We start from the raw sequence: 57,671 nt of genomic DNA on the forward strand, positions 1-57,671 counted from the left end.
CGCATCGCGCAATGCAAATCGACCAGGACTTTCGGATAGGCCTGCTGGAATTCGACCAGCCGCGGAGCGAGCCAGAACGTCCCCAGTCCCTCGGTCACGGCGACGCGGACCTCGCCGGTGAGAGCGTTGGCGGTGGAATCGCTGGTGCGCAGCACGTCGAAGGCTGCCGCCTCCATGCGCTCGACGGCGGACACCACCATCGCACCTTCATCGGTCAGATGCGTGCCGTGGACGTCGCGGGTGAACAGGGTCGTGCCGGTCTGGCGCTCGAAATCATCGATACGGCGGCGGACAGCGTTGATCGACAAGGACAAGCGTTCGGCCGCCGAGCGGAAACTTCCGCATCGAACGACTTCCAGAAAAATGCGGGCCGCGTCCCAATCGGAGAGGCCGCTGATATTTGCTTTTAGGCGTTCCTCCAGAGGAACGCCCCTTTCCGCCAAGGAGTGCATACAAGTCCCTTCGGACCGCTAAACTGGCAGAATCTAGCGCAAACCACAACCACGACGGGTTGGGGAACGGTGAGTTTTGAACGCCATACTTACCGCGCCCGATATGGTATTGGAGTGTTGCTAGCGTTGGGAATCGGGCAAATTATTGCTCGGAAGAGGGGTAGTTGTGCGTTCCGTTGCGAGCCTTGAAGTGGCTGCGGGATTGCCGGGTCCACATGGATCTCAGGACGGCGTGAGAGAAAACGCGCGTTCCCGGGGAGTGGATCGATCGTGTCTCACCAAACGTTTGATCTTTGACCGTTCCCGCTTGCATCGCGGAGCGATGCCGTCGGGAACCGCAGTTTCGACACGGAAACACACTGAAATCGTATTCGAGGGCTCGGATTCCTCGTGCTATCCTCCGGTCTTCTTGGGGGCCGAGGGCATGGTTTCAAGCACGTCTCGCAGCCCGAAATAACGGAAAGCACGCCGGTGTCGCATATAGACGAACAATTGCAGTCGGTGCTCGAGACGCTCGAGGAGTGCCGCAAGGTCCTCAACGAGAGCAACAGCCGTGAGTCGGCCGAGTTGCTCTCGATCGTCATCCTCGACGTCAGGATGAAGCTTAAAGGAATTGACAGCGCCGACCTCAAGGCCCTGTGCGACGAAATGCTGCGGAGCGCTGCCAGCGAGCCGCTGCCCCCCTCCAAGCAGACGCAGGACCAGCCCCGGCGTCCGCTGCTCCGCGTGGTGAAGTAGCCGCGCCGCCGAATCTCGCTTTTTGGCAAGATTTGTGCGCGTCCCGATGCCGCATCTGTGATCACAGACGGCATCGGGAGGAGCCCTGGTTTGATCGCGCCTCTGTTGCGCATTCCCCGGCATCGGCTACACCAGAGCCGGTGCGGTCCCAGCCCCGCGCGCATTCCCCGCGCGCTGCTCGGCGGCCGCAAATGGCTCCGACTGCATCATGCAAAATGTTTCGATTCCCGCGGCGATGATTGCCGGTCTCGTCAGCTTCCTCTCGCCCTGCGTCCTGCCTCTGGTCCCGCCCTATCTGATCTATCTCACCGGCGCCACGATCGAGCACGTCGAGAGCGGCGAGCCCGACACGGCCTCCAAGCGCGCGATCATGATGGCGGCGGTGCTGTTCGTGCTCGGCTTCTCCACGGTGTTCGTGGCGCTCGGCGCCAGCGCCTCGCTGATCGGCGGGTTGATCCGCGCCTGGTCGGCGGAATTGTCGATCCTTGCCGGCATCGTCATCATCGTGATGGGCCTGCACTTCCTCGGATTGACGCGCATCGGCATCTTGATGCGTGAAGGCCGGCTCCCGATCCCGAAGCCCGTCGGACTCTGGGGCGCCTATATCATGGGGCTCGCCTTCGCGTTCGGCTGGACGCCGTGCATCGGTCCGATCCTCGCCGCGATCCTCTCGATCGCGGCGGCCGAGACGACGGTGACGAAGGGCGCGGGGCTGCTCGCGGTCTATTCAGCGGGCCTCGGCATTCCCTTCCTGATCGCGGCGCTGATGATCGAGCAGTTCTCAAGACTGTTCGCACGGATGAAGGGGCACCTCGTCAATGTCGAGCGCGCCATGGGCGTGCTGATGGTCATCACCGGCATCGGCTTCCTCACCGGCGCCGTCTCCAATGTCAGCATCTGGCTGCTGGAGACGTTTCCGGTGCTGCAGACGATCGGGTAGGGCTGTGCAAACCAGAAGGTTCAAGCGCGGCGTGTTCTGCTGTGCGACCGCGGCAGGCATTGTTGTCGGCGCGACCTGTTCGCCTGCGTCCGCAGACGGGACCGTCTACTACACTGACAGTTGCGTGGAAAAGGAAAGCGGGGACGTTGGCGGCTATGTCGTCATCGTCTCGGATGGCAAGCCTTTCCCGGCGATCAAGCTGAGTTGGTCTGAAGGCGCACTGAAGCAACCGGTCGCGGCGAAGGTCACGAACTATGATCGAGCGTCCGGACAATTGTCTTTTTCGGCTTCGATTGAATGGGACGAAGGTAAGAGGCGCGATATTCAGCTCGACGGCAAAATGACAAATGATCGGATGACGGGCAGGTTTGCGGCGCCCTGGAACACTGCCCCGACAGCCGTCGAACTCGAGGTTCGGTCGCACAAGGCAGCGTTCGAACCTGCAATGACTTGCCGGCCAGGCTGAGACAAGGCCCAGTTCTAATTCACCGCAAACCGCGCCCGCGCCTCGCGGTCGATCTCGATACCGCGGCCGGGACCTTCGGGCACGCCAACGCTCACCGCGTCTCGTCCAGCGCGCAGGTCACCGTGCAGACCACGCCGCGCGGCAGGAAGTCGACTGTAGCCTCGCCGCCGAGTTGGTCGCGCGCGCTGCGCTCGATCAGGCGCGAGCCGAAGCCGCGCCGCACCGGCTCTGTCACCGGGGGGCCGCCGATCTCGGTCCAGATCAGCCGCAGCCGCGGCTTCGGTGCATCGGCGATGACCTCCCAGTCCAGCGTCACCCGGCCGGTCTCGTTGGAGAGCGCGCCGTATTTCGCGGCGTTGGTCGCGATCTCGTGCACGATCATCGACAGCACCACGGCGAGCCGGGGCGACAGCGGCACCGCGGGTCCGGCCATGCGGATGCGGTCGGGATTCGCCAGCAGGAACGGCTGGAGCACGCGGGCGATCACGTCCCGCAGCTCCGAGCCCGCCCATTTCTCCTGGCTGAGAAGATTGTGAGCCTCGGCGAGGGCGCCGAGACGTCCCTCGAACTTGGTCCGCTCGTCGCGGCTGGCGCTGCGAAAAGTCTGCACCGCGATCGCCTGCATCAAGGCCAAGGTGTTCTTGACGCGGTGGTTGAGCTCCTCGATCAAGAGATTGTGCAGCATCTCGCCGCGCGCGATCGTGGTCGCCATCCTGACGGCGAAGGTGAGGCCGATCAGCAGCAACACGCCGCCGATCAGGCTCGTAATTGCGATGTTGCGCCACAGCGGCGCGATCAGCGAGCTCTCGGGGACGCCGGCGGCAACCGTCCAGCCGGTCAGATGCGATCGCGTATAGGCGGACGCGAGTGATATGCCGTCGAGAGACACCGACGAGAGCGCAGCCTCGTTGCTACGGAACATCTCAGTGAAGAGCGAGGGCGACGCGCGCTTGCCGAAGGTTTCGCCCGGATTGGGCACTCGGGCGAACACTGTGCCGGTCGTGTCGAGCAGGGAGACCGTCCATTCCGGGTCAGGTCGCTGCTTCTCGACGAGGTTTTGGAAAATACCGAGCGGCGGGCTGAAGCAGAGGTCGTAGATAACCTCGCCGTCGCGGAACACCGGAACCTCGACGGTGAGAACCTGACGATGATTGTAGGCGCCGTTGAACAAGTCGGAATATTGCGGTGCCTTGGTCGCGAACAACTTCTCCACGATCGCCATATTGCTGCGCGGCGGCAGGCTCGCCGTGTCTTCCGTCGTGGACGAAAACAGGATGCGTCCCTTGCTGTCGGAGATCAACACGAGGCCACCCTTGCCATATTGATCGAGGAAGCCGAGCGCGATGCGGCGAAAACTGACAAAGTCGTCGTTGCGCAGCGAGTTCGTGAGCGCCAGCACCTGCAACCCGCCGGTCATCCGCTGCACCTCGGAATCCAGCACCAGGCGCATGCTGCGCACGTTCTCTAGCACGCGGCGGGTCGCGTCGCTGCGGTCCTGCTTGTAATTGTAGACTGCGATGCCGACCGCGAAGACGATCAGCGGCAACATCGTTCCCGTGACCAGGAGAGCGAGCCGGACCGGCAGGGTGAGCTTTGACAAACGCGGGCGTCCCGATTCCAGCGCCTTTGCGCCGGACTATGATTTTGAAGAGAACCATACGGGCAGGAATTGCGCGGCGCCACGATTTTCGGAATGGGCGAGCAGGCCGAACGGGATTTTTGCAGCGCGGTCGCGGACGTCCGCGCGGACGTCGTTGCTTCAGCTCATGCTGATGGCGGTGAGCAGCAGGCACATGGCGTACACGGCCGCCAGGCTGAGCCCGGCAATCCGGGCTTCTCGATGCGGTGTCATGTGATCAACTCCGAGAGGGCGGCCGCCTTCGAGGCGACCGCCCGTCCGTTACGTCTCAGTCGATTTCCTGTACGACGGTCCGCGTGCCGGGATCGACCAGCATGACGCGTTCGCCGGAGTAGACGTAGCGATATTGCGTCAGCGACGGGCCCCAATCGGCCGGAACCGCCTCGAGCTCGACATCGCTCGGAACCGTCGTGCCGACGATGATCTTCTCCTTCGTCGTCACCGGCCGCAGGTGATGCTCGGTGACGTAGGATTTGATCCGCGTCCGGTATTGCGGCTCGATCTGAATCGCCGCGGCATGGCCTGTTCGGGTCGTCGTCACCACGGTCGATTGCGCAAACGCGCCGGTCGAGATCATCAACGCTGCTGCGGAAAGCAGGAATAGTTTTTTCATGTTGTCCTCCTCGTCGGGGCTGTGCGCCGCGACAACATCTCACCAAAGGCGACGTTCCCGGCGGCTAGGAACAAATTGCTACTTTTTCCCGTTTGCAGATCGACCGGGCGCGGAACGTCCGGCAATTGGAGGAGGAGAGTATGCAACTGAGGATCGCAACCGCGGCAGTGATGATTGCTGCGTTTTCGTTGCCGGCGTTCGCGGCCGACGAGTTCTACGTCGTTCAGGACGTCAAGACCAAGAAGTGCACGGTCGTCGACAAGAAGCCGATGGACACGAGCACGACCGTCGTCAGCCCGTCGGGCACGATCTACAAATCGCGCACCGAGGCTGAGAGCGGCATGAAGACCGTCAAGGTCTGCACGTCGAACTGAGGAGGATGCAAAATGCCAGTCTTGATTTTGTGGGCCGTGCCGGCCGTGCTGGTGATTGGCGGCGGCATCTATCTGATCGGCCATTTCCACTAAGTACAAAAGCAACGGGCTTCGCGATGCTCGCGAAGCCCATTGCAACAAATGTTAGGGACGTCAGAGATTGCTCTCGGTGATTGCGGCATAGACCATGCTGCGCAGCTCGCGCCGGATCGGATAGGCGCTCGACGGCAGCACCTGGGTCATGAAGATCGTGATCAGTTCCTCGGCCGGATCGATCCAGAACGAGGTCGTGGCCGCGCCGCCCCAATTGTATTCGCCAGGGCTGCCCGCGATCAGCGTCTCCGCGGGGCGCATCGTCACCGCAAATCCGAGGCCGAAGCCGATGCCGTTATAGGTCGCCTCCGAGAACAGCGAGCGCGACACTTCCGGCAGCGCCTGTCCGCCCGGAATGTGGTTGGTCGTCATCAGCGCCAGCGTTTTCGGCCCGATCAACCTGATACCGCCAAGCTCGCCGCCGTTCAAAAGCGCACGGCAGAAGGTGAGATAGTCGGCCATCGTCGAGCAGAGCCCGCCGCCACCGGAAATGAGAGAGGGCGGTGTCAGGAACGAGCTCTTGGTCGGGTCGTCCTGGAGCGTCAGGCCCTCGCGGCGCTGGCCGGCGTGCATGGTGAATCCACCGCCGGGATCGGCATTGTAGCAGGCGGCGAAACGATGCGCCTTCGAGGCCGGGACGTGGAAATCGGTGTCGGTCATGCCGAGCGGATCGAGGATGCGTTGCTTCAGGAACTGCTCGAACGGCATCCCCGAGATCTTGCCGACGAGGTAGCCGAGCACGTCGGTCGCGACAGAGTAGTTCCAGGAGTCACCGGGCGAGAATTCCAAGGGGATCTTTGCAAGGCTCTCGATCATGCCTTCGAGCGTGCCCGACTTCTCGACCTCGCCGATCTTCTCGGCGCGATAGGCGGCATCGACGTTGGAGCGCTGCTGGAAGCCGTAAGTCAGCCCGGACGTGTGGCGCAAGAGATCGACGATCAGCATCGGCCGAGACGGCGGCCGCGCCAGGAAGTTGGGCCAGGTGCCGGCGACGAACACGCCGAGGTTCTTCCATTCCGGAATGTACTTTGCGACCGGCTCATCGATCGCGACCAGGCCTTCCTCGACCAGCATCATGAAGGCGACGCTGGTGAGCGGCTTGGTCATGGAATAGATGCGGTAAATGGTGTCGTCCTTGACCGGCGTCTTGCGCTCGACATCGGCAAAGCCCTGCACCGAGCTGTGGGCGATCTTGCCGCGGCGGTAGACCAAGAGATGCGTGCCCGGGAAACGGCCGGCATCGATGTACCTGACCTTCAGATGGGCATCGACGCGGGCGAGGGCGGCCTTGGACATGCCCACGGATTCGGGCGAGGCGGGGGTAGGGGCGAGCATCAGTTCCTCCGGGCAGTTTTGTCAGGCGTTGATAGCCGAAATGACGACCTTATTCCAAGCTTGTCGCGCTTAACGCGGGGCCGGGCGGTGGTGTAGGCTCCGCTCTGGAACGCCGCCAAAGAGCCCAGCCGGGCCAACGAGAAAATCCAGGGTAAACGCGCCATGACCCAGTTCAACGAGACCGAACTCACCGAAGCCGTCGTCAAAAGCTTCGACAACACGCCAGATCCGCGTGCGAAATTCCTGCTCCAGGAATTAGTGAAGTCGCTGCACGATTACGTGAGCAAGACCGGTCTCACCTTCGAGGAGTGGGACTACGCCATCGATTTTCTCACGCGCACCGGCCAGAAATGCACCGACACCCGCCAGGAGTTCATCCTGCTCTCGGACGTCCTTGGCGTCTCCATGCTGGTCGACGCGGTCAACCATCGCGACCGCGACGGCGCGACCCAGACGACGGTGCTTGGCCCATTCTATGTCGGCGAGCACAAGGTCACCGCCCATGGCACCGACATCTCGCCGAACAACCTCACGGGCGAGCGGATGTTCGTGCAGAGCCGGGTCACCGATCTCCAGGGCAAGCCGCTCGCGAACGTCCCGGTCGACGTCTGGCACGCCGACGATGACGGCTTCTACGATTCCCAGAAGGCGAATTACGACGAGGTCGGCGCCTCCGCACGGGCGCGCTTCATCACCGACAGCGACGGCCGCTTCTTCTTCCGCACCATCCTGCCGTGCAGCTATCCGATTCCGACCGACGGGCCGGTGGGTGAGATGATCGTGCAGACCAAGCGCCATCCGATGCGGCCCGCGCATGTGCACTTCCTGGTCAATGCCGAGGGCTACGAGCCGCTGATCACCCACGTCTTCATGGACGGCGACAAATATCTCGATTCCGACGTGGTGTTCGGCGTCAAGGACGACCTCGTCGCCAAGGTCGAGCCGCGCAACGAGCCTGAGATGCCCGACGGCGGCAAGGCGAACGGGAAGTGGCACCTGATGAGCTACGAATTCCACCTCAAGCCGGGCGGTGGCATCGCACCGAAGCCGCTGGGGACGAAGGCGGCCGAGCCGGCCTGAGCGGCATCGGCCCTGCTAGCGCGCGTGCAGCAGAGCGAGGAGCGCGACGACGACGCAGGCCAGCGTCACCGTCGTCACCTTCCAGAACAGCAGCGGATTGCGCTCGATCAGGGGCGCGGTCCGCGTGCCGAGATAAGCTGGGTTAGGGTTCCTGAGTTCGTAGGTGAATTCGAACAGGTCCTCGTGGCGCTTGTTGGGATCGGGATGCAGCGCCTTGCGCAGCGCACCGTCGATCCAGACGGGGACGGCACGGTCGTCGTGGCTGGCCGGGCGATACCTGAGCTTCCAGGCATCCGATCGTCCCTTGATCCGCGCGACCTGAGCGCCGTAAGGCAGCTCTCCGGTCAGCATCTGGTAGCAGATGCTGGCCAGCGAAAACATGTCCGACCGCGGCGAGCCGCCTTCGCCGAGAAAATATTCCGGCGCCGTGTACTGGACCGTGCCGAGGATCTCGGCGTCAGCCGGACTGGGGGCCGCCTCGACGACGCCGGCGACCTTGACCGCTCCGAAGTCGATGATCTTCGCCGTGCCGGTTTTGTCGATCAGGATGTTGTCGGGTCTCAAATCCTGATGCAGCATCTCCATGCGGTGGAAGGCGCGCAAGCCCGCCGCGACCTGGTCGACGATGCCGCGCACGGTCTCGAGGTCGGGACGCGGATTGTCCAGCATCCACTGCCTCAGTGTCTGTCCCTCGATGAACTCGGTGGCGACGTAGAGGTAGTTGCGCCGTCTGGACCGCGAGCGCGGCTTGAGGACGTGGGGGCTGTCGATCCGGCGCGCGATCCACTCCTCCATCAGGAAACGCTTGAGATAGGCGGGATCGTCGCGCAGATCGATCGACGGTATCTTCAGCGCGACCATCTCTTCGGTCTCGGTGTCGACGGCGAGGTAGATGTGGCTGCGGCTGGAGGCATGCACTTCGCGGACGATGCGATAGCCGTCGAACAAGGCTCGCGGCTCCAGCAGGGGCGGCAGCGGCAGTTCGGCCGTGCCGCCGAACATATCGACCGAGCCCGCCTGCGGCACCTGATCAATGCGCAGGATCTGCACGGTGATGTTGTCGTCGCTGCCGCGCCGATAGGCCTCCTCGACGATGGTTTGCGCGGCCGCATCGAGATCGGCGGCAGAGGCCGCAAGGGTACTCGTGACGAAGCGATGATCGACGAATTCGTAAGCGCCGTCTGTCGCCAGCAGGAAGATGTCGCCGGGCTCGACCTGTAGCGCCTGGTAGTCGATTTCGATCTGTGGATTGATCCCGAGCGCGCGGCCAAGATAAGTCTGCTCGGACGAGACGATGATCCGGTGATCGTCCGTGAGCTGCTCGAGGGCCTTGCCGGCGACGCGATAGATCCGGCAGTCGCCGACGTGAAAGATGTGGGCCGTGGTCGATTTGATGACCATGGCCGTGAAGGTGCAGACGTAGCCCTTGTCGCGGTCGTAAGCATATTGGCTGCGTCGGGTTTCCGCGTGAAGCCAGGAATTGGTCGCCTCCAGGACCCGCCGCGCTGAATTTTTCACCGTCCAGGACTCGGAGGTGCAGTAATAGTCGGTCAGGAAGCTCTTGACCGCCGACTCGCTCGCGACCTGGCTCACCGCGCTGCTCGAGATGCCGTCGGCCAGCACGACGGCGATGCCCTTGAGACTCAGCATCGGCTCGGTCGGGATCAGCGCGCCGTGAAAGTCCTGGTTGACCGGCTTGCGCCCCTTGTCGGAGTGCTGCCCAATCGAAATTTGCAAGCCCCGGCCCATCCTCGCCACCAATGCAAAGGGAGCCTCACCCTAGCAGGCAAAGCTCCCTTGTCGGACATCACTCCCTCGTTTGAATAGCGATCGCTCAGGCCGCTGCGCGCGGCTGGCTCTTCGCCGCCACCTCACGCTTCGGCTTCGTCAGCACATGCGTGGTGTAGAGGGTCAGGCCGGTGAAGGCGAGGCCGCCGACGAGGTTGCCCAGCACGGTCGGGATCTCGTTCCAGATGAAATAGTCCAGGATCGAGAACTTGGCATGCAGCATCAGCCCCGACGGGAACAGGAACATGTTCACCACGGAGTGCTCGAACACCATGTAGAAGAACACCAGGATCGGCATCCACATCGCGATGACCTTGCCCGGGACAGTGGTGGAAATCATGGCGCCGACGACGCCGGTCGAGACCATCCAGTTGCAGAGCATGCCGCGGATGAACAGCGTTGCCATGCCCGCCGCGCCGTGCGCGGCATAGCCAAGCGTTCTGCCTTCGCCGATATTGCCGATCGCCGTGCCGACCTTATCGGGGTCCTGGGTGAAGCCGAAGGTCGTGACGAACGCCATCATGAAGGCCACGGTCAGCGCGCCGCCGAAATTGCCGATGAAGACGAGACCCCAGTTGCGCAGGACGCCGCCGAGCGTGACCCCGGGCCGCTTGTCGAGCAGCGCGAGCGGGGAGAGGACGAAGACGCCGGTCAGAAGGTCGAAGCCCAAGAGATAGAGCATGCAGAAGCCGACCGGAAACAGCAGCGCACCGACGATCGGCTGGCCGGTGTTGACGTTGATGGTGACGGCGAACCACGCCGCGAGTGCCAGGATGGCGCCGGCCATATAGGCGCGGATGACCGTATCCCGGGTGGACATGAAGATCTTGGATTCCCCAGCGTCCACCATCTTGGTGACGAATTCCGAAGGTGCGAGATACGACATCGTCAGTTCCTTTGTGCGTGTGACCCCTTGAGACGCGACCGTTGCCCGACCGCGCCACGGCCAACACGATGAACTGCACCTCGCGGGGCGGGAGCGACCTGGGCGATATCGGCATGCACCGGGATAGCGTCACGATGACCGCGCTTCGCGGTTCAGCGAACAGGTTTCGCTACCCTAGTGGCCGTCGGAAGCTCGCTACCCCGGGCGCACTGCAGTCATCGTTGACCTGCACGTCACGAAGCAATCGATGTGCCAAAGGCGCGGCCGCCCGGTCCGGTTCTTCACGGGGTTCTACGCCCGGTTTGCCGGGGCTTGCTCAGTGCGAATTCGCTCATTTCGGGCACCAAATCGGGCCTGTGGCGAAAAATCGGGCGACTGCACAACTCTTGTGCGACGCACAATCAACGGGCGAATCAGCATTCAAGAATTGAGCGCAAAGCCGAAGTTTGATGCAATTATAGGCCAGCCTAAAGATTCATCAAATAGTCTAGGCCGTTGTTTGTAATTGTATTTTCTTGGTGCGCGCCGTTGGCACAAGGCTTGAATTACGAGTTTTGACGCCATCGACGCCGTCACAAGCAATCAACCAATCTGTGACACCGCCCAATCGGGGGCTTTCCCCGAGCGTGCCTCTTTGCGTCCGCGATTTGTCGGTGTCGCGCCTTCCTAGCGAAAGGGATTTTCCAATGAGGGAAGACAGTCCGACCTGGATCTCAGAGTGGAGACCGGAGGATGAGGCATTCTGGAATGCGACGGGCAAGACTATCGCCCGGCGTAACTTGATCTGGTCGATCGTGGCCGAGCATATCGGCTTCTCCGTGTGGCTGATCTGGAGCATCGTCGCGACCAAGCTGCCGCAGGCAGGCTTCCACTACTCGACCGATGAGCTGTTCCAGCTCGTGGCCGTCCCTGGCCTGATCGGCGCCTTGATGCGCTTCCCCTATACGTTTGCGGTGACCACTTTCGGTGGCCGCAACTGGACCATCTTCAGCGCAGCGATCCTGTTCATTCCGACGCTGTCGCTCGCCTACTTCGTGAGCCAGCCCGAGACGCCGTTCTGGCTGATGCTGCTGATCGCTTCCACGGCGGGTCTGGGCGGCGGCAATTTCGCCTCCAGCATGACCAACATCTCGTTCTTCTTTCCGGATAGGATGAAGGGCTGGGCGCTCGGCCTTAATGCGGCCGGCGGCAACATCGGCGTCTCCAGCGTGCAGTTGCTGACACCGATCCTGATGACGCTCGCCGTCATCAACCTGTTCCAGGCGACGCCGGTCGGCGGTGTCTATCTGCAGAACGCGGGCCTGATGTGGGTGCTGCCGATCGCGGTCGCGGTGTTCGGCGCGGTGTTCTTCATGAACAACCTGACCTCGGCCAAGTCGTCGGTGAAGAACCAGCTCGCGATCGTCAAGCGCAAGCACACCTGGATCATGGCCTTCATCTACATCGGAACGTTCGGCTCCTTCATCGGCTACTCCGCCGCGTTTCCGTTGCTGATCAAGACCCAGTTTCCGACGGTCACGATCTCGATTGCGTTCCTCGGTCCGTTGGTCGGCTCGCTGTCGCGTCCGTTCGGCGGCTGGCTCGCGGACAAGGTCGGCGGCTCGATCATCACCTTCTGGAATTTCATCGCGATGGCGGCGGCCACGATCGGCGTGCTGTATTTCGTCGGGCAGAAGGACTTCACCGGCTTCCTGTCGATGTTCCTGATCCTGTTCCTGACGACGGGCATCGGCAACGGCTCGACCTACCGCATGATCCCGTCGATCTTCCGCGAAGAAAACCTGTTCAAGGTGCGCGGCAAGGGCGACGCGGCGCGCGCGATGGCACTGAAGACGGCGAGCATCGAGAGCGGTGCGGCGGTCGGATTCATCGGCGCGGTTGGCGCCGTCGGCGGCTATCTGATCCCGAGCAGCTTCGGCAAGTCGATCGCCGCGACCGGGGGTCCGCAGCTCGCGCTCGCGATCTTCCTCGCGTTCTACGCCATCTGCCTCGGACTGACCTGGTGGTTCTACCTGCGTCGCAGCTCGCAGGCTGAAGGCGCGCCAAGCCTTGCCGAAGCGCGTGTGTGAGATTGGCATGAAACACGCTTCTCCTCGTACGCGGGGAGAAGCCGCTCTGATGACGTTTGACCCATGAACTTTTTCCGCAACGGCGCGGACAAAGGCAGACCGAAACAGACAGGAGACCATCATGACGCCACAGCAGATCGCCCTCGTGCAGCAGAGCTTTTCCAAGGTCGCACCGATTTCAGAAACAGCCTCGCAGCTGTTCTACGACCGCTTGTTCGAGGTCGCTCCCCCCGTGCGCGCGATGTTTCCCGAGGACATGACCGAGCAGCGCAAGAAGCTGATGGGCATGCTCGCCGCTGTCGTCGGAGGCCTGTCCAATCTCGAGACGATTCTTCCCGCGGCCTCCGCGCTCGCCAGGCGTCACGTCGCTTACGGCGCCAAGGCCGAGCACTATCCCGTGGTCGGTGCGACGTTGCTGTGGACGCTGGAGAAGGGCCTCGGCGAGGCCTGGACGCCCGAGCTCGCAACCGCCTGGACCGACGCTTACGGCGTGCTGTCCGGCTACATGATTTCAGAGGCCTATGGCCCACAGGCGCAGGCCGCCGAATAGGAGATGCCTTGTGAGTGAACCGCTCGTCATCGTCGGTAACGGTATGGCAGCCGCGCGTCTGGTCGACGAGCTCGCCAAGACCGCGCTCGGCCGCTATGCGGTCGCTGTGATCGGCGAAGAGCCGCGGCTCGCTTACAACAGAGTGCTGCTCTCATCCGTGCTGGCCGGCGAGACCGGCTCGCACGAGATCGAGCTCCGACCGGCGGACTGGTGGCGCCATCGCGGCGTCACCGTGCGCTATGGCTATCGCGTCACCGAAATCGATACCGGCCGTCGCGAGCTCAAGATCGCGGGTGAAGAGAGCATGGAATATTCCAAGCTCGTGCTCGCGACGGGATCGACGCCCCTGCGGCTCAACGTAGCAGGCGCCGATCTTGCCGGCGTGCACACCTTTCGCGACACCCGCGACGTCGATCTGCTGCTGACGCTGGCGGCAGCGAAGAAGCGCGTCGTCGTGGTCGGCGGCGGCCTGCTCGGCCTCGAGGCGGCCTATGGCCTTGCCAAGGCCGGTGCGCCCGTGACCCTGCTGCATCTGATGGACCGGCTGATGGAACGCCAGCTCGATGGGCCAGCCGCCGATCTGCTCAAGACGCTGGTCGAGCGCAAGGGCATCCGGGTCATGCTCAACGCCTCCACCGCGCGCATTCACGGCGAGCACCATGTCCAAGCCGTGGAGCTGGCCGACGGCAGCCGCATCGAGGCGGACGCCGTGATCTTCGCCGCCGGCATCAGGCCCAACGTTGCGCTCGCCAAGGACGCCGGCATCGCGGTCAACCGCGGCATCGTCGTCAACGATGTGATGCAGACGGCGTCTCCCGACATCTACGCGCTCGGCGAATGCGCCGAGCATCGCGGCACCTGCTACGGTCTGGTTGAGCCGGCCTATGAGCAGGCGCGCGTGCTGGCCCGGCATCTCGGCGGACGCCCCGCCGCCTACCAGGGCAGCGTGGTCTCGACCAATCTGAAAGTGTCCGGCGTCAGCGTGTTCTCGGCAGGCGACTTCATGGGCGGTGAAGGCAGCGAGAGTCTCGTGCTGACCGACCGCCGCCGCGGCACCTACAAGAAGCTCGTTATCTCGGACGGATGCCTCACCGGCGCCGTGCTGATCGGCGAGACCGCCGACGCGCTTTGGTATCTCGAGCTGATCCGCACCCGCGAGAAGATCGCAGGGATTCGCGCTGACATGATGTTCGGCCGTGCGCTTGCGCGTCCTTCCAAAGCTGCTTGATGGAGGCGGCTTGATATGACGGCGATCGATCCCTCGCTTCGTACCACCAAGACGACCTGTCCCTATTGCGGCGTCGGCTGCGGCGTGCTTGCAACGCCGGATGGCGCGGGTGGCGCTGCGATCGCGGGCGATCCTGACCATCCCGCCAATTTCGGCCGGCTGTGCTCGAAGGGCTCCGCGATCGGCGAGACCATCGGGCTGGAGGGCCGGCTTCTCTATCCGATGATCCGCTGCAAAGGCGTGCTCGAACGCGTGGCCTGGAGCGATGCGCTCGACCATGTCGCGCATCGCATGAAGCATATCGTCGCGCGCGACGGCGCCGACGCGGTCGCGTTCTATCTGTCGGGCCAGCTCCTCACCGAGGATTATTACGTCGCCAACAAGCTGATGAAAGGCTTTGTCGGCACCGCCAATGTCGATACCAATTCGCGGCTGTGCATGTCGTCCTCGGTCGCCGGCCATCGCCGCGCCTTCGGCGCCGACACCGTGCCGGGCTGCTATGAGGATCTCGACCAGGCCGATCTCCTCGTGTTTGTCGGCTCGAACGCCGCCTGGTGTCATCCGGTGCTGTTCCAGCGCATGCTGAAGAACCGCGCCGAGCGCGGCGCGCGGATGATCGTGATCGATCCGCGCCGCACCGACACCGCAAGCGACGTCGACCTGTTCCTCGGCCTCAAGCCCGGTACCGACACCGCGTTGTTCTCCGGCCTGTTCGTTCATCTCGCCGACAATGGCGCGCTCGATCGGAATTATATCGCGAACAACACCTCGGGCTTCGACGACGTGCTGGCGCGTGCGCGCAACATCGCCGGCAGCATCACCGCGACCGCGCTGGCGACGGGGCTTTCCGAGCAGGACGTCGCCACCTTCTTCAGGATGTTCCGCGACACGACCCGCGTCGTGACGCTGTACTCGCAGGGCGTCAACCAGTCGGCGCAGGGCACCGACAAGGTCAACGCGATCCTGAACTGCCATCTCGCCACGGGCCGCATCGGCAAGCCGGGCGCGTCGCCGTTCTCGCTCACCGGCCAGCCCAATGCGATGGGCGGCCGCGAGGTCGGCGGCCTCGCCAATATGCTCGCCGCGCACATGGGCTTCACGCCGCCCGACATCGACCGCGTCAGGCGGTTCTGGAAGGCGCCGCGTATCGCCACCCATGAGGGGCTGAAGGCAGTGCAGCTGTTCGAGGCGATCAACCGCGGCGAGGTCAAGGCGCTGTGGGTGATGGGCACCAATCCCGCGGTGTCGCTGCCCGACGCGGACATCGTGCGCGAGGCGCTGAAGAAGCTCGAGCTGTTCGTCGTGTCCGAGAACGTGCTCAGCAACGATACGGTCGAAGCCGGCCCGCATGTGCTGTTGCCGGCGCTGGCGTGGGGCGAGAAGTCGGGCACGGTGACCAATTCCGAGCGCCGCATCTCGCGCCAGCGCTCGTTCCTGCCGGCGCCCGGGGAGGCGCGGCCCGATTGGTGGATTCTCAGCGAGACCGCCAAGCGTCTCGGCTTCGGCGACAGCTTCGATTACAAATCCGCCGCCGAGATTTTCCGCGAGCATGCCGCGCTCTCGGCCTTCGAGAACAATGGCAGCCGCGATTTCGATATCGGCGCGATGACGTCGATGTCCGACGAGGATTTCGACGCCTTGAAGCCGGTGCAGTGGCCGGCGCGAGAAGGCGGAGAACCGGGAGAGCGCTTCTTCGCGCAAGGTGGCTTCTTCACCAATGACGGCAAGGGCCGCTTCGTTGCGCCCGAGGTGCCGGCGCTGCGCGGCGAGACCGGCCCGTCGCGTCCCCTGAGGCTCAACACCGGGCGCATCCGCGACCAGTGGCACACCATGACGCGCACGGGACTCAGCCAGCGGCTGGGCGCGCATCTACCCGAGCCCTTCGTCGAGATCCATCCTGACGACGCCGGCAAATACGGTATCGCTCATGACGGCTATGCCCGCATCACCACCGATTACGGCCAGTGCATCCTGAAGGTCGTCGTCAGCGAATGCCAACAGCGCGGTACGTTGTTCGTACCGATCCATTGGAGCGCGATGAACGCCTCACAGGGGCGTGTCGGTGCGCTGGTGCAATCCTTCACCGATCCGTTCTCGGGCCAGCCGGAATCGAAGGCGACGCCAGCTGCGATCGCGCCGTATGAATTCGTCTTCCGCGGTTTTGCGCTGTCGCGAAAGCAGCTCGATCTGCCGCCAAACCTGCTGTGGACGCGCGTCACGGTCAGCGGCGGCTTCGGCTATCTCTTTGCCGACAACGCGGACCTGTCGCGCTGGCCGGCCTGGCTCGAGAGTGCCGCCGGCGAGGACGTGGCTGAGTATCGCGATTTCGGCGGCGGCGTTTTCCGCGCGGCTTCGTTCTCGGGCGATCGTATCGAGACCTGCCTGTTCGTCGGCCCCGCGCATGATGCCGGCGACTGGGATGTGGTGAAAAACGTGTTCGCGGCCGATCGTGTCACCGACGACCAGCGCCGCATGCTGCTGTCCGGCAAGTCCAGCGAAGGCGCCGCCTCGACCGGCCCTGTTGTCTGTGCCTGCTTCGGCGTCGGCCGCGGCACCATCTGCGACACGATCGCGAGCGGAGCTCGGACAGCCGCCGAGATTGGCGCAAAACTCAAGGCCGGCACCAATTGCGGCTCCTGCATCCCCGAACTGAAGCGCCTGATTGCGACGACGGAATTGGCGCCGGCGAAGCAGGCGAAGGTCGCGGGTGCGGCGAGCTAAAGTACCGGACGGTGGTCTTCTAGACGGTCTCGTGCCCCGGCTCTGCGCAGCAACGCTGACGCGTTGCAGCGCGTCCGGGACACGAGAGCAGCGCGCAGGTGCCGTCTCCCCAGCCCAAACTTGCCACCCCCAATCGACGCGCCCGCGATTGTGCCTTATGGTTCGGCGCGCTGCCCTCAGCATCCACAAAAACCATGATGTACCTGGAAACGCCGCCGCGTCTGATCGAAACATCAGAGGATTGAACTCTTGAGCGTGACGGCAGTTTGTCTCAGCCAAAGACCGGCGTCGGAGCGAATATGAACACAAAGCCCTTCGGCAAGTCAGGCGCCAGCGTCTCCGTGATCGGGCAGGGCACCTGGTATCTTGACCACGGCGACCGCAAGCGCGCGATCGCGGTGCTTCAGCGCGGGCTCGATCTCGGCATGACCCATATCGACACCGCCGAGATGTATGGCGATGCCGAGCTCGTCATTGCCGACGCGATCGCGGGTCGTCGCGATGAGGTGTTCCTGGTCTCCAAGGTGCTGCCGAGCAACGCCTCGCGTCGCGGCACCATCACGGCCTGTGAGCGCTCGCTGAAGCGGCTGAAGACGGACAGCCTCGATTGCTATCTCCTGCACTGGCGCGGCTCGTATGATCTTGAAGACACCGTCGCCGCATTCGAGGAGTTGGTGACATCAGGCAAGATCAAATCCTGGGGCGTCTCTAATTTCGACGCTGACGATCTCGACGAGATTCTCGACGTTGCCGGTGAAGGCAAGATCGCCTGCAATCAGGTGCTCTATCATCTGAAGGAACGCGCGATCGAGCACACGGTGATTCCGTGGTGCGAGCGGCACGGCGTTGCCGTCGTCGCTTATTCGCCGTTCGGACACGATGACTTTCCGGATGCGCGCAGCGAAGGCGGCGCGATGTTGGCGCGCATTGCGGAGGCGCGTCGTGCGACACCGCGTCAGGTCGCGTTGAGCTTCCTCACCCGTGCGACTACGGTGTTCGCGATCCCGAAGGCGTCGTCCGCGGAACATGCCGGCGAAAATGCGGCGGCGGGCGATCTCGTGCTGACGAAAGAGGAGATTTCGGCACTGGATGCGGCGTTTCCGCGCGGCCCGAAGCCGCGCGGCCTACCCATGCTGTAGCGCACAAACGCGCAATATTAACGGGACGTTGACACGCGTGGACGTCAGCGCATATCGGCATCCTGTTTTCGGAAGTTGTGAACGCGGCGCATTTGGCGTTTTTTATGGGCCGTCTCGATTCGCATTTTTCCCAGGTCTACCAGTGACACCGCCGCCCGCCGCAGCCGCAAGGCTCGACAGTATTCCCATGCCCTTGCCGGAGAAGAAGCAGGAGGCTCGCCGTGCGCCTGCGCGCGTCGACCATCCCTTCAAAGGTATCGCGCTGGTGCTGCTGTCGACGATCTTCCTCGGCTGCTCTGACGTCACCTCGAAATATTTGTCATCGAGCCTGCCGTCGATCGAGATCACCTGGATTCGCTTCGTCACCTTCGCGCTTATGTTCCTGCCGGTGATGCTGCCGGGCTCGCCGCTGCATGCGATGCGGACCGAGCGGCTGGGCCTGCAGATCATGCGCGGCACGGCGCTGCTCGGCTCTTCGCTCTTCTTCATCACCGGCTTGCGCTTCCTTCCCATCGCGGAAGCCTCGGCCACCGGCTTCGTCTCGCCGCTGTTCGTCACCGCGCTCTCGATCATCTTCCTCAGCGAGAAGGTCGGCATGCGCCGCTGGATCGCGACCGGGTTCGGCCTGATTGGCGTGATGATCATCATTCGTCCGGGCTCGGCCGCGTTCCACGCCGCGGCGTTCTTCCCGATCATCTCGGCACTCTGCTGGGCCGCCGCGCTGATCATGACGCGCATGATGAGCGGGCGCGAGGCCGTTCTCACCACGATGGCCTATTCCGCGCTCACGGGCGTTGCGATCCTCACCGTGATGGTGCCGTTCGTCTGGGTCACACCGACCTGGACAGGCATCGGGCTCGGGATCGTGATCGGCCTGGCCTCCACCGTCGGGCAGTGGATCATCGTGCTCGCCTATCGCTACGGCGACGCCTCGGTGCTGGCGCCGTTCTCCTACACGCAATTGCTGTGGGTCAGCATTCTGGGCTTCTTCGTCTTCGGCGAGCTGCCTGATGTCTGGACCGTCACGGGAGCGGCCTTCATCGTCGCCAGCGGGCTCTACATCGCTCACCGCGAGCGTGTCCGCCGCGCCCAGGTTTTGGTGCAGGCAGCACGGTCTCCGAACCCCTGACGCAAGTTCGCGTGCGCTGATACGTGCTATCAACGGCTCCGATGAAGCAGGAGGAGCCGGATGCGCGCAGCGATTTTCAGGAACGGTGAGATTGTCGTCGGTCAGATGGCAGAGCCGAAACCCGGCCCCGGCCAGGTGCTGGTCAAGACACTCGCCTGCGGCATCTGCGGTTCCGACCTGCACGCGCGCCAGCACGCGCCGCGAATGGTCGAGATGGCAAAGAAGACCGGGCGCACGCCGATGGACCTGTCGCGCGATGTCGTGTTCGGCCACGAGTTCTGCTGCGAGATCGTCGACTACGGCCCCGGCACAACGCGCAAGCTCAAGCCGGGCACGCATGTGTGCTCGCTACCTGCGCTGCTGACGCCTGAGGGCATCAAGGGCATCGGCTATTCCAACGAGCTTGTCGGCGGCTATGCGGAGCACATGCTGCTCAGCGAGCCGCTGCTGCTGGAAGTGCCGAACGGACTTGCGCCGGAACACGCCGCATTGACCGAGCCGCTCGCGGTCGGCGTTCACGCGGTCGAAAAAGCCAGCATAAGCGGCGGCGAGGTGCCGCTGGTGATCGGTTGCGGCCCGGTCGGGCTTGCCGTGATCGCAGCGCTGAGGATCAAGGGCCTGCACCCGATCGTCGCCGCCGACTATTCGCCGGCGCGACGGGCGCTTGCCGCAAAGCTCGGTGCCGACATCGTCGTCGACCCCAAGGTGTCGCAGCCTTATGCGACCTGGGCCGAGCACGCGCAGATGTCGGAGGCCGAGAAGGCGGCGCGACCGCCGTTCCAGGCCATGCTGCCGGCGCTGAAGCCCGCGATCATCTTCGAATGTGTCGGCGTGCCCGGCCTGCTGCAGCAGGTGTTCGAGGGCGCCCCGCGCGATGCCAAGATCGTCGTGGTCGGCGTCTGCATGGAGAGCGACAGAAACGAGCCTATGCTCGGCATCATGAAGGAGCTCAACGTCCAGTACGTGCTCGGCTACACGCCGGAGGAGTTTGCGGCATCGCTGCGCCTGATCGCGGAAGGGCAGGTGGACGCCGCGGCAATGGTGACCGCTGAAGTCGGCATCGACGGCGTTGCAAAAGCGTTCGCTGATCTCGCCAATCCCGAGGCGCACACCAAGATCATCGTGCAGCCGTGGCGGTGAGGGCCTACACCGGCAGCGCGATCGAATATTTGACCTGGCTGAGCGCAAAGCTCGACTCGATCGAGGCGATGCCGTCGAGCCGGGTCAGTTTGGTCTTGAGGAACGTCTCGTAGGAGGCGAGGTCGGCGGCGACGACGCGCAACAGATAGTCGCGGTTGCCGGTCATGAGATAGCACTCCAGCACCTCGTCCCATTTCGAGATGGCGCGGGCAAAGCGATTGAGGTCCTCCTCCTTCTGCCGCGCCAGCTTGATCGAGATGAACACGCTGACATGCAGCCCCAGCGCCTTCTGGTCCACGGTCGCGATATAGCGCGAGATCACGCCGCGCTCCTCCAGCAGCTTGACCCGGCGATGGCAGGGCGAGACCGAGAGACCGACCTTGTCGGCGAGCTCCTGCATGGTCAGGCGGCTGTCATTCTGGAGATAGAAGAGGATCTTGCGGTCGATGACGTCGAGCTCGGGCATTGGAATAAAACCTGAATTTTTGGGTCGGTTATTGGTATGATATCCCAATATCTGCGGGTATGCCGCGAAAAATTGAGAAATCTGGCGTCGCCGGCAGGCGTATGATCCGCCTTATTTTCCGGAGCATCGCCATGCCCGTCGATTCCGCGCGTCTTGAAACCCTGACTGCAGTGGCCCGCAAGGCGCTGTGGCTGTCGTCTTGGACCATCCACCACGCCAATCACATCCGCTCGAACGCGGACGGCCTCAAGGTCGGCGGTCATCAGGCTTCTTCCGCCTCGCTCGCAACCATCATGTCGGCGCTGTACTTTCACGTGCTGCGCCCGGAGGACCGCGTCGCGGTGAAGCCGCATGCGAGCCCGGTGTTCCACGCCATCCAATATCTGTTCGGCCGGCAGAGCCGCGAGAAGCTGGAGAATTTCCGCGGCTTCAAGGGCGCACAGTCCTATCCCTCGCGGACCAAGGATGTCGACGACGTCGACTTCTCCACCGGCTCGGTCGGCCTCGGCGTTGCGCAGACGCTGTTCGCCTCGCTGGTGCAGGATTACGTCAAGGCGCATGGCTGGATGAAGGATCGCCGCGAAGGGCGGATGATCGCGCTGGTCGGCGATGCCGAGATGGACGAGGGCAACATCTTCGAAGCGCTCGCCGAGGGCTGGAAGCACGGCTTGCGCAACACCTGGTGGGTGGTCGACTACAACAGGCAGTCGCTCGATGCCGTCGTGCGCGAAGGTCTGTGGGAAAAGTTCGAGACCATGTTCCGCAATTTCGGCTGGGACGTGGTGATCGTGAAATACGGCCGCCTGATGCGCGAAGCTTTTGCCGAGCCCGGCGGCGAGGCGCTGAAGGCGTGGATCGACAATTGCCCGAACGCGCTCTACGCCGCGCTGTGCTTCCAGGGCGGTGCGGCCTTCCGCAAGCATCTGCACGATGAGATTGGCGACCAGGGCCCGATCACTGAACTGATCGACAAGCGCAGCGACGAGGATCTGCTGGCGCTGATGTCGAATCTCGGCGGCCACGACATGGCGAGCATGGTCGAGGCGTTCGAATCCATCGACCATGATCGCCCGGTCTGCTTCATCGCCTACACCATCAAGGGCGTCGGCCTGCCGTTCCAGGGCCACAAGGACAACCATGCCGGTCTGATGACGGTCGCGCAGATGGAGAAATATCGCGAGAGCCAGAACATCCGCCCCGGCCATGAATGGGACAAGTACGAGGGCCTCACGCAGAGCGCCGCCGAGCTCGACGCCTTCCTCGCACGCGTGCCGTTCAACCAGGACGGCCGCCGGCTGACCGCGCCCGTCGTCGAGGTGCCCACCCAGCTCGCCTTCAAGCCGTCGCCGCAAATGTCGACCCAGCAGGGTTTTGGCCTCGTGCTGAATGAGATCGCGCGCGGCGACAGCGAGCTGGCAAAACGCATCGTCACGACCTCGCCCGACGTCACCGTCTCGACCAATCTTGGCCCGTGGGTGAACCGGCGCGGCCTGTTCGCCAATGCCGCGAAGGCCGACTTATTCCGCAGCGAGAAAATTCCGTCCACCTACAATTGGGATGCCTCGCCCAAGGGCCAGCACCTCGAGCTCGGCATCGCCGAGATGAACCTGTTCATCATGCTTTCCGCGCTCGGCCTGTCGCACCAGATCAACGGCGCGCGGCTGCTGCCGGTCGGCACGCTCTACGATCCCTTCATCGAGCGCGGCCTCGATGCGCTGAACTATGCCTGCTACCAGGACGCGCGCTTCATGGTGGCGGCGACGCCGTCAGGCATCACGCTGGCACCGGAGGGCGGCGCGCACCAGTCGATCGCAACGCCCCTGATCGGCATGGCGCAGGATGGGCTCGCCTCGTTCGAGCCAGCCTTCGTCGACGAGCTCGCGGTCATCATGGGCTGGGGCTTCCAGCACATGCAGCGCGATCCGGGCGAGGGTGGCGCGGTTTATCTGCGCCTGTCGACACGTAGCATCGAGCAGGCGCAGCGCATCATGACGGGCGAACTGCAGCAAGGCATCACCGATGGCGCCTATTGGCTGCGCAAGCCGGGCCCCAATGCCGAACTCGTGATCGCCTATACCGGCGCAGTCGCGCCGGAGGCGATCGAGGCCACCGGCTTCATCGGTGAAGACAGGCGCGACATCGGCCTGCTCGCGATCACCTCGGCCGATCGCCTGCATGCGGGTTGGACCGCCGCGCGGAAATTGCGGCGCGACCGGCGCGGCGTGCAGCATCTCAGCCATATCGAACAATTACTGGCGCCGCTGCCACGCGACTGCGGCATCGTGACCGTGATCGACGGCCACCCATCCGCGCTCGGCTGGCTCGGCAGCGTCCGCGGCCATCGCGTCGAGGCGCTCGGCGTCGAGCAGTTCGGCCAGACCGGCACCATTGCCGATCTGTATCGCCACTATGGCATCGATGCCAACGCCATCATCGATGCGGCCGAAAGCCTCACCACCGGCGCACCGGTGCTGCATCGGAAGATGGCGGTGTAGGCCTTTGCCGTCGTCCTGGCGAAAGCCAGGACCCATACAGCCGCGGCAGCCGTTGTAGGCGACAGGCGGTAGACGCCTGAGCAAACCAACACGGTTCGGTGGTAATGGGTCCTGGCTTTCGCCAGGACGACATTGACTGCCACCTTGCCTCGTTCCCGCCATCGGCTCATATAACCTCCGTCCGCCGCAACGCTGGCCCCGCATATGGCGGGTTCAATTGCCGGCGCTTTCGTGCAAGGATGCCTGCCGAAACGCCCCCTAAGCCCCCAAGAAGAGGTTAACGATGGTCAATCGCATGCAATTCTACATCGACGGCGCCTGGGTCGATCCCGCCGTCAAGAAGTCCACTCCGGTCGTCAATCCCGCGACGGAAGAGGCGATGTACGAGGTTGCGCTGGGCTCCAAGGCTGACGTCGACAAGGCCGTTGCCGCCGCCAAGCGCGCCTTTGCAACGTTCTCCCAGACCAGCCGTGAGGAGCGCGTCGCGCTGCTTACCAAGGTGATCGAGGTCTACAAGACCCGCATCAAGGAGATCGGCGCCGCCGTCTCCGATGAGATGGGCGCCCCGCTGCCGATGGCGGAGAAGCTGCAGGCCGGCGCCGGTCTCGGCCATCTCATGACCACGCTCGACGTGCTCAAGAACTATCATTTCGAGGAGCCCGTCGGCACCGCCATGGTGCTGCGCGAGCCGATCGGTGTGGTCGGCATGATTACGCCCTGGAACTGGCCGCTCAACCAGATCGCCTGCAAGGTCGCGCCTGCGCTTGCCGCCGGCTGCACCATGATCCTGAAGCCGTCGGAGTTCACGCCGACCTCGGCTTTGATCTTTGCGGAAATCCTCCATGAAGCCGGCGTGCCGAAGGGCGTGTTCAATCTCGTCAACGGCCTCGGCCCCGAGGTCGGCGCCGCCATGAGCGAGCACCCCGACATCGACATGATCTCCTTCACCGGCTCGACCCGCGCCGGCATCGACGTGGCCAAGCGCGCTGCTCCCACCGTGAAGCGCGTCAGCCAGGAGCTCGGCGGCAAGTCGCCGAACGTCATCCTCGAAGGCGCCGACCTCACCAAGGCGGTGACCGGCGGCGTGATGCACATGTTCAACAACTCCGGCCAATCCTGCAACGCGCCCTCGCGCATGATCGTGCCGGCCTCGAAGATGAAGGAAGTCGCCGCGATCGCGAAGGCCGTCGCCGACAAGACCAAGGCGGGCGATCCGCGCGCCGATGGCACCACGATCGGCCCCGTGGTCAACCGCGGCCAGTGGGACAAGATCCAGGGCCTGATCAAGAAGGGCATCGACGAGGGCGCAACGCTCGTCGCCGGCGGCCCGGGCCTGCCCGAAGGCGTCAACAAGGGCTTCTATGTCCGCCCGACCATCTTCGCGGACGTCACGCCCGACATGACGATTGCGCGCGAAGAGATCTTCGGGCCGGTGCTGACTATCATCGGCGCCAAGGACGAGTCTGAGGCGGTGCAGATCGCCAACGATACGCCCTATGGCCTCGCCGGCTATGTCTCCGGCGCTTCGGTCGAGGACGCCAAGCGCGTCGGCCGCCAGATCCGCGCCGGCAACGTCAATCTGCAGGGCGTGCCCAACGACCGCACCGCGCCGTTCGGCGGCTACAAGCAGTCCGGCAACGGCCGCGAATGGGGCAAGTATGGCCTCGAGGATTTCCTCGAAGTGAAGGCGGTTGCTGGCTTCAACGCCGCGTAAGCGGCAGCGCCTGAACGAACAAAGCGCCGGAGCGGGCAACCGCTCCGGCGTTTTTTTTTGTGAAGCGCCTCGACAAAGCGAGGTGTCGTAGGGTGGGCAAAGGAGCGCAGCGACGTGCCCACGATTTCTCTCGATCGCGGAAGGCGCGTGGGCACGCTTTGCTTTGCCCACCCTACGGCACCGTCGCTTGCGGAGAATTTATCCCCCCACCGCGCCCTGCGTGTTCACATACAGCGCGTAGATCGACTGGCTGGCCGCCATGAACAGGCGGTTGCGCTTGACGCCGCCGAAGCAGAGATTGGCGCAGCGCTCGGGCAGGGCGATGCGGCCGATCATGACGCCGTCGGGTGCGAACACCACGACGCCGTCGAGCTCGGGATCGCCCATGCCCCAGCCGCACCAGAGATTACCGTCGATGTCGACGCGGAAACCGTCCGGCGTGCCGGGGCCGGCATCGACGAAGACGCGCTTGTTCGAAAGCTTGTCACCGGAAGGCGAGACGTCATAGGCGAGAATTTTGCGGGTCGGCACGCCGCGGGATTCGATGAGGTAGAGAATTTTCTCGTCCGGCGAGAAGGCGAGCCCGTTCGGCCCGAGCACACCCTCGGCGACGACGGTGGCTTTGCGGGTCTCCGGGTCGAGCCTGTAGACGTTCATGTCGATCTCGGGCTCGGACTTGTAGCCCTCGTAATTGCCGAGGATGCCGAAGATCGGATCAGTGAACCAGATCGAGCCGTCCGATTTAACAACGACATCGTTCGGCGAGTTCAACCGCTTGCCGTTGAATTGATCCATCAGCACGGTGATCTCGCCGTCATGCTCAGTGCGGGTGACGCGACGGCCGCCGTGCTCACAAGTAACCAGCCGGCCCTGGCGATCCCTGGTGTTGCCGTTGGCGAAATTCGAGGGTTTTCGGAAGTTTGAGACCGCACCGGTCTCCTCCTCCCATTTGATGATGCGCTGGTTCGGAATGTCGCTGCAGAGCAGATAGCGCCCGTCGCCGAACCAGACCGGTCCCTCGGCCCAGCGCAGGCCAGTCGCCAGCCGTTCCACGGCCGAAAGTTTCAACCAGTATTTTTCGAAGCGGGGATCGAGCGCATGAATGGCTGGATCGGGATAGTAGCTCGCCGGCCGCCAGCCTGACCGCTCCTGATTGTGGGACGATGCCTCATTCATGTCGGTTCTCTCGTTTCGTTCCCTCTGGACAATCCTGCTATCATTAGAGACACGTGACGGCAAATCGGTCACCAACGGCGAGGGACAACATGCCGCGTATTTTGATGACGGGAGCTTCGGGCGGGATCGGTACGCGCCTGCGCAAATTGCTGCCGCCGATCTATCCGGACCTTCTGCTCAGCGACATTCGCCCGCCCAAGGATTTGGAACCCAACGAGCAGTTCAAGGCGGCGGACCTTTCGGACCTCGCGCAATGCGAGGCGATCTGCGAAGGCGTCGACGGCATCATCCATTTCGGCGGCTATTCGGTCGAAGGTCCCTGGAACGACATTCTCCAGGCCAACATCATCGGAGGCTACAATCTGTTCGAGGCCGCCTATCGCAAGGGCGTCAAGCGCGTGGTGTTCGCCTCGTCCAACCACACCGTCGGCTTCTATCCGCGCCACCGCAGAATCGACACCGACGTCACCGTGCGCCCCGACGGACGCTACGGCGTCAGCAAGGTGTTCGGCGAAGCGGTCGGCGCGCTCTATGCGGACAAACACGGGCTGAAGGTCACCTGCATCCGCATCGGCAATTGCGACGAGAAGCCGCTCGACCACCGTCGCATTGCGATGTGGCTGATGCCGGAAGATCTCGTGCAGCTCTGCCGGATCGGCCTCGAACATCCCGACATCCATTTCGAAATCTTCTATGGCGTGTCGCTGAACGAGCGGGCCTGGTGGGACAATCATCGCGCCTACGAATTCGGCTATCGTCCCATCGGCCGCTCCGAGGATCACGTGGCTCATGCCATGGCCGAGCAGGCCAAGCTGAAGCCCGACCCGATCGGCGACCACTTCCAGGGCGGCGCGTTCTGCAGCAACGAATTCGATGGTGATGCAAGCCGGATCATCGATTGGAATAAGCGCTGACGCTTGACGCGAACATAGATGCGCTCCCTGCTTCGCTGCGCTCGCAATGACGCGTTGAGAGAGTGAATTCTGTCAGCGAGCATCTGACTCGCGAAGACCACCATTGATCTAGGTCAACGGTACTGCAGCCATTGTCTGGCTCTCGATTGGTGCGATCCCATTTCGAGAGCAACGACAAATGAAATTAAAGTTGTCGGTTGTCGCAATCCTCGCAACGACCGCGTCAGGACCGGCGCGAGGCGCACCGCTCAGCGACGCCGAAGCGACATTCCTTGATCAGCTCGTCACCGCATCGGTGGTGCTCGAACAACGTTGCGTCGGCTATGAGGTCGATGGCGTCGGCGCCGTTCAGCTAGGCGCACGGATGCTCGGCAACCCCAAGGCAGCGATGGCGATGATCGATGCCTACTCGGCGGCCATCAAGGCCCGCGACGGCGAGAGCTACGATCCCGTCAAATTCCGTCCTGAGGTGTCGGAGGCGGCTGGCAAAACGTTCAAGCGTGTCCGGGCGGATTTGATCAAGGACCCGAAGGCGGCCTGCGCCGGCTATGGCGATGCCGGCGTGGATCGCGGGCTGCTGCGACGGTACTGAAGGGGTGACACGCTCGACTGACGAAGTCTGCTTCTAGGCTTCACCCGCAAAACCCACGAAGGTCGTCGCTTCATCGACCGACTTGCGCTCGGAGATGACGGCATTGGCGGGAAAGCTGTGATCCGGCCAGCCCAACGCGATGCTTTTCATGATCACCTGATCATCCGCGATCCCCGCATGCTCGCGCACGACGGGCGATTGCATGATGCCCTGGCTGTTGATCACGGCGCCAAGCCCCCGCGACCAGGCCGCGTTGACGAGCGCTGTCGCCACGGCGCCACAGTCGAAGGCCGTATCGTCGCTGGAGGCCAGCTCGCGATCGTATGTGATGATTACACACACGGGCGCGTCGAACTGGCGAAAGCCGCGCAGGACCCAGTCTTGCCGCTGCTGCTTGTCATCTCGTGCAATTCCCATTGCGCTGAACAACTGCTTGGCAACGCCGATCTGGCGTTCGCGATGCACGCCCTCGAATGCCTGGCCGGTTCGAAACTCGCGCGAGTGCGGCACACCCGCCAGATTGCGCTCGGTGTTGCCCTGACGGATACGATCCAGCGGTGCTCCGGTGATGACGTAGAAATTCCACGGCTGGGTATTCATCGACGAAGGCGCGCGCATGGCCAGCGCCAGGATTTCCTTGATCAATTCCGGCGAGACTGGGTCGGGCTTGTAACCGCGAATGCTTCGCCGGCCGAGAATGACATCATCAAATTCCATCTTGCGGCATCCTGAAATTGGCTTGATGCCGCGTTCTCCCTCACGATTTTGATCATGTCCATAGCCTTTTGAAGAGCGGGCAGTACTCCGGCCCTTGGCGTGCGCCTCAGCCTTGCGCCTCCCCCGCAATCCGCGCCAGATAATCCGCCTTGCTGAACTGCATGTGATCCACGCAAAGCTGCGCCAGGGCCCAGCTGTCGCGGCCTTTCAACAGCTCGATCATCAACTCGTGCTGGCGTCGCGATAGCGCGAGGCCCTCGCGGTCGGCGAGGTTCTTGGCGCGCATCGGCAGCGTCAGGTTCATGTAGTCCTGGAGCGAGCGCACCAGATAAGGATTGCCGCAGGCGGCAAAAAGCGCGACGTGGAAGGCGTCGTTGGCTTCGTGGATGCCGCGCAGGTCGCTTATATCGGCCTTCGCGCAGTAGTCGCGTTGCAGGGCGGTGAGTTCGTCGATCAGGTCTTTTTGCGCGGGCAGGGGGATCATCAGTGCGGCCTGCCGCGTCAGCATCTCCCTGACTTCGTAGATCTGCCGGACCTCGTCGGCCGAATAGAACCGCACGGTGGCGCCGACATTCTTCTCGCGGCGGACGATGCCGCGGCGCTCCGCATCCACCAGCGCCTGCCGCACAAAATGGCGCGAGGTGCCGTAAGCCGACATCAGCGCGTCCTCGGTCAGTCGCGCGCCCGGCGCGAGGCGGCCGAAGATGATGTCCTCTTCCAGCCGCGCGACGACGTCGTCAGGATCGTCGCGCCTGACAGGCATGGCATCTGCGGTGCGAATGTCGGACATGCCCTCGGCCTCCGGCGTCTGCCGGTCCGCCCTAGGGAGCAGGGAAGGGGCAGATTGTCAATAATCTGACTGTTTGGCGGTGCGCCAGTCCAGAAATAGCGAAGTATACGCCTGTCTTATTGACAATCAGGGGGCAGGCTGTAGCACAATGACCGGCGAGAAGGAGCGGCAGGATGACGAGTGGGTTGCGCAAGGGTCTGACGAGCTATGGCGATGCCGGCTTCTCGCTGTTCCTGCGCAAGGCGTTCATCAAGGCCATGGGCTATTCCGACGACGCGCTGGAGCGTCCGATCGTCGGCATCACCAATACCTATAGCGACTACAATCCCTGTCACGGCAACGTTCCGCAGATCATCGAGGCCGCAAAGCGCGGCGTGATGCTGTCGGGCGCGATGCCGTTCGTGTTCCCGACCATCTCGATCGCCGAGAGCTTCGCGCATCCGACCTCGATGTACCTGCGCAATCTGATGGCGATGGATACCGAGGAGATGATCCGGGCCCAGCCGATGGATTCGGTGATCGTGATCGGCGGCTGCGACAAGACGCTGCCGGCGCAGGTGATGGCCGCGATCAGCGCCGATTTACCGACCGTCGTCATTCCCGTCGGACCCATGGTGGTCGGCCATCACAAGGGCGAGGTGCTGGGCGCCTGCACCGATTGCCGCCGTCTGTGGGCCAAGTATCGCGCCGGCGAAATGGATGACGCCGAGATCGAGGCGGTAAACGGCCGTCTCGCGCCGTCCGTCGGCACCTGCATGGTGATGGGCACGGCTTCGACCATGGCCTGCATGATCGAAGCCATGGGCCTGTCGCTGCCGATGAGCGCGACGATTCCGGCGCCGCATGCCGAGCGTTTCCGTCTTGCAGAGGCGAGCGGTCGGGTCGCGGCGGAGATGGCCAAGACCAAGGGGCCGAAGCCGAGCGAGCTCTTGACGCCGGCGTCATTCAAGAACGCGCAGGTCGTGCTGCAGGCGATCGGCGGCTCGACCAACGGCCTGATCCATCTGACCGCGATGGCGCATCGCTCGCCGCATCGGCTCGATCTCGAAGTGTTCGACCAGATCGGCCGCGAGGTGCCTGTGCTGGTCGATCTCAAGCCGTCGGGCGAGCACTATATGGAGCACTTCCACCACGCCGGCGGTGTGCCGAAACTGCTGGCCCAGCTCGGCGATCTCGTCGACCTCGATGCGAAGACGATATCGGGCCAGACGCTGCGCGATGTCGTCGCCAATGCAGAGGATGTCCCGGGCCAGGACGCGATCCGCTCGCGCGACAATCCGATCAAGAAGGAAGGCGGCCTCGCCATCCTGCACGGCAACCTCGCGCCGCGCGGCGCCGTCATCAAGCAATCGGCTGCGAGCCCGAAGCTGCTGCAGCATACGGGGCGCGCGGTGGTGTTCGAATCCGTCGAGGACATGACGCTGCGGGTGGATGATCCCGAGCTCGACGTCACGGCCGATGACGTGTTGGTGCTGCGCAATGCCGGCCCCAAGGGCGCGCCTGGCATGCCCGAGGCCGGCTATCTGCCGATCCCGAAGAAGCTCGCGCGCGGCGGCACCAAGGACATGGTGCGCATTTCCGATGCGCGCATGAGCGGCACGGCGTTCGGCACCATCGTTCTCCACATCACGCCGGAATCCGCCGTCGGCGGGCCGCTGGCGCTGGTGAAGAACGGCGACATGATCAGCCTCGATGTGGCCAAGCGCAGCATCGAGCTCTTGGTTGATGCTGCCGAGCTGGAGCGCCGCCGTGCCCAATTGAAGCCGGCCGCGGCGCCTGATGAGGCACGCCGAGGCTATGCCTGGCTGTTCAACGAGACCATCATGCAGGCCGACGAGGGCTGCGACTTCGACTTCATGCAGAGGACTGGGAAGAAGACTGAGTAAGGGCTGATCAACACTTGAACGAGCGCCGAGACCGCTAAAGGCGGCGGGCGATAAACACAGGGGGAGACGATGATTGCACGATCCTTGCGTGGGTTGGCGGCTGCGGCCGCCATGCTGTTCGTCACGGGCGCCGGGGCACAGGAGGTGAAGCATTATCGCTTCGCCTATGACCAGCCCCGCAACACCGGCTATTCGATCGCCGGCGACCTCTTTGCCGACAAGCTCAAGGAATTGAGCAAAGGCACCATGATCATCGACCAGTATCCCGGCGCGCAGCTCGGGCAGGAGCCGCAGGTGCTCCAGCTCGTGAAAGCCGGCGACGTCGAATTCTCCATCGTCTCCTCGGCCAACACCGCGACCATCTCGCCGCAGGCAGGCGTGATGTCGCTGCACTATCTGTTCCGCGACGAACAGCATGTCGTCAAGGGGCTCGCCGACCCCCGCGTGTTCGAAGCGCTCAAGACGATGATCGAGGAGACCACGCAGGGCCTGCATCTCATCGGCACGGGATCGCAGGGCGTCCGCCACATGTACTCTAAGAAGGAGATCCACAATGTGGCTGATATCAAGGGCCTGAAGGTCCGTGTGCAGGCGACCGCCACCGAGGACACCATGTTCCCGGCCTACGGCGCCCAGACCGTGCACATGCCGTTCGGCAGCGTCTACACCTCGTTGCAGACCGGCGTGGTCGACGTCGCCGAGAACAGCATCAATGTCTATCTCGTCAACAAGCATTACGAGGTCGCCCCGGTGCTGAACATCACCGAGCACGAGGCCAACAACGCGCTGGTGTTCGTCTCCGACAAGCTCTGGCAGAGCCTCTCGGCCGAACAGAAGGGATGGGTGCAGACCGCGGCCAACGAGATCAGCACCAAGGAGCCGGCGAAGGCATTCGACCTCGAGCGCAGCGCGGCCGAGAAGCTGAAGAAGATGGGTGTCAAGATCGTGGATAACGTCGACAAGAAGAGCTTTACAGCGATCGCCGATCCCTATCTGGACAAGCTCGCCAAGGAGCTCGGCCCGCATGCCGAGAAGATCAAGGATCTGATCCGGTCCATTAATTAGGGCAACCGCGCGGGCGCTTATCTGCGTCGTCCCGGCGAAAGCCGGGACCCATAACCACAGAATTGAGTTTGGCGAAGACTTGGAGTCGCCAGCTCGCGCAACAACTCCCTTTCGGGGTTATGGGTCCCGGCTTTCGCCGGGACGACGGAGAGGTGGATGCCCATCGCCGACAAGCTCGTACTCCAACGTCAGCGTCATCTGAAATGGCGCTGGCTCGACTGGCTCGAGCTCGTGCTCATGATCCTCTGTGGCGCGCTGTGCTTCGGCTTCTCGCTGTCGGTGACCGCCGACATCGTCACCCGCACCATCGGCCATCCCTGGCTATGGCTTCAGGAAGTCACCTCGACGCTTTTCATTTATGCGATCTTCATCGGGACGGCCGTGGCGACGCGTCGCAACGATCACCTCTATCTCACCGCGATCTCCGAGGCGATGCATGGCACGCCCCGGATCATCGTCGAAATCATCATCCGTCTCATCGTCCTCGCCGTCGCCTTCTGCCTGATCTGGTACGGCTACCAGAACTATCTTCGCGGCTTCGGCAGCTTCCGCCTGCCGTCGGGCACGCCGATCGCCTCGCTCTACGCCATCATTCCGCTGTCCGGCATCCTGATCGGCCTGTTCACCATCGAGCAGCTCGTCAACGGCCTGCGCAATGGGTTTGATCATCCAGAGCCGCCCGATGAGGACGCTGCGCCTGTTGTGACCGAAGCGCAGGTGAGGGCGCAGCCGTGAGCGCACCCATCGTCCTCGCGTTGATGTCGATCTGCTTCCTGTCGTTCGGCTATCTCGGCGTGCCCGTGCCGTTCTCGCTGATGGCAGGCGTCTTCGTCGGCGCGTTTCTGTCTGATGTCTCGCTCGCCGCAATCATTCAGAAGATTTTTGACGGCGTCGATTCCGAGGCGTTGCTCGCCATTCCGTTCTTCCTGCTGGTGGGCGAGCTCATGAGCTCGGCCAACGTGGTGGTACGAATAGCCAATCTTTCGGTGTCCTTGGTCGGGCACATCAGGGGCGGCCTGTCGCAGGTGGTGGTTGTCTTCAGCATGTTCTTCTCGGAGATGTCCGGCTCGACCACGGCCGACGTCGCCGTGATGAGCCGCGCGCTCGGCGGCCCGATGAGGCGCGAGGGCTACGAGCCCGCCTTCATCGCCGCGATCATCGCCTCCGCCTCGACCATCGCTGCGCTGGTGCCGCCGAGCATCACCGCGGTGGTCTATGGCGCGGTCGGCAACGTCTCGATTGCCGGCCTGTTCATGGCCGGCGTGGTGCCCGGCCTGATGATCGGGTTCGGCCTGATGATCTATTGCTATTTCTTCGGTCCTTCGGGCCTGCGCAAGCCGCGCGCGCCTTTGCGACAGGTGGTGTTCGCGGCGGGCGATGCGGCCCTGCCGCTGATGATCCCGGTGATCCTGTTAGGCGGCATTTTGACCGGCTGGTTCACGCCGACGGAAGCCGGCGTCGTCGCCGTGGTCTGGATCATCCTGGTCGTGATCCCCGCGCTCAACCGCGGGCACTTCAGGAAAATCCCGTACGATTTCTGCCTCGCCGGCCTGATCTTCTCGCTGCCCCTGATCACCATCGGCGCCGCCAATGCCTTCGGCTGGATGCTCGCCTATTTGCGCGGCGCGAGCTACATCGCCGACATGATCACCTCGATCGCCGGCAACGATCCGCACCTGATCATGCTGCTGATGGTGCTGCTGTTCACCGTGGTCGGCGACTTCATCGAGCCGGTGCCCACCATCATCATCTTCATGCCGCTGGTGAACGCACTGACGGAGGCCGGCGACATCAATGGTGTCCACATGGGCGTTGTGCTTATCGCTACGCTCGCCTTCGGCCTGATCACGCCGCCCTATGGTCTGGTGCTGTTGATGGCCTCGAAATTCGTCGGCGTCAGCTTTGCCAAGGCGCTGCGCGCGGCGCTGCCGATCTATGTCGTGTTCTTCGCCACCATCGCGTTTGCGATCTATTTCCCCAGCGTGGTGCTGTGGCTGCCGCAACACGTGCTGCCCGAGTCGGTCGGCTGCTTCAGGTCGCCGGCGGGGACGGGCTATATTTGTCCTAAGTGATCAGCTGCTCGATGCTCCATTGCGGATCGTCGCAGACATAGCGAAACGGCATGCCGTGACTGTTCTTGAAGTAGCTGCCGGAGAGCGCGTTCGCCATGCCCTGCATCACCGCGTCATGGCAGACGAACAGCAGATTGTCGCTCGGATAACGATCGAGCCAGTTAGCCACACAGCGTAGTGAGCGTTCGGCCATGGCGTCCCAGGCCTCGCCGTCGGCGGGCAGGATCGAGACCAGCCCCGTCGCCGAATTGACGCCGTGCTTGATCATCAGGTCGCGCACGGGACGGCCCTCGAAGCTGCCGAAATCGAGCTCGATGATGCTGGCATCGATCGAGAGCGGTACCGCGATCGCATCCGCGATGATTTCGGCCGTTTTGGCCGCACGCACCAGCGGGCTTGCGACGATGCGGCTGATGCCGACACCGCGCAACAAGCTTGCAGCCTCGTGCGCCTGCTTGAGACCGTCCTCATTCAGCGGATTGTCGGTCCGGCCCTGAAACAGTCCCTGCCGATTCCAGTCGGTCGCGCCGTGACGCAGGCCGCAGAACGAGCGCGACGGCCTGAGTGGGCTCACTTGCTCTTGCTCGTGAACTTCTTCACGGCGATACGGAACTCCTCCGTGTTCATCGCCATGATGATCTTGTGCTCCTCGGCATCGAGCTGCTGTTTTACGGGCGTAGTCGCGGCCGCATAGACCAGCGACCTGGTGCCTGATATCGCCGCCGCCGGGTTTTGCGCGAGGCGCTCGGCGAGCTGTCGCGTCGCTGCTTTCAACTCGGTCGCCGGAACGGTCTTGACGACGAGGCCCCATTCATAGGCCTGCTGCGCGGTAAAATTGTCCTCGGCGAGAAAAATCTGCAGCGCGCGGCGCGAGCCGACCGTGCCGACGATCCCGACGGTCGAGCCGCCATCCGGTGACACGCCGATCTTGGCATAGGCCGGCGTGAACTTGGCGTCGTCAGCGGCGATGCAGAGATCGGTGACGAAGGCGAGGCCCATGCCGGCGCCGGCGGCCGAGCCGTGCACGCTGGACAGCGAGATCTTTGGCATGCGCCTGAGGATCTCGATGAAGGCATGATAGTGCTTGAGGAGTTCGCCGACGACCGGCGTCACATTGTTGGCTTCGGCCGCAGCACCAATCGTCTGGAGATCGCCGCCGGCGGAGAAGGCGCGGCCTTCGCCCTCGATCACCACGACCTTGATGGCGTCGTCGCCTTCAATATAGGCCGCGAGCTGCTCGAGCCTCTCGGCGATCGCGAGGTTGACCGAGTTGAACGCGGCGGGACGGTTGAGCGTGATCGTTGCGATCGCACCCTCGATCCGCAGCAGCGCGGGATCGTCGGGTTTTGAGACAGGAGCTGTCATTGGAATAATCCCCGGCTAGAGGTCCGTTGCTGCAACTAAATCGCAGAAGGCGAGGGGAGACAATCCCCGGCCGCCAGCGCCCCGGCCCTTGCGCCGCGCCGAATGATCGGCTCAAATGGGCGGCCTTCGTTTAGGGACGGACACGAGCGCCGGCTCCTCCTAGGCTAGCCAAGCCATCTTTAGCGAGAGGAGACGACATGGGTGATGCTCGTGTCTTGAAGAAATGGGCTGTCCAATGACTGATGGTCCTGTGATCATTGTCGGCGCCGGCCATGGTGGCTACCAGGTCGCTGCGTCGCTGCGGCAGGCGGGTTTTGCGCAGCGCATCTGCCTGATCAATGACGAGGCGCATCTACCCTATCAGCGACCGCCGCTGTCCAAGGCCTACATCAAGGGCTCGGCCGGGTCCGACAGCCTGATGTTCCGCCCCGAGAAATTCTACCAGGACCAGAAGATCGAGCTGATCTCGGGGCGCGCCGTCTCGATCGACCGCGCTGCACGAAAAGTGCTGCTCGCCTCGGGCGAGACGCTTCCTTATGGCCATCTCGTGCTGGCCACAGGCGCGCGCAACCGTCTGCTCGATCTGCCCAACGCCAATCTGCCCGACGTGAAATACCTTCGCATCCTCGACGAGAGCGAGGCGCTGCGCCAGATCATGCCGACGAAGACGCGGGTCGTGGTGATCGGTGCCGGCTTCATCGGCCTCGAGTTCGCCGCCACGGCGCGGATCAAGGGCCTGGAAGTGGACGTGCTCGAGCTTGCCCCGCGCGTGATGGCGCGCGCAGTGACCGCGGAGGTCTCCGAGTATTTCCAGGCGCGGCATCGTGAAGCCGGCATCCGCATTCACCTCGGTGTGCAGGCAACCTCGATCGGGGCCGAGAACGGCAAGGTCACCGGCGTCAGTCTCAGTGACGGCCGGCATCTGCCTGCCGATCTCGTCGTCGTCGGCGTCGGCGTGCTGCCGAACATCGAGCTTGCAGCCGAGGCGAGGCTCCCTGTTGCCGCCGGCATCATCGTCGACGAATATCTGTCGACGGCCGATCCCGATATCTCGGCGATCGGCGATTGCGCGCTGTTCGCGAGTCAGCGCTTCGGCGGTTCGTTGCGGCTGGAATCGGTGCAGAACGCCACCGACCACGCCCGTTGTGTGGCGGCGCGGCTGACCGGCGACAAGAAGCCTTACGACGGCCATCCCTGGTTCTGGAGCGACCAGGGCGACGACAAGCTCCAGATCGCCGGCCTCACCACCGGCTATGACCGCGTGGTGCTGCGCGGCGATCCCGCAAGGAAGGCGTTCTCCGCGTTCTGCTATCACGGCGACAGACTGCTCGGCATCGAATCGATCAACCGAGCCGGCGATCACATGTTCGGCCGCCGCTTGCAGGCGATGGACCGCTCGATCACGCCCGAGCAGGCTGCCGATGAAAGTTTTGATCTGAAGAGCGCGCTGGCGTGATCTCTCCGTCATTGCGAGCGCAGGGAAGCAATCCAGAGTCTTTCCGCGGAGGCAGTCTGGATTGCTTCGCTGCGCTCGCAATGACGGGAGTATTGCCTAAAGCGCCGCCGCCACCTCCGCGGCCGTCGGCATCGACGGCCCCGCGCCCATCCGCTGCACGCTGATCGAGGCGGCGGCGTTGGCGAAGTCGAGGGCGGCGCGCAGAGGTACGCCATCGGCGAGCTGAGAGGCGAGTGCGCCGACAAAACAGTCGCCGGCGCCTGTGGTGTCGACCGCTTTCACCACACGGCCGGGCACCGCGAGCTCCTCACTGGCAGCGAGCGCGAGGACGCCGCGTTTGCCGAGTGTGATGCAGATCGTCTGGTCCGCGCGCGCCTGAAGTTGTCGCGCGACGGCGATGATCTTTGTGGCGTCATCGCTATCGGTGAGCTCAGTGCCGGCGAGAAAGCCGAGTTCGGTCTCGTTCAGCACGAGGATATCGACCAGCGCGAGCAGCTCGGGCGACATCTTTTGCGCGGGCGCCGGATTAAGCAGCGTTGTCGCTCCGGCGCTGCGAGCCCGCTGGAAGAACGCGGCAATCGTCGGCAGCGGAATTTCGAACTGGCTGACAGCGACGTCATCCATGGCCAGCGGCGTATCCGCGACATCCTCCGCGCTGACCAGAGCATTGCTGCCGGGAATGACGACGATCGTGTTGTCGGAAGCCGCAACCGTAATGATCGCGGTGCCGCTATGCGTGTCGGCATCGCGCAACGAGCCGAGATCGACGCCCTGCGCGGCGAGGAACGTCCGAAGCTCGGTCCCGAACGCATCTTTGCCAAGCCGCCCGATCAGCGTCGTCTTCGCGCCAAGTCTGGCAGCCGCGACCGCCTGGTTCGCGCCCTTGCCGCCTGGAAAATACAGCACCTCGCGGCCCGCGACGGTCTCGCCGACTTTTGGGTGGCGATCGGCGGTCGCCACCACATCCATGTTGATGCTGCCGGCGACGAAGACGCGCCCCATGATATGCCCTTGCGAAATTTAGACTCGAACTTCGAACTCGTGCCTGACCTTGGCGATGTCGACAAGGGTCGGCAGGCCGGCCTCGTTGCCGAGGCGCTGGATCTTGAAGGTCGAGGCGGCCCGGGCGAAGTCAAAATGCTCGCGCCAGCTCTTGCCGGGATGGGCGAGGTAGGAATAGACATAGGCGCCGTGGAAGACATCGCCGGCGCCGTTGGTGTCGATCACGCGCTCGCGCGGGATTGGCATCGCCGGCATCACTTGCACCGTCCCGGTTTCGTCGTACCAGAGCAGGCCCTTTTCGCCCATGGTGACGCCACCGATCTTGCAGCCGCGGGCCTTGAGGTAATCGAGCATCTTCTCCGGCGTCAGGTCCATCTGCTCGCACAGGCGCTCGGCGACGATCGCGACGTCGATGAATTCCAAGAGCTCATGCGTGTTGGTGCGCAGGCCGCCGCCGTCGAGCGAGGTCAGAATGCCGGCCTCGCGGCAGACTTTTGCGTAGTGGAGTGCCGCATCGGGCTGGTGGCCGTCGACATGCAGCGCGCGGCAGCCGCCGAGATTGAGCATGGGGAAGGGATGGATGTGCTCGTCGTCGCGGCAGCGCACGATGGCGCGCTTGCCGTCCTTCGGCATGATGAAGGACAGCGAGGACTGGTTCACCTTGCGGCCGTGCAGCGAGATCGCGTATTTCGCGCACATGTCCTGGAACATGCGCCCCAGCCAGTCATTGGCCGCGGTGGCGATCAGATCGGGCACGATGCCGAGTTTGGCGCAGCAGAACGCCGCCGTCACCGCGTTGCCGCCGAAGGAAACCGCGTAGTCCGAAGCCACGTGCTTTTCGTCGCCGGTCGGCATGTGGTCGGTGATGAAGACGACGTCGATATAGGTCTGTCCGATAAAGAGAGCCTGCATTGCTTGTCCGTGATGCGCTGGGTGGTCCCGGCCGGCGCACTTACTCTAGCACCGGTTCCGCGCGAAGGACGCGGAAATTATTCACAAAACCGGCCCGAAGCGCTTGAGGTCGGCATAGGGCCGGAATACGACCATGTTACGCTTATGCCAAGCCCGGACATTTGCCGTTGTCCGGGCCACGGTTCCAGGTCGATCAAAAGGGACAAACATGATCACCGGCCTCGATCACATCGTTGTTCTGGTCAAGGATATCGGTGCGGCCAAGGCGGCCTATCAGACGCTGCTCGCCCGAGCGCCGGCCTGGCAGAATTCCGGCGAGGGCGCCGACCGCGTGCTGTTCACCCTCGAGAACATGACCATCGAATTGATGGCGCCGAGCGGCTTCACCGCGACCGCGGACCGGATGCGCGCGCTGCTCGACGACCAAGAGGGCTTGCTCGCCAGCCTGTGCTTTCGTGTAGCCGACATGGGCAAGATGCACCGGCGGCTGGACCGGGTGGCGCTGAAGCCGGATCCGGTCGCCGAGGTCGAGAGCAGCGACGATGTATCAGGCGCGGCCCTGCACTGGAAGCGCACACGGGCCGCGACCGAGCTGACGCGCGGCGTGCGGATGTTCTTCCTTGAGCTCGCCGAGGAACGCCCGAAATCGGTTGCCTCAGACGTTGCGCCGATCGACGGGCTCGATCACGTCGTCATCACGACAGAGGATTCCGATCGCGCCGCCGCGCTCTATGGCGCCCGGCTCGGGCTCGATCTCGCGCTCGACCGCTCCCATCACGACTGGGGCCAGCTGATGTTCTTCCGCTGCGGCGATCTCATCGTCGAGGTGGTGCGCCGCCCCGTCGCGGGCGGCGATTCCCAGCATGACCGGCTCTGGGGCCTGAGCTGGCGCGTCGCCGACATCGACGCCACCCGCGCCCGCCTGCTTGCGAGCGGCCTCGACGTCTCCGAAGTGCGCAATGGCCGCAAGCCGGGCACGCGCATCGTGACGGTGCGCAGCGGCACCTGCGGGATCCAGACTGTGCTGTTGGAGCGCTCCCCGAAGCCGGTGGAGTAGGGCGGCACCATCCACTCAAAGACTCCCGTAGGGTGGGCAAAGGCGCGTTTGCGCCGTGCCCACGTCTTCTCAGTAAGGACCGAAGACGTGGGCACGCTTCGCTTTGCCCACCCTACGAAACTGGTTTCGTTAGCCGCTGCTCTCATCCGTCTTTGCGAGCGCAGCGAAGCAATCCAGACTGCGCTTCGCGGTGATTGCTTTGTCGCTTCGCTCCTCGCAATGACGGCGGCGGCGTGGTACATGGCATACCGTAAGCACCCAGCGAGCACCCGGTTTGGCGAAGGCAGCGGCAAAGCGAACTCTGAAATGGCAGCGCGATCCTGAGGGGATGCGGCTGCGCATTCTCGAGGCTGCCAAGCAGGAGTTTTCGGCTCACGGGCTCGCCGGCGCGCGGGTCGACCGCATCGCCACCAAGGCCGGCGCCAACAAGCGCATGCTGTACTACCACGTCGGCAACAAAGACGACCTCTATCTCGCGGTGCTCGAAGGCGCCTATGACAAGATCCGCAGCGAGGAGCGGGGGCTCGATCTCGAACATCTCGATCCGCCCGAGGCCATCAGGCGGCTGATCGAGTTCACCTGGGGCTACTTCCTGCGCAACCCTGAATTCCTCTCGCTGCTCCAAACCGAGAACCTCGCGCGCGCAAAGCATTTGAAGCGCTCGACCAAGGTCAAGTCGATGCACTCGCCTTTTGTCGAGATGATCGGCACCGTGGTGCACCGCGGCGTCGACAGCGGCGATTTCCAGGTCGCGGTCGATCCGGTGCAGCTCTACATCTCGATCGCTGCGCTCAGCTTCTTCTATCTCTCCAACTCGGCAACGCTCAGCGTGATCTTCGGCCGTGATCTGATGGCCAAGGACGCCAAGGACGAACGCCTCGCGCATATGGTCGGCCTCGTGCTGGCCGCGCTGACGGGAAAATCGGTCGCGCTGTTCGAGATCGGGAAAGCGCCGAAGTCGCGGAGCGCGGTGGCGCAGACGGTTTAGCCGAACGCGCCGCTGTCATCGCCCGCCTTGTGCGCGCTTGCGCACTGGGGTGGGCGATCCAGTATTCCAGAGACGCCGATGGGACACGGAGAAGCCGCGCCGTACTGGATTCCCCGCTTTCGCGGGGAATGACACCGAGAGTGGGGCGCGACCATCCTGCCACGCGGCCTTCACGCGCCATCTCTCACGCTCACCTTCCGGAACCCCTGCGCAAAACGTCACAGGGAAACCTCTGGACAGTATTTATCCAACGGGTTAATTTCTCCACACAACGAAGAAGACTGCCGGGAGTGAAAATTGGCCGAGCCGAAGCCACAGGGTGCGCTGTCCAAGTTGCTGAATGCGGCCTGGGTTCGGCCGTTCTTGTTCCTGATCTTCATCGTCGTGGCCTGGGATCTTTCGATCCGTCTTTTCAAGATTCCCGCCTATCAGATCCCAGCGCCGGCCGATGTCGTCGCTGTGCTGCGCTCGGACTGGCCGGAACTGCTGCGCCAATGCTGGCCGACGACCTATGCGACCGTCTGCGGCTTCCTGCTGTCGGCGCTGTTCGGCATTCCCGTTGCGATGCTGATCGCGGGATCGAAGACGGTGGAGAGCTATGTCTATCCGCTGCTGGTGTTCTCCCAGTCCGTGCCGAAGATCGCCATCGCGCCTTTGTTCGTGGTGTGGTTCGGCTTCGGCATCATTCCGAAAGTGATCTCGGCGTTCCTGCTCGGCTTCTTTCCCGTCGTGGTCTCGGCGGTGCAGGGCTTCAAGTCTGTCGACCCCGACATGGTCGATCTTGCGCGGGCCATGCAGGGCAGCCGCTTCCAGGTGTTCTGCGCAGTGAACCTGCCGCATGCGCTGCCGGCGATCTTCTCCGGCCTCAAAGTCTCGGTGACGCTCGCCGTAGTCGGCGCCGTTGTCGGCGAGTTCGTCGGCTCAAATTCCGGCATCGGCTACGTGATGCAGCGCTCGATCGGCACGTTCGACCTGCCGACGATGTTTGCAGCGCTCGTGATCCTCGCTCTGCTCGGCGTCATCCTGTTCTGGATCGTCGACCGCATCGAGAAGCTGATCATTCCCTGGCACGTCAGCCAGCGCGAAGAGGTGATATTCGCATCTTAAATCTGAGCAACGGCCACCAACGGCCGAAACACAACGACAAGGGAGAGTGACGATGAAGCGGTGGATTGGAGCTGCATCTGTGGCGCTGATGGCGTTTGCAGTTTCGCCGGCGCAGGCGGCCGACAAGGTCGTGCTGATGCTGAACTGGTACGTCTATGGCGAACACGCGCCGTTCTACTACGGCAAGGCCAAGGGCATCTATGCCGCCGAAGGCATCGACCTCGAGATCCAGGAAGGCCGCGGCTCGGCCGCGACCACGCAGGCCGTTGCCGCCAAGACCGCCGATTTCGGCTATGTCGACGTGCCCACCATGATGCGCGCGGCGATCAAGGGTGCGCCCGTGATCGCGACCGGCGTGCTGCTTCAGACCTCGCCGATGTCCGCGATGGGTTTTGCCGACAAGAACATCAGGAAGCCCGAAGACATCAAGGGCAAGACGGTCGCGATCACGCCGGCCGATTCCATGACCCAGATCTGGCCGCTGTTCCTGAAGAAGACCGGCCTCAAGGAAAGCGACTTCCAGACGGTGGCCGGCGACGGCCAGACCAAGCTCAACGCTGTCATCAACGGCCAGGCTGATCTCTTGCTCGGCTACGTCATGGACCAGTCGATGAAGATCAAGGACGCGACCGGCAAGGACGTCTATCCGATCAAGTTCGCCGATTACGGCATCAACATGGTCTCCTCGGGCATCATCGCCAACACCGATTATGTGAAGGCCAACGCCGATCTCGTCCGCCGTTTCATGTCGGCGACGACCAAGGCGGTCGAAGCCGCCGAGAAGGAGCCGAAGGCGGCGGCGCAGTCGATCCTCGATGCCAATCCCAAGGGCGGCAAGATCGACACGCTGACGCAGGGCTTTGAGTTGACCATTCCGCTGTACCGGACCGCCGAGACCAAGAGCAAACGGCCGTTCCAGGTCACCGACCAGAACATGACTGACAGCGTCAACCTGATGGTCGAATTTGGCGGGCTCGATGCCAAGGCCAAGGAGAACCCGAAGGCGTTCTACACCAACGACTATCTGCCGAAGAGTGGCACGTGAAACCTGCGACAGCCGTGAACGAAGCCGTGCAACCGGCCGCGCATCTGAGACTGGTGAGCGACCGGGCTGCCGGCGATGCGTCCGGCATCAAGCTGTCAGGCGTATCGAAAACCTATCGGACGCGCGACGGCGACGTGCCGTCGCTGCGGCCGCTCGACTTCCACATCAATGACGGTGAGTTCTTCGTCGTGGTCGGCCCATCAGGCTGCGGCAAGTCCACGCTGCTCAAGTTGATCTCCGGCCTGCTGCCGCCAACCACAGGCGAGGTTCTGGTCGAAGGCGACAAGGTGACCAAGCCGCATGGCAATGTCGGCATCGTCTTCCAGAACGCGTTGCTCTTGCCCTGGCGAAACATCCTCTCCAACGTGATGCTGCCGATCGACATGAAGCGGCTGCCGCGGGACGAATATCTCGTCCGGGCCAAGGCACTGCTAAAACTGGTCGGGCTGGAGGGGTTCGAGAAGAAGCTGCCTTGGCAGCTCTCTGGCGGGATGCAGCAGCGTGCCTCGATCTGCCGCGCGCTGGTGCATGATCCCAGGATCATGCTGATGGACGAGCCGTTCGGCGCCCTCGACGCGTTGACGCGCGAGCGTATGAATGTCGAGCTGATGCGGATCCAGCGCGAGACGAGGAAAACGGTGCTGCTGATCACGCATTCGATTCCGGAGGCCGTATTCCTCGCCGACCGCGTGCTGGTCATGACCGAGCGGCCGGGCGCGATTGCCGCGATCTATGACGTGCCGCTGCCGCGCCCGCGCTCGCTCGACGTGATGGCCGACCCCGTCTTCACCGAGCTTGTGCAACGCATCCGCAAGCATTTCTTCTCGCAAGGTTCGCTGGACTAAACCATGGCGCCGCGCCTGAAGCTGCGAGATATTGCCTTCTTCGAACGGCCCGTGCATTTCGCACGGCCGTTCCGCTTTGGCGCGGTGACCGTCAACGCGACGCCGCAACTGTTCGTGCGGGTCGAGATCGAGGTCGAGGGCAGAGGAACCGCGGTCGGCGCCAGCGCCGAGATGATGGTGCCGAAATGGTTCGACAAGCGGCCGGAATTATCGCCGGCGCAAACGGTGGACGGCTTGCGGCGGTCGCTCCAGATTGCGCGCGGGCTTTATCTGGCGCGGACCGGTTTCCAGACGGCGTTCGATCTGCACGCCTCGTGCATCGGCGCGCAGGTCGCGACCTGTGCCAAAGAGAGCATACCGGCGCTTGCAGCGGCCTTTGGTCCAGCGGAAATCGACAAGGCGATCCTCGATGCGCTCCTGCGTGGCGTGGAGACGAATTTCTTCGACGGGATGGCCAGCAACATCGCGGGAATCGATGCACGGCTGTCGCCCGATCTGAAGGACGCGGACATCGCGGCGTTTCAGTCGGGGCGGAAACCGCTGCCGCGCGTCGCCATCAGGCACACCGTGGGACTTGAGGATGCCGTGGAAGGCGAAGGTGGTGTCGCCGGTGCGGATGCGAATTACTTCAAGCTGAAGCTGTCGGGTAATCCCGCTGCCGATGCGGCGCGGCTGGTGCGCTTCGGCAAGGAGCTGGACGCGCTGGGGCGCGAGTACAAGGTTACACTCGATGCCAACGAGCAATATACCGACCTTGCCGCGCTGCAGGCCCTGATCGACCGGCTGGATCGCGATTCCGCTCTGCGGTCGATCTCATCGAGGCTGCTCTATATCGAGCAGCCGATGCCGCGCGATATCACGAGGCAGTCGCCGCTCGGCTCGCTCGCCGCGCGCAGCTTCATCATCGACGAGGCCGATGAGTCCTACAATACCTTCCCCGCGGCGCGGGCGCTCGGCTATCACGGCATCTCCTCGAAATCCTGCAAGGGACTCTACAAGTCCATCGTCAACGCGACGCGCGCGGCGAAATGGAGCGTGAGCGGAGAAAAGTTCTTCGTGACCGGCGAGGATTTGACCTGCCAGGCGGGCCTTGGCGTCCAGCAGGACCTTGCGCTCGGTGCCTTCCTTGGCGTCACCCACGCCGAACGCAATGGCCATCACTATGTCGATGGCTTTGGCGACACGCCCGCCGCTGAAGCGCGGGCCTTCGCGGCCGCGCATCCCGATCTCTATGCCGATGCCGGGCAGGGCATCCGGCTCAAGATTCACAACGGCGATCTGCTGACGGGATCGCTCAACACAGTGGGCTTTGCGACGTCGGTCCATCCGGACTGGTCGGCGCTTCGCACCCTCGAACAGCCAAAATCACCTCAGGAGTATCTGGCATGACCACCCAACGCCTCGGCCTCATCATGAACGGCGTCACCGGCCGCATGGGGCTCAACCAGCATCTGATCCGCTCGATCGTCGCAATCCGCGACCAGGGTGGCGTCCGCCTCAAGAACGGCGATCGCGTGATGCCTGATCCGATCCTGGTCGGCCGCAGCGCCGAGAAGGTGGAGGCGCTCGCCAGGCGCTTCAACATCACGCGCTGGACCACTGATCTCGATGCGGCGCTCGCCGACAACAACGACATCATGTTCTTCGATGCGGCCACCACCCAGGCGCGGCCGGGCCTGTTGACCCAGGCCATCAATGCCGGCAAGCACGTCTATTGCGAGAAGCCGATCGCGACGAATTTCGAGGAAGCGCTCGAAGTTGTGAAGCTCGCCAATGCCAGGGGCGTCAAGCACGGCACGGTGCAGGACAAGCTGTTCCTGCCCGGCCTGAAGAAGATCGCGTTCCTGCGCGACAGCGGCTTCTTCGGCCGCATCCTCTCGGTGCGCGGCGAGTTCGGCTATTGGGTATTCGAAGGCGGCTGGCAGGAGGCGCAGCGGCCGTCCTGGAACTACCGCAGCGAGGACGGCGGCGGCATCATCCTCGACATGGTCTGCCACTGGCGCTACGTGCTCGACAACCTCTTTGGCAATGTCCAGAGCGTGGTCTGCATCGGCAACACCGACATTCCCGAGCGCTTTGATGAGCAGGGCAAGCAATACAAGGCGACCGCGGACGATTCCGCCTACGCGACGTTCCAGCTCGAAGGCGGCGTCATCGCCCACATCAACATGTCCTGGGTCACGCGCGTCTATCGCGACGATCTCGTCACCTTCCAGGTCGACGGCACCCACGGCTCGGCGGTTGCAGGTCTGACCGACTGCATGATCCAGGCGCGGCAGGCAACGCCGCGTCCGGTCTGGAATCCCGACGAAAAGCGGCTGCACGATTTCTACGGCGACTGGCAGAAGCTCCCTGATAACGTCAGCTACGACAACGGCTTTAAGGAGCAGTGGGAGATGTTCATCCGCCACGTCTACGAGGACGCCCCCTACAAGTTCACGCTGCTCGAAGGCGCCAAGGGCGTGCAACTCGCCGAATGCGCGCTGAGGAGCTGGAAGGAGCGGCGCTGGATCGACGTCGCCCCGATCAAGGCCTGAGGAGGGACGCATGAACAAGCCCGTCCTGCCAATGTCATCCGTGTCGCTCAAGCTGCCGAAGGCCGATCGCACGATCGAGACCTACCGGCTCGCGGCCTCGCGCACGTTCCCTGCGAAGCTCGAGGGGCCGCTCAACCGCATCGCCTTCTCGGCCGTGCACACAGTCACCGATCCCTTCGCGAACAACGATCCCTGGTTGTCGGTGGCCGTCGACTGGGACAAGACCATCGCTTTCCGCGAGCACGTCTGGGACCTCGGTCTCGGCGTGGCGGAGGCCATGGACACCGCGCAGCGCGGCATGGGGCTGGACTGGCCGACTTCGCTGGAGCTGATCACGCGTACTGTGTCCGCCGCCAAGCGGCGCAATGCGCTGGTGTTTTCCGGCGCCGGCACCGATCATCTTGCCGTGGAGGATGCCAGGAGTCTCGCCGACGTTATCAGCGCCTATGAGGAGCAGGTCTCGGCGGTTGAGAAGGTCGGCGGTCGCATCATCCTGATGGCCTCGCGCGCGCTGGCAAAAATTGGTCGCGGCGCCGACGACTACGCGAAGGTCTACAACCGCGTGCTGTCGCAGGTCCGCGAGCCCGTGATCATCCACTGGCTCGGCGACATGTTCGATCCCGCCCTTACGGGATATTGGGGCACCAGCAATCTCGACAAGGCGATGGACGTTGCGGTGGCCATCATCAACAACAACGCGGCCAAGGTCGATGGCGTCAAGGTCTCGCTGCTCGACAAGCAGCGCGAGATCGACATGCGCAGGCGTCTCGACAAGCGCATCAAGATGTATACCGGCGACGACTTCAATTATGCGGAGTTGATCGCCGGCGACGAGCAGGGCTTTTCGCACGCGCTGCTCGGCATTTTTGACGCGATCGCGCCGGCGGCGTCCTACGCGCTGTCGCGGCTCGCGGCTGGCGACGAGGCCGGTTTCCACGATGTGCTCGGGCCGACGGTGCCGCTGTCGCGCCACATCTTCAAGGCGCCGACGCGCTTCTACAAGACCGGCGTGGTCTTGATGGCGTATCTCAACGGCCATCAGGATCATTTCACCATGGTCGGCGGACAGGAGAGCGCGCGCTCGATGCTGCATCTGGCCGAACTGTTCCGGCTCGCGGACCAGGCCGGCCTGCTCGCCAATCCTGAACTGGCGACGCGGCGGATGAAGACCGTGCTGGCCTCGCACGGACTGGAAGACTGATGCGCGACTTTTCGTCCGACCACCGCTGGCTTTCGCTGAACACGGCGACCGTCCGCAAGCAAGGTGATCTCGTCGAGATCATCGAGGCCTGTGCGAGGCATGGCATCCGCGCCATCGACCCCTGGCGCGACCAGGTCGCCTCGGTCGGCCTTGATCGTGCGGCGCGCGCCGTGCGTGATGCCGGCCTCGAACTGTCTGGCTATTGCCGCGGCGGCATGTTCACCTCGGACGCGTCGCACCGGGGCGAGGTGCGCGACGACAATCGCCGCTGTGTCGATGAAGCCAGGGCGCTGGGGGCACGCTGCATCGTGCTCGTCGTCGGCGGCCTGCCGCAATATTCGCGGCCGGGCAGCGAGGCCTCGAAAGACATCGCGGCGGCGCGCGGGCAGGTCGAGGAAGCCCTTGCCGAGATGCTCGACTACGCCAGACAGGCCAACCTGCCGCTGGCGATCGAGCCGCTGCATCCGGCCTATGCGGCCGATCGCGCCTGCGTGAACACGACGAAGCAAGCGCTCGACATCTGCGACCGGCTCGACCCTGATCGCAGCGGCATGCTCGGCGTCGCGCTCGACGTCTATCACATCTGGTGGGACCCGGAGCTGATGAGCCAGATCGCGCGCGCCGGCAAGGATCGTCTGCTCGCGTTCCACGTCTGCGATTGGCTGGTGCCGACGAAAGATATTCTCAACGACCGCGGCATGATGGGCGACGGCGTCATCGACATCAAATCGGCCCGCGCCGCCGTCGAGGCGCAGGGCTTTGCCGGCTACTCGGAGATCGAAATCTTCTCCAACGACTGGTGGAGCAAGCCGATGGACGAGGTGTTGCGCACCTGCATCGCGCGACACCGGACGGTGGTTTAGGTCTCAGGCGTTGCGCCCCCGCCGGTCGAGGCGCTAGGCTGCGGGGCATTGAACCGGTGGATGCCCGATGGCGAAAAAGGTCGTGCCCCGCGGAGCCATTCGCTTCCGCATCAGTGCCAGTCGTCCGCTGCTGATGGTGGATGCGGAGGTGAATGGGCTTGGTCCGTTCAACTTCACGCTCGATACCGGTGCGTCGGCTTGTGTGATTACGCCGGATACGGCACGTACTGTCGGCATCGCGCTCGAGGGTGGGCAGCCGACTGCCATTGGCGCAGGTGGCCAGATCGAAGCCGGCTTTGCAAGGCTTGCCAGCTTCCGGCTCGGGTCTCACACCGTGCGAAATCTCGGCGCGGCGGTGATGCCGCTGGATGCGGTCGAACAACAGCTCGGGGTCAGCATCGCCGGGCTGATCGGTTACAATTTCCTGAAGCGCTTTGTCGTGACGCTGGATTATCCAGGCGGCTTCCTGCGTCTGAAACCGCATTCCGTCAGGAAGCGAGCCCCTGCGAAGCGCTAGAGCATGATCCGGAAAAGTGTGAAGCGGTCTTCCCTCGCGACATCAGCGGAACGCGTTTGCGCGGAGATCATGCTCAAACAAAGAGCTAAAGCGCGATGACGATTCAACCAAATCTCATCCCGCTTTAGCGGCGAGATCACGATGAAGTGCGATCAGGCCCTGTTGGCGCAGCACTTCGAGCCCGAACATGCAGACCTTCTCGGCCGGGATCGCGGATATGGTCCGGTTCGTTGGTGTGAGCCGGCCTGCAATATCAGATACGGTCCGCGCGCCGTCGCATAGCTTCAGCAATTGAGCCGAGAGAGGACTTAGCATGACGACGTCCAGGCGCTTGTCGGCGTGCTGCCGCGTTGCGATGGTGGCGGGCCTGCGCGGGATCCGGCGCAGATCGCCCTTGCGCCGCAGGCAGCGGATGATCCGCTGATAATCGGCGGCGCATTCCGTCAGCACCACGCCGTCGGTGAGCTTCGGCACCAGAGTGATGTCCGAGATGTCCTGGTCTTCAGCCGTGACCTCCGTGGGCGGCGGAGCTTCGGCAAGCAAAGCCCGTTCGTAGTCCAGTATGGAGTGAAGCACGCGCGGCGTGCGGGCGAGTCGCGGCGCATAGTCGTCGCGGACAAAGGCAATGAAGTCGTCGCAGAATGTCTTTGACGCATAATAGCGGCTCTCCTGAAGGTCGGGCCGCGGTCCCCTGTCGGGATCGGCTGCATACCATCGGCGGAAAGCCTCGAATGCCTGCGTCACGTCGCCGGAATCCTGATGCAGGGCAACCAGCAGCCAGCGGAAGCGGACGGAGCCGTTCAAGAGGAAATCGCGCAGCTCCCGCAGATAGGCGCGATCGAGTTTGGGTGTCGGGATCGAGTAGAAGTTCGGAAAGATGTCGACGTGGCTCTGGATCATCTCGCGGTCGACCGGATCCTGCCGCCATCCCTGATGCGACATGTCGGATAGGATGTCGTCGAAAACGAGCTCTTTGCGATGGTGCGATTCCAGTGGCGTTTCCGCCAGCGGCGCCAGGATGTGAAGCTGCGGCTCGGCAAAGTCGAACCGCAGCGAATCCACGAAAAAGTGGACGGTGTCGCGCAGGTCGTCCATCGTTTCGTCGGGAAAGCCCGTGATCAGCGAAACCGCGGTCGTGATCTGGTGCCGGTCCGTGGCTTCGATGCGCGTCGCAGCCTCGGCGAGATCGATGTTCTTCTTGACGATGGTCTGGAGCCGGGCCGAGCCTGTCTCGATGCCGAAGAAGATGGCCTTGCAGCCGGCGCGGGCCATGGTCGCGATCATCTCCTCGTCGATGCAGTCGGTTCGCGCGCTGCAGTTCCAGTAGAACTGCTCGCCTGTCGCGATCACCGCTTCGCAAAATGCCATCACCCGCTTGCGGTCGACCGTGAACATGTCGTGGATCAGGTCGAAGGTCGTGATGCCGTAGGTGTCGCGCACGAGGCGCATCTGCGCGATGACAGTCTCGGGCGACTTGAGCCGGAATTTCCGGCGGAAGAAGTCGTTGGTCGAACAGAACGAGCAGGCGAACGGGCAGCCGCGGCCGAGTTCGAGCGGCACGTAGTGGCAATCCCTCAGTTCTGGGTAGAGGTGAAAGGCCGGAAGGGGGATGGCGTCGAGATCGGCGATCACGGCCGCGTTCGGAGCCCGGACGATGCGGCCGCCGTCGCGATAGGTGATGCCGTGAATCCCTGACGGCGTCGCGCCGCTCGCAATCGCAGCGATCAGCGCAGGAAGGGTCTCCTCGGCCTCACCTCGGACGATGACGTCGACGAAGGGATAGGCCTTCATCGTCGGGACGTCCACCACCGAGGCCTGCGGCCCACCGAAGATGATGGGAACGCCGGGGCGCCGGCGCTTCATTTGCTCCGCGATCCGGATCGTCAGCGGATAGCTGCTGCAGATCGAGCTGAACCCCAACACGTCGAATGCCAGCTGATCGAGCTCGGCCGCAACATAGGAGCAAAAGTCGGTTTTCGACGCGGTCTCGCCGGGCGCGCGCAGATAGCTGTAATAGAGCCGGTTGAGATCGACGATCTGAGGCGCCGCGCCGCATTGTTCGAGCACGGCAGCAAGGCTGAGCACGCCGATCGGTGCGTGCTCGGCGATGAGCCGGATCGCTTCGCTCTCGGCAACCTCGGGATCCTCGAAATCAGTCACGGTCGGCGGTCCGACCAGGCACACTTTCAGCGCGTCGCCGGGTGATGACCGCAGAGACGAACTGTCCGTGCGCTCGGTTTCGCCGGGCGCCGACGATGATTCATGCAGCATGGCTCGCCGCCCTTGATGTTATCGGCGACACGGAATGCCGTTGCCTCGGCGGAACGTAATCCCTCAGGCCTTCGGCCTGGAGAACACGATCACGACAACGACGACCACGACGATGCGGCGGCGCGCGAGCACCTCCGGGCCGCCGAGGTGTGTCACGACCTCGTTCTTGAAGTTCTTCTTGAGCGAATTGATCTGGGCTTTGGAGAGCCCGATATCGGGGAGAGTGAGAACGACCTTATGTTCGGTGTTCTTTGCTGCTGCCATAGGATGCTCCTCGCCGTTGTGGAGAGTAACTTTCGTCAATTCATTCGGCGGACGGTAATCGTCAGAGCCGAAACGAAAGCGCAGTGGCCTATCGAAATCGCAGTCTCGCGACTAAGCGCGAAGAGATTTTGTAATACTGCTCAAATAGACTGTCAACAAAGGGTTGCATTATATAAATCTGGCAACTTTGTCGCATCTTGATGCGAGCATCGCCGGAAAGACTCGCGTATCGCGTTCAGTCCTGATTGCAAGGCTCGATCTCGAGCGTGACCAGACGTGCCAGCGGCGTCGCCCTCCATGGGGCACAGGCTTCGCGCGACGGGATGCAGCGGCGCGACGTCGCCATATCCGGTCGTGGTCATGGTCGCGAAGCTGAAATGGATCACCTCGCTCGCGAGCCTTGTCCTCCACCTTCATGCTGACAAAGGCGGCTGGATCGAGCGAGCCGATGAAAGTGTAGAGCGCCGCGAGGATCACCGCGATCGTCAGATAGAGCAGCGCCGCACCGATCACGCGATGATAGGTCACGCGACCCGGCGCAAAAATCTGCCACGCCACCGCCCAGGCCCTCGTCGTTCACGCGATGAGCCACGAGAGACGCGCCTTCGGGGCGCCGCTCGGCGTGGCACAGAAATCGTCCAGGACGGGTTCGGCAAACTCGGCGGTTGTGATGCACATGACACTTTACCCCCGTTTTCGGTGGCAGAATGGCCATGGTCGGACTTGCTGCCGGCTCGACCCGATCCAGCCATCTGCTCAACGGCGGTCGCGCAGGTCAACCGAATGTTGTAAGGTTCCGTGATCGCGCGTCACTGCTCGGAAGGTGCCCGGGTACTTGGTCCGTTGGAATGGCAAGGTGCGCATGAATCAGGCTGAGCAAGCGACAGAGGCGCCGTCCATCGCACCGTCGATGATTACGAGGCGGCTAGCTGCCATCGCCTTTGCCGATGTCGCCGGCTTTTCCCGGCTCATGGGGCTGAAGGACGTCGAGACCGTCATGCGCTGGAGGGCGTTGCGGACCGAGATTATGGAGCCTCACATGGCTCGCCACGGTGGACGGATTGCCGAGATTGCGGGCGACGCCGTTCTGGTCGAATTCCCGAGCGTCGTGAACGCCGTGCGTTGGGCTACCGACGTTCAACGCGTTCAAGAGCGCGTCGTCGGCGATAAGGATCCATTCGCGCTGCATCTTCGCATTGGCATCAACGTCGACGATATCATTGACGAAGATGGAATATTGCAGGGCGACGGCGTCAACGTTGCGTCCCGTATCCACCAGGCCGCGCAGCCTGGCCAGATAGTCGTCACGGCGGCCGTCCGCGACTATGTCATCAATCGACTGCCACTGACATTTCATCACCTCGGCGCGCCTGTGATGAAAAATATCATGCGAACCATTCATGTCTACTCCGTCGAGTGGACTGAGGGAGACGCTGACCGCCAGATCGCGCAGCCATACCTGCAATGGGCGTCGAAGCCGACGCTCGCCGTGCTGCCATTCCGGACAATCGGCGGTACCGACGACGACAGCTATTATGGTGAAGGGATCACGGACTCGATCATTACCGGCCTCTCCAGAAATCGGTCGCTTTACGTCATTGCGCGCAATTCTACCCTTCGTTATAGCGCCGGCGGAAGAGACCTGCGACAGATCGCCACTGAGCTCGATGTTCGTTACCTGCTCGACGGCAGCGTCCAACGCCAGGGCAGGCGATTGAGAATCAACACGGAGTTGACCGACATCTTGGGGAATGTCTCGATCTGGGCCCAACGTTACGAAGGTTCTGCCGACGACCTGTTTGAATTTCAGGATCGAATTGCCTCAAGCATATTGTCCTCGATCGAGCCGCGCGTGCGTGCAGTCGAGATGGCTCGCGTCGCTGACCGCCCGACCGAGAGTTTGGATGCGTTCCATTGCGTCCTCCGCGCGATGTCGCTTCTTTATCTCCTTACCGAAGAAAGCCACCGGGAAGCGGGTCAACTCCTGGAGCGGGCGATCGTGCTCGATCCGCACTATGCTCAGGCCCATGCCTACCTTGCGTGGTGGCTAAACTTCCAGTTTGGCGAAGGTTGGTCGCTGGATCCGGACAGCGATCGGGCGCGTGCCCTCATCGTGTCGCGGCGTGCCATCGAACTCGACCCCGACGATCCGTTTGCGCTGGCGGTGGCCGGGCACATTCTCTCTTTCATGGGAAAATCACCGGAAGAAGCGCTGGAGCTTTTTGGGCGGGCGCTGGCGCTCAACGAGAACTTGGCGTTCGCATGGGGCTTGAGCGCCTTGACGCTCGCCTATTTGGGGCGGCCCGACGAAGCGCTGGAGCGATTGCAGAACGTGTGGCGTCTTAATCCCTTCGATCCCTTGAATTTTTATTTTTGGATCGTGGCGGGAATTGCCGAGTTCGTCGCTGGGCGATACGATGAAGCGATCGTTTACCTGAACAGGTCACGGCGGGCGAATCTACTTTTCCGTCCCTGCATACGAACTCTCGCCGCCGCGCTCGCCCTTTCGGGTGACGAAGCTGGAGCCGAATTGGCGGCTCGAGAGCTTCTCGAAATTGAACCTTCGTTTAGAGTCTCAACTTTCGTTTCCTGGTATCCGCTGCGTAAGGATGATCTGGATCGTTTGGCGAAGGGATTGCGCGCCGCGGGGTTACCGGAATAGCCGCATGTAAATTTCAAGCGTCAGGGAGGCTTAACATGGGAGCTGGAGCTGGTGCGGGAGCGGGCGCAGGTGCGGGGGCAGGTGCCGGAGCGGGAGCAGGCGCAGGCGCCGGAGCGGGCGCAGGTGCTGGAGCAGGCGCCGGAGCAGGCGCCGGAGCAGGTGCTGGCGCCGGGGCAGGTGCTGGCGCGGGGGCAGGAGCAGGCGCGGGCGCTGGAGCCGGTGCGGGAGCCGGAGCCGCCGCGGCGTACAGTGCCGAAGCAGGGCCGGGCACGGGGCGCAGTTTTTACGCAACTCCATGGGACCTGGGCTTCCGATCTTGGGCACTCGACTTCACTCCGGATGACGCCGGGAATCCGCCGTATCCGTGGGCGGAAGTCGTAAATCCCTATCAGGTCGACGCAACCGGGCAGGATGCGTTCCTCGAATGGACGACCGATGATTGGGACCCGGCATTGCGGTTCTGGACGCTCCCATACGACCGTCATCTCACGCAATGGCTGAAGGCAGTCGATCCTTCTCGGCCGTCAATCATGGTGGCGCAGGAATTCGGTGGCCAACCCCATCAATGGCAATTCAGTCGGGCTGACCTGCTTGCGAGGAGCTGGCTGGAGAGCCTCGATCTGGCGTGGCAGCCAGATCCACGGCGGAATCCTCAGAATCCCGATCACTACCCTGGCGCCACAGGTTCCGATTGGACCAACGCGATAGCCGACGCCTTCGACTCGATCCGCAGCGAAATTGAACAACTGCAAATGTTGATGCAGGACGATCGCGATCGTTACATGGCCGAAATCATCGAGCAGGCGGATGGCAGTGGCGGCTACATCACTTCATTCATCGACACCAGTGAAGCACGGCGCCCGTGGACAATGGAGCTCATCAACTGCGGGTACGCCATCGGCAACATCGCATATTTTTACTACAAGCAGCAGTTCAGGCGCGTTCGCCCCTCGACGTTATGCCCGGGACTCGCGCCTCCGTTCGGTCCTCCCGCCCATCCGTCGTTTACCAGCGGGCATTCCTTCATCGGTCACTTCATCGCGCTCCTGCTCCTGGAGATACCGGCGCTTCGCCAGCGCTACGGATTGTTCGCCGCTCCCTACAAGGGCTCGCCGGGCAATGCGATCGATCCATGTCTACCCGTAACGGTGACCATTTCTTTGGCTAACCCGGCTGTGGTCCAAGGGAACGTGGCACTGAACGCCGGCGATCCGGTGTTTTTCCAGACGACGGCTGGCGGCGCGCTTCCAGCGCCGATTGCACCTGGAACGACTTACTATGTGATACCGACCGGGACGGCTGGTGCCTTTCAGATTTCCAGTTCTCCGCCGAACCCCAACACGACGCCTACCCCCGTTAGTACTCTCGGAAGCACGCAATCGGGCGTACAAACACTTGTCCGAAACCCACTGGCGGGGCGTCGCGAGATTGATTCGCCGCTGCTTTGGCTTGCCGGGCGTATCGCAAAGAACCGCGAACGTCTCGGCGTCCACTATCCTTCGGACTCCTCCGGAAGTCGTCACATCGCAGCGGGTATCTGGCGGGCGCTGCTCCACGACAGCACGCCGAGCCGCATCTATTGTCCGACGCTCAACTCGGTGCTCGCCCACGCGACCGCCGAGTGGCCGACGAAGTGGACCTGAGCGAGCTTTGTCCGCTCTGCTCCGCGGGACCTGAACAACGAAGCTCGGGCTGCCGCTAGAGCATGATCCGGGAAAGTGTGCAGCGGTTTTCCCTCGCGACAAACGCGGAACGCGTTTGCGCGGAGATCATGCTCAAACAACAACCTCAAGCGCGATGATGATTCATCCCACTCTCATCGCGCTTTAGGGGCGGCCAACGACGATGAGACCAAGGTTGTTGTCATTGGGGACGAGGTCAATGAGTGCCGTGGGCAATTGGCTGCACGGGAGGAGCGTCGTTGGGTCCGTGTTGGCTGCATCGTCCCCGCATGTCGCGATAGCCAGCACCACATAGCGGGTCCCGGTTGAGGGTGGGTTGAACGTGAATTTAAATTCGACAGGCGGAGCACCAGGGTTGATGGTCTTGCCGGGGCTTGGTGACGGGGTGCACTTTTTCCACGGTGTTGATCCTGGTGATGGATCATTCCATTTCGGCGGGGCGCTGCCACTGGGCCATGCGTGCCACCAAACGCTGACTTTCACGTTCTTTGCCTGCTGACTACCGCGGTTTCCGACCTTCACGGAAATCTTGCCGCCCGACACGACGATCGCGTCTTGGTCGGCCTGCCACAAGGGCGGGGCATCTGAACCGGACTGTTGGGGATCCCAATCGAGCGAGACCGGATTGTAGCTGCCCGGTCCATACGCGATATCGTCGCAGGGCGTGACTTCCGAAAGTGGTCGTCGGTCCAGGATGTAGATGTCGACCGGGGGTGGAAGGCCTGGCGCGTTGGTGATCGTTCCGGCAGCGGTATACAGGCCCTGGACTTCGAACGCCCAGCGAATGACTTTGTGCACACAGCCGCCAATCCGTTGGAATGAGAACGATTTGGTGCTGCTGGTGCCGTACGGGGGCGGAGGAAAAGTCACGTCCCAGTGGACGTTCCAGGGAATGGTGCCGATATCGGCGTCGATCAGCGCGGAGACCAACTGATCCGGCTCGTTGGCCAACACCGTGGTCGACGTCGGCAGAATCTGAATCCCCCTCATGATGAGATAGACGGAATAGAGCGAAGCCGACTCGCGAGCGGTTCGGTCAGGCTGGTTTGGCGTTCCCACCACCTTCGTATCGCCGCCAATGGCGCGGTACAGCCGGAACAGTGATGACGAGAGGATCTGCTCGGTCCAATAACCCTTGCGGCGAGGCGGCGTTGAATCGGGAACCTGGGACAGTGCATAGTGCAACGCGCCGCCCCAGCTCCATCCATGCGACACGCATCGGTCGTGACGACGCGGCGTAAACACCCACGGGAACGTCGCGCCGCGCCAATTGGCATCTCCCGCCAATTGCGATTGCGGGTCTGAGACGATCGCTGCGAGCGCGTCGCCGGCGCTGTGGGCGAAACGGAATTCCAGTTCGCCGACCGAGCACATCAGAAGCACGTGTCCGATCTCGTGCCAGATCCAGCGCGCGTCGGCCGCGATGCCGAGCGGCTTCGCTTGCGAGCGGTTGGTTCCGTCCCACGGCTTGCGTGCCCGGGTCGACAGGTCGCCCAGCGCCAAATGCAGTTGCAGAATCGGACGATCGCCGAGCGCGGTCGGTCCGACGTAGTCGACCGGCCAGCCCTCCGGAAGAACACGCGCGTTGACTGTCTGCCCGTCCTTGCCCGGCCCCGGCCTCACCCCGGAG

At 63.3% G+C, this 57,671-nt stretch carries 51 protein-coding genes (2 of these 51 only partly in view); 33 read left to right on the forward strand and 18 right to left on the reverse strand.

Annotation, left to right across the window (positions count from 1 at the left end):
• Positions 1-452, reverse strand: the beginning of a protein-coding gene (locus L6639_RS21445) for a LysR family transcriptional regulator (protein WP_237863614.1). Its footprint begins 598 nt before the window's first position; the window shows 452 of its 1,050 coding nt (coding positions 1-452); its start codon is at positions 450-452; its stop codon lies off the left edge, out of view.
• 471 nt (positions 453-923) lie between these two features.
• Here L6639_RS21445 and L6639_RS21450 point away from each other — a divergent pair, with 471 nt between their 5' ends.
• The 3 genes from L6639_RS21450 to L6639_RS21460 all read left to right on the forward strand — a co-directional run bounded on the left by L6639_RS21450 (position 924) and on the right by L6639_RS21460 (position 2,596).
• The gene (locus tag L6639_RS21450) at positions 924-1,190 is read left to right on the forward strand and encodes a hypothetical protein (RefSeq protein ID WP_237863615.1); all 267 of its coding nucleotides are present in this window, start codon (positions 924-926) and stop codon (positions 1,188-1,190) included.
• 208 nt (positions 1,191-1,398) lie between these two features.
• A complete protein-coding gene (locus L6639_RS21455) occupies positions 1,399-2,130 on the forward strand; it encodes a cytochrome c biogenesis CcdA family protein (RefSeq protein ID WP_237863616.1) in 732 nt (243 codons plus the stop codon).
• A 124-nt stretch (positions 2,131-2,254) separates the two neighbouring features.
• A complete protein-coding gene (locus tag L6639_RS21460; protein WP_237863617.1) occupies positions 2,255-2,596 on the forward strand; it encodes a DUF748 domain-containing protein in 342 nt (113 codons plus the stop codon).
• 91 nt (positions 2,597-2,687) lie between these two features.
• Here L6639_RS21460 and L6639_RS21465 read toward each other — a convergent pair whose 3' ends face one another.
• Together L6639_RS21465 and L6639_RS21470 are read right to left on the reverse strand one after the other, a co-directional pair.
• A complete protein-coding gene (locus tag L6639_RS21465; RefSeq protein ID WP_237863885.1) occupies positions 2,688-4,145 on the reverse strand; it encodes a sensor histidine kinase in 1,458 nt (485 codons plus the stop codon).
• A 358-nt stretch (positions 4,146-4,503) separates the two neighbouring features.
• On the reverse strand, positions 4,504-4,848 hold the full coding sequence (locus tag L6639_RS21470) for a DUF1236 domain-containing protein (protein ID WP_237863618.1): 345 nt from the start codon (positions 4,846-4,848) through the stop codon (positions 4,504-4,506).
• A 140-nt stretch (positions 4,849-4,988) separates the two neighbouring features.
• Between L6639_RS21470 and L6639_RS21475 the strand changes: the two genes are divergently transcribed.
• Positions 4,989-5,222, forward strand: coding sequence for a hypothetical protein (locus L6639_RS21475; protein ID WP_237863619.1), 234 nt, complete (start codon positions 4,989-4,991; stop codon positions 5,220-5,222).
• A gap of 153 nt (positions 5,223-5,375) precedes the next feature.
• On the opposite strand, the gene L6639_RS21480 is transcribed toward L6639_RS21475, so the two are convergent.
• The gene (locus L6639_RS21480; protein ID WP_237863620.1) at positions 5,376-6,650 is read right to left on the reverse strand and encodes a serine hydrolase domain-containing protein; all 1,275 of its coding nucleotides are present in this window, start codon (positions 6,648-6,650) and stop codon (positions 5,376-5,378) included.
• A 162-nt stretch (positions 6,651-6,812) separates the two neighbouring features.
• Between L6639_RS21480 and L6639_RS21485 the strand changes: the two genes are divergently transcribed.
• The gene (locus L6639_RS21485) at positions 6,813-7,730 is read left to right on the forward strand and encodes an intradiol ring-cleavage dioxygenase (RefSeq protein ID WP_237863621.1); all 918 of its coding nucleotides are present in this window, start codon (positions 6,813-6,815) and stop codon (positions 7,728-7,730) included.
• A gap of 15 nt (positions 7,731-7,745) precedes the next feature.
• On the opposite strand, the gene L6639_RS21490 is transcribed toward L6639_RS21485, so the two are convergent.
• A complete protein-coding gene (locus tag L6639_RS21490; RefSeq protein ID WP_237863622.1) occupies positions 7,746-9,479 on the reverse strand; it encodes a bifunctional protein-serine/threonine kinase/phosphatase in 1,734 nt (577 codons plus the stop codon).
• A gap of 85 nt (positions 9,480-9,564) precedes the next feature.
• On the reverse strand, positions 9,565-10,404 hold the full coding sequence (locus L6639_RS21495; protein ID WP_128953064.1) for a formate/nitrite transporter family protein: 840 nt from the start codon (positions 10,402-10,404) through the stop codon (positions 9,565-9,567).
• Between the two features lie 686 nt (positions 10,405-11,090).
• On the opposite strand from L6639_RS21495, the gene L6639_RS21500 reads away from it, so the two are divergent.
• From L6639_RS21500 to L6639_RS21530, 7 genes are all read left to right on the forward strand, one after another.
• On the forward strand, positions 11,091-12,473 hold the full coding sequence (locus tag L6639_RS21500) for an MFS transporter (protein WP_237863623.1): 1,383 nt from the start codon (positions 11,091-11,093) through the stop codon (positions 12,471-12,473).
• A 121-nt stretch (positions 12,474-12,594) separates the two neighbouring features.
• Positions 12,595-13,023 (forward strand): globin family protein, encoded by a 429-nt coding sequence (locus L6639_RS21505; protein ID WP_237863624.1) that lies wholly within the window; start codon positions 12,595-12,597, stop codon positions 13,021-13,023.
• 10 nt (positions 13,024-13,033) lie between these two features.
• Complete coding sequence (locus L6639_RS21510; RefSeq protein ID WP_237863625.1) at positions 13,034-14,251, forward strand: NAD(P)/FAD-dependent oxidoreductase; 1,218 nt, start codon at positions 13,034-13,036, stop codon at positions 14,249-14,251.
• A gap of 15 nt (positions 14,252-14,266) precedes the next feature.
• Entirely contained in the window at positions 14,267-16,972 is a 2,706-nt protein-coding gene (locus L6639_RS21515) for a molybdopterin-dependent oxidoreductase (RefSeq protein ID WP_237863626.1), read from the forward strand.
• A gap of 299 nt (positions 16,973-17,271) precedes the next feature.
• Positions 17,272-18,111: an aldo/keto reductase gene (locus L6639_RS21520; protein ID WP_237863627.1), complete on the forward strand. Its 840-nt coding sequence runs from the start codon at positions 17,272-17,274 to the stop codon at positions 18,109-18,111.
• A gap of 187 nt (positions 18,112-18,298) precedes the next feature.
• On the forward strand, positions 18,299-19,240 hold the full coding sequence (locus L6639_RS21525; protein WP_237863886.1) for a DMT family transporter: 942 nt from the start codon (positions 18,299-18,301) through the stop codon (positions 19,238-19,240).
• A gap of 60 nt (positions 19,241-19,300) precedes the next feature.
• Positions 19,301-20,380, forward strand: a complete 1,080-nt coding sequence (locus L6639_RS21530; protein ID WP_237863628.1) for a zinc-binding dehydrogenase — start codon at positions 19,301-19,303, stop codon at positions 20,378-20,380.
• A 4-nt stretch (positions 20,381-20,384) separates the two neighbouring features.
• Here the strand turns inward: L6639_RS21530 and L6639_RS21535 are convergent, their stop codons facing one another.
• Positions 20,385-20,846, reverse strand: a complete 462-nt coding sequence (locus L6639_RS21535) for an Lrp/AsnC family transcriptional regulator (RefSeq protein WP_237863629.1) — start codon at positions 20,844-20,846, stop codon at positions 20,385-20,387.
• 131 nt (positions 20,847-20,977) lie between these two features.
• Here L6639_RS21535 and L6639_RS21540 point away from each other — a divergent pair, with 131 nt between their 5' ends.
• On the forward strand, positions 20,978-23,341 hold the full coding sequence (locus L6639_RS21540; protein ID WP_237863630.1) for a transketolase: 2,364 nt from the start codon (positions 20,978-20,980) through the stop codon (positions 23,339-23,341).
• A 283-nt stretch (positions 23,342-23,624) separates the two neighbouring features.
• Positions 23,625-25,055: an aldehyde dehydrogenase family protein gene (locus L6639_RS21545; RefSeq protein ID WP_237863631.1), complete on the forward strand. Its 1,431-nt coding sequence runs from the start codon at positions 23,625-23,627 to the stop codon at positions 25,053-25,055.
• A 198-nt stretch (positions 25,056-25,253) separates the two neighbouring features.
• On the opposite strand, the gene L6639_RS21550 is transcribed toward L6639_RS21545, so the two are convergent.
• Positions 25,254-26,231, reverse strand: a complete 978-nt coding sequence (locus L6639_RS21550; RefSeq protein ID WP_237863632.1) for an SMP-30/gluconolactonase/LRE family protein — start codon at positions 26,229-26,231, stop codon at positions 25,254-25,256.
• Between the two features lie 89 nt (positions 26,232-26,320).
• On the opposite strand from L6639_RS21550, the gene L6639_RS21555 reads away from it, so the two are divergent.
• Together L6639_RS21555 and L6639_RS21560 are read left to right on the forward strand one after the other, a co-directional pair.
• Positions 26,321-27,145 (forward strand): NAD-dependent epimerase/dehydratase family protein, encoded by an 825-nt coding sequence (locus L6639_RS21555; protein WP_237863633.1) that lies wholly within the window; start codon positions 26,321-26,323, stop codon positions 27,143-27,145.
• A 178-nt stretch (positions 27,146-27,323) separates the two neighbouring features.
• Entirely contained in the window at positions 27,324-27,737 is a 414-nt protein-coding gene (locus L6639_RS21560; protein ID WP_237863634.1) for a hypothetical protein, read from the forward strand.
• Between the two features lie 33 nt (positions 27,738-27,770).
• Here the strand turns inward: L6639_RS21560 and L6639_RS21565 are convergent, their stop codons facing one another.
• A complete protein-coding gene (locus L6639_RS21565; RefSeq protein WP_237863887.1) occupies positions 27,771-28,454 on the reverse strand; it encodes a nitroreductase in 684 nt (227 codons plus the stop codon).
• A gap of 106 nt (positions 28,455-28,560) precedes the next feature.
• Complete coding sequence (locus L6639_RS21570; protein ID WP_237863635.1) at positions 28,561-29,244, reverse strand: GntR family transcriptional regulator; 684 nt, start codon at positions 29,242-29,244, stop codon at positions 28,561-28,563.
• A gap of 173 nt (positions 29,245-29,417) precedes the next feature.
• On the opposite strand from L6639_RS21570, the gene L6639_RS21575 reads away from it, so the two are divergent.
• The 4 genes from L6639_RS21575 to L6639_RS21590 all read left to right on the forward strand — a co-directional run bounded on the left by L6639_RS21575 (position 29,418) and on the right by L6639_RS21590 (position 34,267).
• Positions 29,418-31,130 carry an IlvD/Edd family dehydratase gene (locus tag L6639_RS21575; RefSeq protein WP_237863636.1) on the forward strand — a complete coding sequence of 571 codons (1,713 nt, stop codon included), beginning with the start codon at positions 29,418-29,420 and terminating at the stop codon, positions 31,128-31,130.
• Positions 31,131-31,199: 69 nt separating this feature from the next.
• The gene (locus L6639_RS21580; protein ID WP_237863637.1) at positions 31,200-32,195 is read left to right on the forward strand and encodes a TRAP transporter substrate-binding protein; all 996 of its coding nucleotides are present in this window, start codon (positions 31,200-31,202) and stop codon (positions 32,193-32,195) included.
• 156 nt (positions 32,196-32,351) lie between these two features.
• A complete protein-coding gene (locus L6639_RS21585; RefSeq protein WP_237863638.1) occupies positions 32,352-32,930 on the forward strand; it encodes a TRAP transporter small permease in 579 nt (192 codons plus the stop codon).
• Complete coding sequence (locus tag L6639_RS21590; RefSeq protein WP_237863639.1) at positions 32,927-34,267, forward strand: TRAP transporter large permease; 1,341 nt, start codon at positions 32,927-32,929, stop codon at positions 34,265-34,267. Before L6639_RS21585 ends, L6639_RS21590 begins: the two co-directional genes overlap by 4 nt.
• On the opposite strand, the gene L6639_RS21595 is transcribed toward L6639_RS21590, so the two are convergent.
• Both L6639_RS21595 and L6639_RS21600 read right to left on the reverse strand, forming a co-directional pair.
• Positions 34,260-34,841, reverse strand: a complete 582-nt coding sequence (locus L6639_RS21595) for a histidine phosphatase family protein (RefSeq protein ID WP_237863640.1) — start codon at positions 34,839-34,841, stop codon at positions 34,260-34,262. The genes L6639_RS21590 and L6639_RS21595 overlap by 8 nt on opposite strands.
• Entirely contained in the window at positions 34,838-35,632 is a 795-nt protein-coding gene (locus L6639_RS21600) for an enoyl-CoA hydratase/isomerase family protein (protein ID WP_237863641.1), read from the reverse strand. The genes L6639_RS21595 and L6639_RS21600 overlap by 4 nt, the downstream gene beginning before the upstream one ends.
• A gap of 235 nt (positions 35,633-35,867) precedes the next feature.
• On the opposite strand from L6639_RS21600, the gene L6639_RS21605 reads away from it, so the two are divergent.
• Positions 35,868-37,088 carry an NAD(P)/FAD-dependent oxidoreductase gene (locus tag L6639_RS21605; RefSeq protein WP_237863642.1) on the forward strand — a complete coding sequence of 407 codons (1,221 nt, stop codon included), beginning with the start codon at positions 35,868-35,870 and terminating at the stop codon, positions 37,086-37,088.
• A 96-nt stretch (positions 37,089-37,184) separates the two neighbouring features.
• Here L6639_RS21605 and rbsK read toward each other — a convergent pair whose 3' ends face one another.
• Positions 37,185-38,090, reverse strand: coding sequence for a ribokinase (gene rbsK / locus L6639_RS21610; RefSeq protein ID WP_237863643.1), 906 nt, complete (start codon positions 38,088-38,090; stop codon positions 37,185-37,187).
• Positions 38,091-38,108: 18 nt separating this feature from the next.
• On the reverse strand, positions 38,109-39,002 hold the full coding sequence (locus L6639_RS21615; RefSeq protein WP_237863644.1) for a sugar kinase: 894 nt from the start codon (positions 39,000-39,002) through the stop codon (positions 38,109-38,111).
• A 208-nt stretch (positions 39,003-39,210) separates the two neighbouring features.
• Here L6639_RS21615 and L6639_RS21620 point away from each other — a divergent pair, with 208 nt between their 5' ends.
• The 10 genes from L6639_RS21620 (at position 39,211) to L6639_RS21665 (ending at position 49,162) form a co-directional block, all read left to right on the forward strand.
• Complete coding sequence (locus tag L6639_RS21620; protein WP_237863645.1) at positions 39,211-40,059, forward strand: VOC family protein; 849 nt, start codon at positions 39,211-39,213, stop codon at positions 40,057-40,059.
• Between the two features lie 328 nt (positions 40,060-40,387).
• Positions 40,388-41,047 (forward strand): TetR/AcrR family transcriptional regulator, encoded by a 660-nt coding sequence (locus tag L6639_RS21625; protein ID WP_333909387.1) that lies wholly within the window; start codon positions 40,388-40,390, stop codon positions 41,045-41,047.
• 297 nt (positions 41,048-41,344) lie between these two features.
• Complete coding sequence (locus L6639_RS21630) at positions 41,345-42,154, forward strand: ABC transporter permease (RefSeq protein WP_237863647.1); 810 nt, start codon at positions 41,345-41,347, stop codon at positions 42,152-42,154.
• A 52-nt stretch (positions 42,155-42,206) separates the two neighbouring features.
• Entirely contained in the window at positions 42,207-43,199 is a 993-nt protein-coding gene (locus L6639_RS21635; protein WP_237863648.1) for an ABC transporter substrate-binding protein, read from the forward strand.
• On the forward strand, positions 43,196-44,044 hold the full coding sequence (locus L6639_RS21640; protein ID WP_237863649.1) for an ABC transporter ATP-binding protein: 849 nt from the start codon (positions 43,196-43,198) through the stop codon (positions 44,042-44,044). The genes L6639_RS21635 and L6639_RS21640 overlap by 4 nt, the downstream gene beginning before the upstream one ends.
• A gap of 3 nt (positions 44,045-44,047) precedes the next feature.
• Positions 44,048-45,433 carry an enolase-like domain-containing protein gene (locus tag L6639_RS21645; protein ID WP_237863650.1) on the forward strand — a complete coding sequence of 462 codons (1,386 nt, stop codon included), beginning with the start codon at positions 44,048-44,050 and terminating at the stop codon, positions 45,431-45,433.
• Complete coding sequence (locus tag L6639_RS21650) at positions 45,430-46,581, forward strand: Gfo/Idh/MocA family protein (RefSeq protein ID WP_237863651.1); 1,152 nt, start codon at positions 45,430-45,432, stop codon at positions 46,579-46,581. Before L6639_RS21645 ends, L6639_RS21650 begins: the two co-directional genes overlap by 4 nt.
• A 10-nt stretch (positions 46,582-46,591) precedes the next feature.
• Positions 46,592-47,782 carry a dihydrodipicolinate synthase family protein gene (locus L6639_RS21655; RefSeq protein ID WP_237863652.1) on the forward strand — a complete coding sequence of 397 codons (1,191 nt, stop codon included), beginning with the start codon at positions 46,592-46,594 and terminating at the stop codon, positions 47,780-47,782.
• Entirely contained in the window at positions 47,782-48,645 is an 864-nt protein-coding gene (locus L6639_RS21660; protein WP_237863653.1) for a sugar phosphate isomerase/epimerase family protein, read from the forward strand. Before L6639_RS21655 ends, L6639_RS21660 begins: the two co-directional genes overlap by 1 nt.
• Before the next feature lie 67 nt (positions 48,646-48,712).
• A complete protein-coding gene (locus tag L6639_RS21665) occupies positions 48,713-49,162 on the forward strand; it encodes a retropepsin-like aspartic protease family protein (RefSeq protein WP_237863654.1) in 450 nt (149 codons plus the stop codon).
• A gap of 114 nt (positions 49,163-49,276) precedes the next feature.
• On the opposite strand, the gene L6639_RS21670 is transcribed toward L6639_RS21665, so the two are convergent.
• The 3 genes from L6639_RS21670 to L6639_RS43495 all read right to left on the reverse strand — a co-directional run bounded on the left by L6639_RS21670 (position 49,277) and on the right by L6639_RS43495 (position 52,059).
• Positions 49,277-51,433 (reverse strand): B12-binding domain-containing radical SAM protein, encoded by a 2,157-nt coding sequence (locus L6639_RS21670; RefSeq protein ID WP_237863655.1) that lies wholly within the window; start codon positions 51,431-51,433, stop codon positions 49,277-49,279.
• Between the two features lie 63 nt (positions 51,434-51,496).
• Entirely contained in the window at positions 51,497-51,697 is a 201-nt protein-coding gene (locus tag L6639_RS21675) for a hypothetical protein (RefSeq protein WP_237863656.1), read from the reverse strand.
• Between the two features lie 152 nt (positions 51,698-51,849).
• The gene (locus L6639_RS43495; RefSeq protein WP_237863888.1) at positions 51,850-52,059 is read right to left on the reverse strand and encodes a potassium channel family protein; all 210 of its coding nucleotides are present in this window, start codon (positions 52,057-52,059) and stop codon (positions 51,850-51,852) included.
• 500 nt (positions 52,060-52,559) lie between these two features.
• Between L6639_RS43495 and L6639_RS21685 the strand changes: the two genes are divergently transcribed.
• A complete protein-coding gene (locus tag L6639_RS21685; protein WP_237863657.1) occupies positions 52,560-54,359 on the forward strand; it encodes an adenylate/guanylate cyclase domain-containing protein in 1,800 nt (599 codons plus the stop codon).
• Between the two features lie 452 nt (positions 54,360-54,811).
• The gene (locus tag L6639_RS21690; protein ID WP_237863658.1) at positions 54,812-56,002 is read left to right on the forward strand and encodes a phosphatase PAP2 family protein; all 1,191 of its coding nucleotides are present in this window, start codon (positions 54,812-54,814) and stop codon (positions 56,000-56,002) included.
• A 183-nt stretch (positions 56,003-56,185) separates the two neighbouring features.
• On the opposite strand, the gene L6639_RS21695 is transcribed toward L6639_RS21690, so the two are convergent.
• Positions 56,186-57,671, reverse strand: the 3' portion of a protein-coding gene (locus L6639_RS21695; protein WP_237863659.1) for a hypothetical protein. The gene runs 1,373 nt beyond the window's last position; 1,486 of the gene's 2,859 nt are visible here — the last part of the coding sequence; its start codon lies off the right edge, out of view — the gene reads right to left on this strand; its stop codon occupies positions 56,186-56,188.

The organism is Bradyrhizobium zhengyangense (assembly GCF_022012555.1).
Lineage (GTDB): Bacteria > Pseudomonadota > Alphaproteobacteria > Rhizobiales > Xanthobacteraceae > Bradyrhizobium > Bradyrhizobium zhengyangense.

Coding starts and splice junctions, on each gene's coding strand:
- L6639_RS21455 (WP_237863616.1), top strand. CDS start 1,399: ATGCAAAATGTTTCGATTCCCGCGGCGATGATTGCCGGTCTCGTCAGC.
- L6639_RS21465 (WP_237863885.1), bottom strand. CDS start 4,145: ATGTTGCCGCTGATCGTCTTCGCGGTCGGCATCGCAGTCTACAATTAC.
- L6639_RS21470 (WP_237863618.1), bottom strand. CDS start 4,848: ATGAAAAAACTATTCCTGCTTTCCGCAGCAGCGTTGATGATCTCGACC.
- L6639_RS21475 (WP_237863619.1), top strand. CDS start 4,989: ATGCAACTGAGGATCGCAACCGCGGCAGTGATGATTGCTGCGTTTTCG.
- L6639_RS21480 (WP_237863620.1), bottom strand. CDS start 6,650: ATGCTCGCCCCTACCCCCGCCTCGCCCGAATCCGTGGGCATGTCCAAG.
- L6639_RS21485 (WP_237863621.1), top strand. CDS start 6,813: ATGACCCAGTTCAACGAGACCGAACTCACCGAAGCCGTCGTCAAAAGC.
- L6639_RS21490 (WP_237863622.1), bottom strand. CDS start 9,479: ATGGGCCGGGGCTTGCAAATTTCGATTGGGCAGCACTCCGACAAGGGG.
- L6639_RS21495 (WP_128953064.1), bottom strand. CDS start 10,404: ATGTCGTATCTCGCACCTTCGGAATTCGTCACCAAGATGGTGGACGCT.
- L6639_RS21500 (WP_237863623.1), top strand. CDS start 11,091: ATGAGGGAAGACAGTCCGACCTGGATCTCAGAGTGGAGACCGGAGGAT.
- L6639_RS21505 (WP_237863624.1), top strand. CDS start 12,595: ATGACGCCACAGCAGATCGCCCTCGTGCAGCAGAGCTTTTCCAAGGTC.
- L6639_RS21515 (WP_237863626.1), top strand. CDS start 14,267: ATGACGGCGATCGATCCCTCGCTTCGTACCACCAAGACGACCTGTCCC.
- L6639_RS21520 (WP_237863627.1), top strand. CDS start 17,272: ATGAACACAAAGCCCTTCGGCAAGTCAGGCGCCAGCGTCTCCGTGATC.
- L6639_RS21525 (WP_237863886.1), top strand. CDS start 18,299: ATGCCCTTGCCGGAGAAGAAGCAGGAGGCTCGCCGTGCGCCTGCGCGC.
- L6639_RS21530 (WP_237863628.1), top strand. CDS start 19,301: ATGCGCGCAGCGATTTTCAGGAACGGTGAGATTGTCGTCGGTCAGATG.
- L6639_RS21535 (WP_237863629.1), bottom strand. CDS start 20,846: ATGCCCGAGCTCGACGTCATCGACCGCAAGATCCTCTTCTATCTCCAG.
- L6639_RS21540 (WP_237863630.1), top strand. CDS start 20,978: ATGCCCGTCGATTCCGCGCGTCTTGAAACCCTGACTGCAGTGGCCCGC.
- L6639_RS21545 (WP_237863631.1), top strand. CDS start 23,625: ATGGTCAATCGCATGCAATTCTACATCGACGGCGCCTGGGTCGATCCC.
- L6639_RS21550 (WP_237863632.1), bottom strand. CDS start 26,231: ATGAATGAGGCATCGTCCCACAATCAGGAGCGGTCAGGCTGGCGGCCG.
- L6639_RS21555 (WP_237863633.1), top strand. CDS start 26,321: ATGCCGCGTATTTTGATGACGGGAGCTTCGGGCGGGATCGGTACGCGC.
- L6639_RS21560 (WP_237863634.1), top strand. CDS start 27,324: ATGAAATTAAAGTTGTCGGTTGTCGCAATCCTCGCAACGACCGCGTCA.
- L6639_RS21565 (WP_237863887.1), bottom strand. CDS start 28,454: ATGGAATTTGATGATGTCATTCTCGGCCGGCGAAGCATTCGCGGTTAC.
- L6639_RS21570 (WP_237863635.1), bottom strand. CDS start 29,244: ATGTCCGACATTCGCACCGCAGATGCCATGCCTGTCAGGCGCGACGAT.
- L6639_RS21575 (WP_237863636.1), top strand. CDS start 29,418: ATGACGAGTGGGTTGCGCAAGGGTCTGACGAGCTATGGCGATGCCGGC.
- L6639_RS21580 (WP_237863637.1), top strand. CDS start 31,200: ATGATTGCACGATCCTTGCGTGGGTTGGCGGCTGCGGCCGCCATGCTG.
- L6639_RS21585 (WP_237863638.1), top strand. CDS start 32,352: ATGCCCATCGCCGACAAGCTCGTACTCCAACGTCAGCGTCATCTGAAA.
- L6639_RS21600 (WP_237863641.1), bottom strand. CDS start 35,632: ATGACAGCTCCTGTCTCAAAACCCGACGATCCCGCGCTGCTGCGGATC.
- L6639_RS21605 (WP_237863642.1), top strand. CDS start 35,868: ATGACTGATGGTCCTGTGATCATTGTCGGCGCCGGCCATGGTGGCTAC.
- rbsK (WP_237863643.1), bottom strand. CDS start 38,090: ATGGGGCGCGTCTTCGTCGCCGGCAGCATCAACATGGATGTGGTGGCG.
- L6639_RS21615 (WP_237863644.1), bottom strand. CDS start 39,002: ATGCAGGCTCTCTTTATCGGACAGACCTATATCGACGTCGTCTTCATC.
- L6639_RS21620 (WP_237863645.1), top strand. CDS start 39,211: ATGATCACCGGCCTCGATCACATCGTTGTTCTGGTCAAGGATATCGGT.
- L6639_RS21625 (WP_333909387.1), top strand. CDS start 40,388: ATGCGGCTGCGCATTCTCGAGGCTGCCAAGCAGGAGTTTTCGGCTCAC.
- L6639_RS21635 (WP_237863648.1), top strand. CDS start 42,207: ATGAAGCGGTGGATTGGAGCTGCATCTGTGGCGCTGATGGCGTTTGCA.
- L6639_RS21645 (WP_237863650.1), top strand. CDS start 44,048: ATGGCGCCGCGCCTGAAGCTGCGAGATATTGCCTTCTTCGAACGGCCC.
- L6639_RS21650 (WP_237863651.1), top strand. CDS start 45,430: ATGACCACCCAACGCCTCGGCCTCATCATGAACGGCGTCACCGGCCGC.
- L6639_RS21655 (WP_237863652.1), top strand. CDS start 46,592: ATGAACAAGCCCGTCCTGCCAATGTCATCCGTGTCGCTCAAGCTGCCG.
- L6639_RS21660 (WP_237863653.1), top strand. CDS start 47,782: ATGCGCGACTTTTCGTCCGACCACCGCTGGCTTTCGCTGAACACGGCG.
- L6639_RS21665 (WP_237863654.1), top strand. CDS start 48,713: ATGGCGAAAAAGGTCGTGCCCCGCGGAGCCATTCGCTTCCGCATCAGT.
- L6639_RS21670 (WP_237863655.1), bottom strand. CDS start 51,433: ATGCTGCATGAATCATCGTCGGCGCCCGGCGAAACCGAGCGCACGGAC.
- L6639_RS21675 (WP_237863656.1), bottom strand. CDS start 51,697: ATGGCAGCAGCAAAGAACACCGAACATAAGGTCGTTCTCACTCTCCCC.
- L6639_RS43495 (WP_237863888.1), bottom strand. CDS start 52,059: ATGACCACGACCGGATATGGCGACGTCGCGCCGCTGCATCCCGTCGCG.
- L6639_RS21685 (WP_237863657.1), top strand. CDS start 52,560: ATGAATCAGGCTGAGCAAGCGACAGAGGCGCCGTCCATCGCACCGTCG.